Source organism: Natronorubrum thiooxidans, from assembly GCF_900156475.1.
GTDB lineage: Archaea > Halobacteriota > Halobacteria > Halobacteriales > Natrialbaceae > Natronorubrum > Natronorubrum thiooxidans.
The window spans coordinates 1-43940 of sequence record NZ_FTNR01000018.1 but is presented as its reverse complement, the minus strand read 5'-3'; the positions used below and the strand labels follow the sequence as shown (position 1 = coordinate 43940).

The window sequence follows — 43940 nt, the reverse complement described above, 5'->3', positions numbered from 1 at the left end:
AGACGCTCAGAAGATCCACAGGCAACGACCAATCCTGCAAGAACAGCTCGCTACTACCATCCAACCGGCTGCTGAGGCTTAGCTAAAGACCAATGAAATCGGATCTGTTCCCAGAAGAACCGCTTGTGGGCCCGTTCTTAGTATACCCAACCGAGGCGACCATGCGAACGGGCCAGAGCGCCTCGAACGGAGACCAGTTTCGAACCGCGTGTGAACTCTCGAAAAAAGGGGCTGTATTGTTTTCAGGGGTGGGGCATTCGTCGGGCGTGAGTCCGGTATTAGCGTCGGTCCTTACTGTGTGCAAATAAAACGGCAGACACGAACACCACGACAGACACCAGTAGCATAAAGAAAGGACCGGAGATCGGTAGAGAAACAAGATCGAACCAAGAGAGACCCGCGATGAGTAGCAAACCGACACCGAGTCCGAGCCAGTACAGCGGCCAGACGGGAGTGGTCTGCGGAGCGAATCCGAGATATGTATCGAACGTGCTGGCAACGGGTGTCATCGAGATGGTCCCGCGGGCTCGATCGTACTGGACAATGCCGTCTCGATGGAGCGCTGGCAGGTGAGATTGGTACAGCGACGTGTAGACGCGCTTGCGTTGTTTGTACGTAACTGCTTCGACGGGAACGTCGTTTTCTGCAGCTGCGATCCACTCAGCAAGGTCACGGAGACGAACTGGCGCGTCAGTTGTGCCGTGTTCGGAAAGATACTGAAGTGTGAGGCGGCGACGCCGATTCGAGAGCGTTTTGAACACCGCATCTCTCGACAGTTGCGTATCGTTCCCTGACTCCCGCTCTGTTTGATCAGTTTTCGAGATTCCCCGCTCAGCCCCCCACGACGAGCGTTTTCCCATGAGCACGTTAAACATCCACAAACACATATACGTTATTATTTTTATATTATTTACTAGATAACTTTTGAGTTAATAACAATCTTGCGCCAATTGGGTAGATACATGAACTAGATCTGGAATAAAGCACAACAGATGCACGAATTAATCAAGACGTCTTCGTCTGGCAGCGTCGAGAGCACGCTGTTTCGATGGAGTCGATCGACAGTCGAACTGCGTGGCGACACCGGTTTCTGGTGATTCGGGTACCGCTACATGATCATTCGGAATTCCATAAGGTGAGACCGAGATACAGACACTGAAAGCCCCTGACGCGCTCGAGTCTGGCGAGGCGCATACGTGGGGCCAAGACGAGCGAGTTACCCACCCAATCTGTATCGACTGTGCGACGCAGGAGACGCCCGGTCCTAACAAGCGTGACCACCATGCTTGCGATGGCTGTGGATTGGTCGTCGACGCACTTGCAGCCCTCACGCGGTTCCGCGTCGAAGTCGGCCATCTCGAGGGCTCGCTACAGCTGTGTGCGGACTGTAGTCCCGGAGGCCCGACGACGTACTGGACGCGCGACCACAAGGAGCACGTTGTAGCGGTTGAGTAGAGTACGAGGGAGACATAGAACAATTGGCGTGACGTTTCTTTTTGTCAACTAAGATGAGCTACCCGTTCACTACACCTGCCTATTGACCGTTGGAGTCAACCTTCTTTCGTCTCGCTGTGCTAACCATCCTATGGCAGATGAAGAGATTGCTTCCGATACTGAATATGAGTCGGCTGTAGAGAACGATGATGGGGTCGATATCGACTCCATCGATGAAGGCGTGTTATTCGCGCTCCAGAGGGATGCCCGGAAAGTGACGATCAACGAGATTGCAGAGTACGTTGATGTCTCGCCCAGTACCGTCCGCAACCGGATCGATAACATGGAAGAGGAAGGTGTTATCGAAGGCTACGAACCCAAAATCAACTACGAAAAAGCGGGCTTTTCGCTCCGACTTTTGTTCATTTGTACGGCCGACCCGAATGATCGGACGAACGTCGCCAGCGACGTTCTCGATATCGTTGGTGTCGTCAACGTCATCGAAATGATTACTAGCGAAAATAATCTTTACATCGAAACGATCGCAACGGGCACGGGTGATCTCATCCGGCTCACGAACGAGTTGAACGAATACGGACTCAACGTCCATAGCTCAGAGATCATCACGAAAAACTACAGTCAGCCATGGGGGCATTTCAAACAGGACATATCACAATAATGAGCCTCGCGCCCGACAACTGAAATTTGCAGATTTTTACGATTGTGGTGTGAAATCCGCAACCTCCAAGGTTGTATGCACGACACGCTTATACCTTTGTTACTCATTTCGGCAGTGGAGGGACGAATTCCAATGAACCTCGTTTCACCCATAACTGGCTCTAATGAATTGCTTCAGCTGCTCGCTCATCAGTACCGTCGACAAACGTTTCAGTTTCTCGACGGACAACCGGATAATACAGCAACGATGGACGAGCTGGTGGGATACATTGATTCTGTGGCAGACGAGGTGTCGCTACGAACAGAACTGTTCCACGTCCATCTGCCGAAACTGAACGAATCGAATCTGATCGATTGGGATTCGCAAAGTGAGATGATCCGATACTATCCCAACGATCTGTGTGAGGAACTCCTATACGTACTGGAGACGCACACGTCCTGATCGACGACCGCATAACTGTGCCAATCAGGACGTTCTCGCTATCGACTGATATTCAGTCCGACGGCTCTGACGATAAACGCTGAATTTCGAATGCCAACTACCTCTCTCCTCAGAAGTGTTTGCCCGGAAAATAATGGTACGTGTATTCCCTGTAGTTACCGCTGGAGATACCGAATCAGTATCTACGCACAGATCGCATCGGTCGTGCTCACCGGCGAGGCGGTCATCGCCGAACGGACCCTGCGCGAAGTGATAGATGCACTCGAGGACGGGATCCCGCTGCATGCGAACCTGCAGGACGAAGAGCGCGTCTGCTTCAGCAACTCCGTGACTCGGTGTTTCGGGTTCGGGTGGGAACTTCCCACCGACGTCGGCAACGAGGTCCAGACCGACGCCATTGAGTTCGCGATCGGCTTCGCTGCCGACCAGTACCGTCACAACGACGGGACCGCAAACCCGTTCGCAGCCGTCTGACCGAGACTGGAGCCCGTGTCGGCCCACTGTGCAGTACTACTTTTCGGCGTGACAACTCGACGCTGAGCGCGGAGACGGTTCCACAATCGGTCCACTGTCTGCCCACTCAGCGCTGAAGTGCCCGGAGTACGGTCCAGCGATTCGACCAGAGCTGGGTGGCGATCGCCACAGCGAAGGCAACGAGTGAGCCGCTGATCCACAACAGCGGATCGATCGCACCGACAAGCGGGGCCTCGAGGAGCGACGCGAGGACAGTCAAGAGCGAAAACACGCCGAGGGCCTGGTACAGCTCTGCCCAAGTGAGTCCATACGGAGTGATAACCGTCATGTAGCGGTCTACGTCACGTGCGTGGTCACGCAGGGTCACGGTCCGGGTGTCACAGTCGTAGTTGACGACGCCTAGTTCGGTGAGCTTCGGTAGGTGTGTCTGGTGGAGCGAACTCCGAACGCTCTCGCGGGCGGTCTGCGGCGGCGGCGACTGGCCGGTCTCGGCCGTCGCGATGGCAACCGACAACTCCCGAAGCGAGACCGAGCAGTCGCGTACCGCCGACAGGTGACGGATCGTCTCGCGGCGGCGGCTGTTCGACAGAATTTCGTAGATGTCCCCTTCGGAGAGGGAGTTCGTTCGGAACATGAGGATTGCTGAATAGTTAGCCACCGAGACACGTCAGCATGTTTTGCGTACCACTGACGGTACTGTCAGCGTGCTACAATACACGCTGATCCATCCGGTCATCCGTCGGGCGGTACGCAACCCTGACCGCCGCTCGAGCGATCCGGTAGTGTCACCATGTATAGCCACGAATCGGGCTGGAAACCCGGCTTGGAGACCCTACTGCCGCCGAACGGGTGGTTTGACTCGGCGCTTCGGGACCAAGTGTGTCGTTCCACAGTGACGTATCAACTTGTAACTACGAGGGGTGCTCCCCCCTGGAGAAATACCCGATCGATCACGAGGTGCCTCGAGGTTCCCGCCGATCGCTCGGGAGCACAACCATGACCGACGACAACAACAGCAACATTGGACTGTCCCGCCGACGCGTGCTCGGTGGCATTGGCGCGATCGGCATCGCCTCCGCGGGGGCGGGCCTGGGAACGACAGCGTACTTCAGCGACCAGGAGACCTTCTCGGACAACACGATCACGGCAGGATCGTTCAGCCTCGAGGTCAAGCAATCGGTCCAGCACCTCGACCAGGATGGCATGGGTCCCGACCAAGCTGCATACGAGAACGGAGCAGGTGAGGACGGTATCTGGGTGCAGTCACCGATCGATATCGAGGACGCAAAGCCCGGTGACGAGTACAAATTCTGCTGGGACATCACCGTCGGTGACAACCCCGGCTACGTCGTCGTGGTCGGCGATTCGGACGAACAAAACGGTGTCGACGCGGAGAACGTCAATCTGGACGATCTCTGGGACATCGACGACGAGGCCGATCTCTCGACGCTGGGTGAGTCGGCGACGGCGACGCTCACGACCACCGTCGACGGTGTCGAACACGAGCAGGCCTACGGCTCGTTGGCCGACCTCCTTGCGAGCCTCGAGAGCGGCATCATTGTCTCGGACGACGAGGGAGCGGTGACGTTCCAACCCGGCGAGACGGTGACCGTCTGTCTGGACGTGACGATCCCAACGGACGTTGGTAACGAGATCCAGGGGGCGACGCTGACCTCGAGCATGACGTTCTACGCCGAACAGGCGCGCCACAACGACGCAGCAAGCGTCCTGGACAACGCGATGGGACTCTCACCCTGAGTAGCCGTCCGGCTTTCGACTGACCACCCACCCGGTAGCGGGCGATCGGACGCTCGCGGACCGGCCGGTACGACCGTGATCGCGGGTTATCGGGGCGGTTCGACTCCGCAAGTGGGCTTCCCCATCGGGGACATACCATGACTACCAACGACAAGACGGTCGGTCTTTCCCGACGAAAGATCCTCGGCGGACTCGGCGCGATCGGCGTCGCGTCGGTCGGCGCGGGACTCGGGACGGCCGCCTACTTCAGCGACCAGGAATCGTTCGACGGAAACACGCTCACCGCCGGCCAGCTTACCATGCACGGCAGCTGGCAGCAGCTCTACTACGGGGCGGACCAGTCGGTCCGACCGGGCGACTACGGCGATGCCGGCCGCCCCTGGGTCAATGCGTACCCGGATCACGACGGCGACGGCATCCAGTCACTCGGCGACCTAACCTACGTCAACAATCCGAACGATGACCCTGCGGACGGGCGCAACCTCCCGCTCTCGTGTGGTGACTTCGAGACCCTCGGGAAGGCACCACGGCCGGCCATCTCGCTTGCCGACATCAAACCCGGCGACGAAGGGGAGGTCACGTTCGGGTTCACGCTCTGTGACAACCCCGGCTACGTCTGGATGAACGGTGAGGTTACCGGGGAGACGCCCGGCGCTGGCGACGGCCAGCTTGCGGACTACCTCCGTGCGAAGCTCTGGCGCGACGAGGACTGTGACAACGTCTACGACGACCTCGAGCCGTCCGATCTCGTGTTGATGATCGACTTCTCGGGCTCGATGCTGTACTCGCAGTACGGCGGGATCGTCACCAGTGACTCGATCACGGTCGGTAACGCCGAGTACGGGGAGACGTCCTACAGCCAGACCGCAAAGATCGATCTCGTCGAGCAAGGCGTCATCGACTTCATCGATCTCCTGCAGGGAGAAATCGACGCCGATCCGGACATCGACGCCGACGACTTCCGCATCGGTGCGGTGTTCTTCGACGGCTACAGCAACGACGGTGACTCGAGCAACCCCGGCCCAAACGTCATCACATCCGTGGATATCGGGGGCTGGGGCGATCCCGACGGCGACGGGTTCACGTCAGCCATCACCGACCTGATCACGCTCGACGGGAGCGGCGACGCGCCGTTACGGAACCTTCGAGACCAACTCGACGACCTGTTCGACGGGACCGGGACCGCCCTCGAGGAAGGGTTCGGCGAACTCATGGATCTGTTCGACGGACGAGTCGACGACAGCCGCAAGCCACAGTCGATCACGTTCACGGACGGCGAGCCATACTTCGGTGGGAGCCTGACGAACGATCGGTTCGAGGACCTGCTGAGCGCCGCGAACGCGGCCCGTACGGACCCCGACTACGCGACGAGCATCTTCATCGTCGGCGACGATGCTGGCGACTCCCGCGCCGAGTTTACCCAGCGCGTGATGGCCGGGCCGGCGGGACTGCCGATCGACGTCAGCGGCGCGACGGCCGCGACCTTCAGCGGTGATCCGTTCGCCTACGGCGGCGACCCGGCGTTTTTCTTCAACATCGACGACCCGACGTCGATCCCCGGCCTATTCGCACAGGTCGCGATCGAAATCCTCCCGGAAGAGGTCGTCGCCTGCGGAACCCTCGCCGAGGTGTTCGACGTCCTCGAGAGCGACCCCGGACGGATCATCGATGCCGTGCCGCGTGAGGACGGCATCGACTGTTTCGAACCTGGGATGACCCACTGTGTCGGCTTCAGTTGGGCGTTCCCGATTCGCTCGAGCGATCCCGAGGCGACGATGGACAACAACGACGTTCAGGGCGCCTCACTCGAGTTCGATCTCGGGCTCTACACCGAGCAGTGCCGGCACAACTTCGTTGCAGAGACGGCAACCAACTGAAGCGGTGGCGACGGCGAACTTCGTGGCCGAGCCGACAGCTGACGGTTCGATCCCACTTGGAGTACGATATCCTCGGCACCGCCGAGCGCTCGTGACGCGAATCGGGTCCGCGGGACGGCGGTTCGACGCCGCCGGTGGGACGTCGTCTAAGAGGAGGCGTGAGAAACAACGAAACCGAACTCGGACGTTCCCGAGGATTGTGGGCCGATCTCGGTTCCGCAGGCACGAGTACAGGAGCCGCTTGCGGGCAGACACGCACGCCACTGGCAGTGGTAAGCCAGACCTGCTACGGCGGCGACGGGCGGTAGCATTGCCCTGCCGGAGCCGTCTACAGGTGGTATGACTATCATTCATATCCCTGCCGAAGGGGGACAGCTATCGATGCATTCCGCAGCGATCACGAGAGACGACCATGGCCAGTCTGGCGGAGCCGGCTGAAAAACTGAGGAACGACAGTGACACAACGCACATCGACTATCACCCGGCGAAAGCTACTCGGCGGCGTCGGCGCCACCGGGCTCGTTACCCTCGGATTCCGAGGAGCGACCGTGACGAGCGACACGCCGGACTATACGGACTACACGTACGCTCGGACCGACGACAACGGACCACGACTTCGCGTCGCCTGGTACAGCACCTACAACGGTCACGTCGTGAACGCGACGCCGACGGCGAACGAAACCGAACAGCCTGCGGAGGATCCATCCACAGAGACGACTGTCGACGGCTACGACGCGGCAACGGACGGCCCCCTGATTGCGGCGTCGAACGTGCTCCCAGGGGACACCGGGACGATCGCGCTTGGACTCTTCGCAGAGGCAATGGATGCGCGGGTCAGACTGATACCGACCGTTTCGGGCGATCTCAGCGAGGTCGTCGACGTCGCACTCTGGTACGATACCGGACTATTCGGCATCGGCGGCTGTACCGGAACGGGAGCGATACCCGACGATCCCGACGTGGAGTTGACCCTCGCCGAACTCGGCGAGATGTACGGGCCCGGAACCGACGGGCTCCGGCTTCGAAACGGCTTCGGCGACTGCCTCGCCGAAGGAGACCGGCTCTGCCTTGGATTCGCCTGGACGGTCACCGAATCGGCCACAAACGAGTGGCAAGGCCAGTCCCTCGAGTTCGAACTCGCAGTCGGCGCAGAACAGTGTGGAGGTGGCCGATGAGCCAGGATTCGATCGGGCTGAGCCGCCGCCAGATACTCGCCGCAGTCGGCGCCATTGGAACCGCTGGCACGGTCGCCGGCGTCGGCACCGGCGCGTATTTGAGCGACCGCCAGCGCGTGACGAACGCACTCGAGACCGGCTCGATCGCCATCGACGTCGACTGCGACGCGTGTTCGATCGTCGACGGCCGACTGGCATTCGCGTTTGACGGGCTCGACCGCGGCGACGGTGACACCATCACAGTCTCCCTGACCGTCGAGACAAACCCTGCGCGACTCTGGCTCCGGACGCGCTGTCCACCGATCAGCGACGCGCTTGGGGAAGCGCTTGCAGTCGTCTTCCGCGTCGACGGTGACACGATCGCTGCGGGCAGCCTCTCGGCCGTCTCGCGAACACTTGCCACCGGGGTTCGACTCGCGAGTTGTACCGACCCCGAAACGGCGATCGATCTCGAACTCGAGTGGGAACTGCCCGACGACGTTCCGGATTCGGTGGCGGGCGAGACGACCGAATTTACGGTCGAACTGGTCGCCGAACAGTGCCGTCACGTCGATGCGGACAGTGCGAGTGATCCATTCGCGAGCGTTGCGCCCTGCGAGGAGCCGCCGGACTGCGTCGCCTGTCCCGAACAAAATGGGAATCGAATCGCACAGGCAACCTTCGCGTACGACGGGCCGGACGGCGAGACGACACTGGAACTGCTGCGACGTTCGGACACGATCGAGTTCGAACGAACCGTCGAACCGGGAGAGACGTTCACCGCAGTCCTCCACGAGCCGCCCGAAATCAAAGGGAGTCCCGATTTCGACGTCGTCGTCGACGGGACCACCATCGGCGACTTCCACATCAGCTGTTCACAGCCGTTTGGGCCGGGGCTCGTGATCGCCGACGGAACGTACAGTCTGACCGTCCTCGAGGCGGTCGACACCGACGGCAACCCCCTCTGTGAGGTGGACATATAAATGAACTACAAGAAACTCGCAAACGGAATCGGATTGCTCCTCCTGATCGCCCTCGTCGTCCCGTTCGTCATCTACGCGGTTCCGGGTGTAATCGGCGCACAGTACAGTTTCGTCGTGCTCTCGGGAAGCATGTCACCGGCGATTGACCCTGGTGACGTGGTGATCGTCGCCGACCGAGCGCCGGCAACGATCGAAACGAACGACGTGATTACGTTCACTCGAGGCACCGAAGAGACGCCAGTGACACACCGTGTCGTGGGTGTCGAAGCAAGCGAGACAGGGGTCGCCTTCGAAACGAGAGGTGATGCGAATAGCAACGTGGACGCAAGCCCGGTCCCGGGAGCGAACGTCCTGGGCGTCGTCGTCCTACGATTCCGTACCTCGGCTACGCGATTCAGGCCGTGAGCACGCCGCTCGGGTTCGTCCTGCTCGTCGCCGTCCCCATGGGGCTGCTCGTCGTAACCGAACTGTGGTCGCTCGTGCGCGCCAGGCGGCCAAACGAGTCTTCGACGGCCGACGCCGATAGCAGCGACAGCGCCGCTCCGGCGTCGCCCACGACGACGGAGGTGACACCCGGCGAGCTCACCATCACCCCGACCGACCTGCAACTGTCGACGGGGGTTCTGGCACTTACCGCAGCCTACGCGGTCCACGTCGCCTTGGAGCTACGGACCACGCTAGCGATTTCGGTGGCGTTCGCGGCGACGCTCTCGGTGCTCGTCGTCGGCGGACTGTTGCTGTCCACTCGCTTTGGGATGCCCGGCTCCGATCAGACGGCGGTGAATCCGGTTACTGACTCCGAAGCGGTCGCCGACGACGTGGCTCCGGCGACAGACGGCGGCTCGAGTGTGGTGATCGCAGATCAGGCTGCAACGGACTCGAGCGTGGACAAAGCAGTCACGGCCGAGCATGAGCCGGCGGGATCGGTGAACACCGCACCAGCGCAAGCGACGGAGATCGACTCGGAAATCGAATGGGCAGAGACGACTGAACCGGTGTCGACGGACGACTCGACAGAGGAATCCGAATGACAGGAACGCGCACGCTCGCCGTCGGTATCGTCTGCCTCCTCGTCGCGACGGCCGGCTTCGCTGGTGGCGCGGCCACCGTCGCGGTGTTCACCGACACCGAATCGGTCTCGGGAACGTTCGCCACTGCGGACTCGTTCTCGGTGGTAGACATCGACGATGCTCCACCGAAGAATCCCACGACCAGCCAGGCCAACGACTCCGAAAACGGCTCGGTCGACAACGACGGTCCAGATAGAACCTCGCGCTCAGTCGAAGCCGGAGATTCTGGAACAGTGCCCGGAAATCAGCAGAACAGCGGTGAAGCGGTCGAAAGTGAGGCCAAAGCCGGAGACGACACAACAAGCGAGGACGAGGCCAAAGCCGGAGACGAGACGGCTGTCGACGATGAGATAAGCGGGGACGAAACGGTCGGAACTGACGAGATGACGATTGAGGGCGGAAATTCAGATGGAAACGAGCCCTCAGGAGACAGCGACACCGCACCACAACCAGCAGAATCAGATGCTAAATTGACTGGAGACGAGGACGGCACAGCGACGTCGGAAGCGCCCGACGTTCCCCACACGAGTGATGAGACAGACCAAACAGCTCCGTCGGACGAAGATGGTAGCAGAGCAGACCGAACCGACCCGACCGACGAGCAAACAGCCGATGACGCCGAAAATGAGGAAGCTGACGATAAGGACGACGACTCGGCCAACGACAACTCGGTCAACGACAACTCGGTCAACGACGACTCCGAAGCCGGATACGTTGACGACAGAGCTGGCGAGTTGACCGATGATGACGGCGAAGCCGAACACATCGGCGACCAAGACGACACATCAACCGAGGATAACGGGGTCGAGTCGGATTCAGCGTCCGATTGATCCACCCCACACCCATCCAGGAGCGTCGATCAGCGAATCACGTTCCGCACTCGAGAGCACTCGTTGGTTACCGCTCGAGATCAGCAGGGATCTCCATAGCGGCCTCGAGTAAATTCGATAGCTCACCGGTACCTCGAAGACGCAGTGACCATCTCGTTCAGTGATCGAGTCGATCGTGCCAACGGACCAGCGCTCGAGGTCGTGTGTCGATTTCCGTGCGTAGATTCGATTGTGAGTCACGGCTGAATAGCAAGTGGGTGACTGAACGGCAAGTGGGTGATCAGATGGGTGACGGTCGTAGTTTGCATCCGTCAGTAGTCGCCGAGAACGCCGAGACGCCGCGCCCGACGAGTCGCGTACTGAAAGACGACGTACCCCAACGCCAGATAGCCAGCAGCGATGCCGATCAGCAGTCCAACGTCGGTCAGTGTGAACTCCCAGAGTCGTACGCCGTCGACCATCGCCCGCTGGAGAAGTGCGCTGCCGTGAGCCAGCGGGAGGAATCGCATCCATCCGAGATCGAACGCGGGTGCGGAAATGAGCACGATGAACCCGAACTGGAGGAGATTGAGCCAGTTCCCGATCTGCTTGTAGAGCACCGTCACGCCACCGGCTGCGAGGCCAAGTCCAAGCACCGAGACGATGCTGAGCGTCGCGACGACGGCGATCGTAAACAGATTCAACTGGAGCGTGGTGCCGGTAATCCCAATCATTACGGCCAGGATTATCGTCGAGGTGATGAACGTCCGGACGATCTTTGCAACGCCTTTCAACAGCGCAACGGGCGCGAACCCGAACGGCGTCATCACGTGGCGCTCGAGGGTTCCCCACTGAACCTCACTCGCGATATCGTTCGAAATAGCGGAGTACGCGCCCACCGATAGCGTCCACAGGAAGTAGCCGACGATAATCCCCTCGATCGAGTCAGTGAGTGCCTGCCCAGCGACCATCTGTCCGCCGTAAAAAAGGACGCCAAAGAAGAACACCGAGATGATGATTCCGCCGATGGCGTTGGCGGGATAGCGGACGAAAATTAGATATTCGCGGTAGAGCACGGCCCGTGCGAGGTGATAGTATCCAGCGGGACGTGGCGTCTCACCGGTGCCATGTTGGCGAACCATTATTCATCCCTCCGTTCGAGCGTCGTCAAGTCCACAAAGACGTCCTCGAGGTCCGGTTCGATCGTTCGCACCCGCTCAAGCGTGACGTCGTTGGCACGGAGGTGTGCCAGCAACTCGTACAGCCCGTCACTGTCGGTCGTCACTTCGATCCGGCTACCACGGTCGCGTGGCTCGACAGTGATCGTCTCGAACTGATTCTCGAGGGTCGAAACGACCGACGCGACGAGATCGCTACTCGTAATCTCGATGCAGTGAAGATCGGTCCCGGAAAGAAGCGCGTCGACAGTGTCATCTGCAATCACCGCTCCGTCGGACATGATGAGGACACGATCACAGACCGTCTCGACGACGTCCATATCGTGGCTGCTGAGAACGACGGTCAGGTCCTCCTCCTCGACGAGCCGTCGTAACTCCCGTTGGAGCGTTCGTGAACTCTCGATATCCAACCCCAGCGTTGGCTCATCGAGAAAGACGACCTCCGCTCCCCCGGCGAGAACGCTCGCCAACGATACTTTCTGTTTCATTCCACGTGATAACTCGCGGACGGGGACATCTGCTTTTTCGGCAAGTCCTAGCTGCGTCAGGAGCCGTTCATGGCGCTCGCGCACTGAATCCGGATCGACACCGCTGATCGTAGCAAAATATCGGAGGTTTTCCTGAACGGTCAACCGCCAGTAATCGTTGCGCGCTCCCTCGAGCATCGCATCGACGGACGCGTACGCATCACGCGGCCGGTCATAGACGTCGATGCCCCGAATTCGAACAGTCCCTCCATCCGGAAGGACCATTCCAAGGATCGACTTGATGAGCGTTGTCTTTCCGGCGCCGTTTGGCCCTAACAACCCGACAATCGATCCGGTTTCGATTTCGAACGAGACGTCATTGACGGCGGTGATCGCAGCCGTTCCATCACCGAAGCGTTTTTTCAAACCGGTAACAGAAACGGCAGCGTCGTGATCGTCTACCGTTGCGGTGTCGACACCACCAGGAACGTCATGGACAGGCTCGATTTCCTCACTGACAGCACTGTCGTCAAACGATGGACGGTCCACGGATTTCGAAGCCGATCCTTCACCGGGTGCGATACCGTCAACCTCACTGCTCGAGGGCCTACCGTTGTCTCGCACGGTCACAGTCGCAATTCAGGAGAGCCAGCTACAAAAACACGAGGCCAACAGGTCGCTTTTGTTTACAGGCTGTCGAGGCAAATGCGGCGGGGCTTACGAGTGGTTCATACGGTCTGCTGTACCGATTTACCGCCGATCACCAGAGATGGGGTCGATGATCGGAGGTGATTGATTACAGCAGTCCGTATCACGCACTAATTACAAAACCGTCGTGCGATCGGCTGTGTACTGCTGTTCAGTGGCTCCTCTGTGCCTAAATCTCCCTGTTTCGGCGACATGGAAAAACAGACTCGTTCCTTGATTCTCAGTAGGCAGACACCGTTTTGCATGTGTCATATCTAGCCAAAACACACCGATCTGCTCATGTCTTTTAGCGATTTTGTCAGCGACCGAGAAAAACACCTCGAGAGAAAGCGGCTGAGAGAACTGCCTCGAGAGAAGAAAATTCAACACGTCGGACTGACAGACACCATTTTGCACGTGTCTTGGATGGTCGAGAGACATCATGAGAGACGTGAAATTCCAGAATCGGATACCGGAGACACCGTTTTGCATGTGTCTTAGCACCGTTTTGCATGTGTCCAGGCTGTCGAAATAGAGCAGCGGATGGATGATATTCCAGAATTAGATACCGGAGACACCGTTTTGCATGTGTCTGGTTGGAATCGATTGGAAGTGTTGGAGTGTTGAGGTTAAGTTCCGAACACACAGACACCGTTTTGCAAGTGTCTTCACTCACGAGAGTGGCCCCTATCCGAACAGCGGCTGGAGAATCAGAAAGACCGGCTGCTACGCGAATCGAGAATTCGCGGGTTTCAAGCTTGGAACAACCAGAAGCGGTCGGTCTTTGACCTCCCTTGCTTCTTCCTAGTTGCAATACGGTTCTGGTTAAATCCAGCACTACTAAAAGGCTTCGATTTTACAAGAGTCGTGTGGGTGGATACCTCCGAAATCGAACCTATTTTATTCACCATATTCTCCAGTATCCCCACTCATTTAACCGCTCTTCTACCACCCCACCTCTTTCCTAGCAGAGACACTTGCAAAACGGTGTCTGTGTGTCCCCCCTCTATGAGTCATACGAGACACACGCAAGCTGGTGGAATAGGCTTAATACGGTTGACTGATATCTCCCTCTATGGGACTCTTCGACATCAAAAACGAAATCTTCGAGGACAAGAGCGTCCTTCGCGAGACGTACGTTCCTGATGAACTTCCTGGCCGGGAGGAGGAGATGTACGACTACCGATTCGCGCTCGAGGATATCAAGACTGGGGACGAACCGAACAATATCCTCGTATACGGCGAGACTGGCGTCGGAAAGACTGTTGCAACCCGTCGAATTCTCGGTGCGTTAAGCGACGCGGTCGAAGACCAAGACGACGTCTCGTTTGAGCACGTCTGGGTCAACTGCAAGGACAAGACGTCGTATCAAGCAACAGTCGATACTGTCAATGAACTTCTCGACTTCGAAGACCGGATCAAAGGGACTGGACACTCTCGGTCCGACGTGTTGAATATGCTTTGGCGCGAGATCGACGCACTCGATGCGACACACGTCATGATCGTGCTAGACGAGGTCGACAGTCTAGGGACGGATGATTCTCTCTTATATCAGATCCCACGAGCAAAGGCGAACGGACACGTCGATACGATGGTTGGCGTTATCGGGATTTCGAACAATTTCACCTTTCGAGAAAACATCTCTGCGCGCGCGAGCTCGACACTCAAGGAAGACGAAATTCATTTTTCGACGTACGACGCACCCCAACTGCAGGAGATTCTTTCACAGCGAGCCGAACTCGCTTTCAAGGACGGAGTACTCGACGAGGGCCTTATCGAATACATGGCTGCAATCGTCGCTCAAGATACTGGTAGTGCAAGAGATGCGATCGAGATTCTTCGCCTTGCTGGTCGCCTTGCTCGAAAACATCAAGATGCAACTGTTACTGAAGAACACGTGCGTGAGGCGTCTGAGCAGTTAGAACGTGTTATCGTCGAAAAGGAACTCTACTCGTTGCCGACACAGTATCATGTTCTGTTACAATCTATTGCACTCTTACAAGAACGAGGAAAACTCCCCGCACGGAGAAAAACAGTCTATAACGTCTACGAGCAGGTTTGTGAGAATATTCAGATCACACCCAAGGCCCAACGGACCATCCACGACAAGCTAAGCCAGCTCGCGCTGAAAGGGTTTCTCTCTATTACAGAAAAGAACAAAGGAGAGTCGGGTGGGAAGTACTGGGAGTACGACCTCGAAATAAACCCAGAGACAGTCAACGAAGTTCTCGACGACGTCGATCGCCTTTCTAACGTCCGCGAAGAAACGACACTGTCGCAATTTAGTTGACAGCTCGCTGTCCGACTCTCGAACTCTGGCCCTGTATCCTCCGTCAATTTGAGCTTCTACTGTACACTGTCAATTTGAGCTTCTGCTAGATTCGTACACTATTTCTAATATTGTCACATACACTTTCTAATACTGTTAGTTTCTAATACTAGTATATCACATCGATCGACGTTATCAGATCGATATTCTGCCAGTACTGTACTACTGAACGGCGGGTCAATTGCTGATCGAGAACTTGGAGTGACAGCACTGTACTGGTCGACACTCTCCGTTACAACGCATCTAAATACACTTCACTCACTTCTTTTGTAGTGATCTCTGAAAAATAACGACGTCTCTCTGTTGATCTCGTTCAGCAATCTCTCTCAGAGACACAATCATATTTTAAATTATATATCTACTATTCTCTCTATAATCTTAAATATCTTCTAAGATCGCTTTCATGGCACCTGAATTATCTCGGTGTTCGGAATAGCGCTGTCTTGTTGCCGATTCGAACTGACTGCACTGCGCCCATACGAACTATGAATTACGACCATACAAGTGTAAAACATGCTTGGCCCGACTCAGAGACGACTCGACCCCTACAAGAGTCGTTTCACTCACCGTTTCAGCGACACTGCATTCACTGTTTCAGCGACACTGCGTTCTGTACTCCCGAACGGCGAACCGATATCCGATCGTTGTCGATACGAGTTAGTCGCTGTCTGGTATCGATACTGCGATGAGCTGGTCTCCTCGGATGGAACCGTATCCGTTGTTCGGCTGTCCCGAACGAGACGTTCAGCTATAGGTCGTTTTGATCGTAATCACTCGAGCACTCCGTTGGACCTGTTCCGGAAGGTCACTCTCGTGGACGGTGTCTTCGATGCGCGTCGTTGGAACCGAGACACTGATCGCGCCCAGAACGTCACCTCCCTCGGTGAGAATCGGCGCGCCGACGGCACGCATCCCGGTGATTCGCTCCTCGAGGTTTAGCGCGTAGCCCTGGTCGCGGATCTTCTCGAGTTCCTCGAGAAACGCCTCCCGGTCCGTGATCGTGTGCTCGGTTCTGGCCGATAGACTGACGTCCTCGAGATACGCCTCGAGGTCGGCCGCGGGAAGCGATGCGAGATAGGATTTGCCGACGGCAGTACAGTGGAGGTCAACGGTGCTCCCGATGTGGGAGTCAGTCTGGACTGCCTTTTCGCCGGCAGTCTGGTAGATATAGACGCCGCGGAAATCCTCGACGACCATCACCTGACACCGTTCGCCTGTCGTTTGTGCGAGCTGGTCGGCTTCCGACTTTGCTGCCTCATACAGGTTGTAACGAGCGCGCGCGTGATGTCCGAGTTCGAGAAACTGAAGCCCGACTCGATACGTTCCGTCGGTCTTGACGACGTAGCCAAGCGATGTAAGCGTCGAGAGGTGGCCGTGGGCCGTACTCTTCGAGACTGAGAGGGCGTTTGCGACGTCAGTCACGCCTGCGCCCTCGTTGTCTCGGATGTACTCGAGTACCTCGAAGGTCGTTTCCACCGACTGAACTCGACCCGGTGTGCTGGCGGTCATACGCTGTGATTGGTTCTCGAGGCTCTAAGTTCTTTCTAGCCGAACAGCTGTTCTGTGTACCCAAACGGGTGGCGCTGTGGCAACGGGTGTTTCGCCGTGTGTATGTGGGTACTTCCCTATGTGAGTGTTTATTATTGTCTGGGTAGGATCTGCCATTCTTGATACTCGTTCTCTCGAGTGGCTGTTCCCTTCTGCCGAACGACATTGTTCGTCTGCGGATCGTTCGTCGATCAGATACCGTGGCTTCGAACGTCCGATGTTCGGGATAAGTTTACATAGGAGACCGCACGAATCTCGTACTATGGCAGAACCCGAGTTCGGCGAGCAGACGATAGACGATTCAGTACCAAAGGTCCGCGACGCCGCAGACGTCACAGTCGACGTCGAAACGGATGTGCTCATCGCTGGCGGTGGCGGTACGGGACTCGTCGCTGCGCTTGCGGCGGCGGATCGAACGGATGGGATGGTCACTGTCCTCGAGAAATCACACCGGTTGGGAGGGAACACGTCGCTGTCGACGGGGATGATTCCCGCCGCGGGGACTCGGTTCCAGCGCGAGGCGGGAATCAACGAGACGCCTGCCGATATGGCTCGTGATATCCTCGAGAAAAACGACTACGAGGCCGACGAGGCGATGGTCGAACACCTCTGTACCGAGAGTACGAACCTGATTCACTGGCTGGTCGACGACTGGGATATCACGTTACAGTTCGTCGACGATTTCACGTATCCACAACACTCAACGTATCGGATGCACGCGCCGGACGGGCGCAATGGCGAGAACCTGATCGAGGAACTTGGCGAGAGAATCGAGGCTACGGACAATATCGAGTTGCTTTTGCACACCCCCGTCAGGCAACTTGTGGCCGATGGTGACACAGTCGTCGGTGCCGTCGCCGGCGAGACACACGAGGAAGTGATCGGCGCACAGAAGGTCATCCTCGCAACCGATGGCTTTGCTGGCAATCGGCGGATGGTTGAGCGCCACTGTGGGCAGATTTCTGATGCGCTGTATTTCGGTTCGGACGGCAACACCGGTGACGGCATTCGCTGGGGTGCCGCACTCGACGCCGAACTGGCCTGTATGGACTCCTACCAGGGACACGCGACGGTCGTTCAGGGGACGGGAGCGCTCTCGACGTACGCCGTCATCATGAACGGTGGGTTCCTCGTCAACGAGGCTGGCAACCGCTTCGGCAACGAGGCGAAAGGATACTCGGCGCTGGCGATTGACGTCGTCGAACAAGCCGACAGTGTCGCGTACGAAATCTTCGACGAACGGATCTTCGAGAAACTCGAGGGTGAGTTCGACGACTTCGACGAAGCGGTCGAACTCGGCTCGTATCTCAGTGCACCCGATATCGAAACGTTGGCGACGGAACTCGGCTGTGATCCGGCAGCGACGGCTGATGCCCTCGAGTCGTACAACGACGCTATTCGCGACGGGAAACCGGATTCGGTCGGCCGCAGCGACGGCCGATCCGTCCTCGAGCCACCGTTCTACGGGGCGACAGTAACTGGGTCGCTGTTCCATACGCAGGGGGGACTGGTCGTCGACGAACACGGCCGCGTCCGCAAATCTGAGGGGGGCGTCGTCGAGAATCTCTATGCCGGTGGCGGAACAGCGGTTGGTGTTAGCGGCCACGGTGCCGGTGGCTACCTCAGTGGGAACGGACTCACCACTGCCCTCGGTCTCGGCCGGCTCGCTGGCGTGCACGCCGCATCGTCGATCGACGACTAGCTCAGTATTCGGACAGACATGAGTCGTCTTCGGATAGACACGGGCTCGATCCGAACTGTTGTCTTGGTTGCACTTCGTCCACCCCTGTCCTGTCAACAGAACTGTACGTGTGCGCAGGTTTATAACCGCTCGCACGACACGAGTCAGTGTATGACGAACCGGATCTGGGACGACTTGCTCTCGGAACAGGATAAACGAGTGATCGAGAAAGCAGGATACGACAAGGACGGCGCATCGTCGTGGGAATCGCGTGGGGCGGGCGAAAACCCGATGGTGCTTGTTATCGACGTCCAGCAGTTGATCGTCGGTGACGACGTTCCGATTCTCGAGGCGGTCGAGGAGTATCGAACTGCGATGGGTGATATTGCCTGGGAGGCTGTCGATCGAATCGCGGACTTTCTGTCGTTCGCTCGCGAGAACGATATCCCGGTCGGCTACACGCGTGTCGTGCCGAGTTCCTACGACGATCCTGAACACGAGGATCTCCAGATCGTCGATCCCGTCGCACCGGAACCGGCCGACACCGTTATCGACAAGAGTTACGCGAGCGCGTTCTACGGCACCGACCTGCTCGCCCGCTTGAACCGAAACGACATCGATACGCTCGTCGTCGTTGGCAACTCCACCAGCGGCTGTGTCCGGGCGACGACGGTCGATGCCCAGCAACACGGGTTCGACGTCGTCCTCCCACAGGAGTGCATCTTCGATCGCATCGAAGCCTCACACAAGATCGGCCTCCTCGACATGTGGATGAAGTATGCGGAAGTACTCGAGACCGAGGAGGTCGAGGACTACCTCGAGAGCATGGGTGAGACGGCGTGAGCTACGACCTCGTCATCGCGAACGGCACACTCGTCACCGAAGACGGACTGCTCGAGGCCGACGTGGCTGCCGAGGATGGCCAGATCGCTGCGATCGGCCGCTCTGGCTCACTCGAGGGCGACGAGGTCGTCGACGCCGACGGCAATCACGTGCTTCCGGGCGCGATCGACCCCCACACCCACCACGGGATCTACAACTCGCTCGAGGAGGACGCAGAGACCGAGAGCCGATCAGATCTCGTCGGCGGAGTGACCGCAACCGGGAACTTCTTCCGACGAGCGGGGTCCTACGAGGAAATTATGGACGACTACTTCGCGGCGGCAGAGGACAATTACCGCCACGATTATTTCTTCTCGCTTGGCTTGCTCTCGTTCGAACACGTCGAGGAGATTCCACTGATCGTCGAGGAACTCGGGATCACGACGTTCAAGTGGTATATGAACTACAAATACGCCGCCAGCGAGAAGTTCGGCGTCGATTGTGAGATGCGCGACGATTTCGGCAGCGCGTTCATCGAGGCGCTGGCCGACCAGGACGTGCCGACGACGCTCGGCTATCACTCCGAGAACGTCGAGATCACGAACGCCCTCGCGGGCGGGAACCCCTACATCGAGACCGAAGCCGACGACGACGCGCCCGAGGAGGGGTACGAGGTGTTCGTCGAGGAGTTCCCCGACTACGCGGAAGCCCAGAGCCTCGTCGCCGGCGCGAGCCTCGCCCGGCAACACGGCTACGACGACGATTTCTACGCCGTCCACGTCAGCGCCGGCCGAACGGCGGACGAACTCGCAACGCTACAGGAGGCGGGCTACGACGTCACCGGAGAGACCTGTCCCCACTATCTGACGCTGACGACCGAGGAGTGTGACGACCGCATGAAGGTCAACCCACCCGTCCGCGGTGCAGCCGATCAGGAGACGCTCTGGAACCGTCTCGCGGACGGCACGATCTCCTGTATCGGGACCGACCACTGTGCGAACACGACCGAGGAGAAGATCGGCGACACGATTCGCGAGAGTAAACTCGGCTTCCCCTCGAGTGCGACGATGCTCCCGTTGATCCTCTCGGAGGGTGTCAACGAGGGCCGAATTTCGCTCGAGCGCGCCGTCGAGGTGACCAGTACGAACACCGCGAAAGCGTGGAACCTCTATCCGAAGAAAGGGACGATCCGCGTCGGCAGCGATGCCGACCTCGTGGTCGTCGATCTGGACGAGACGAAGACGGTGACACCGGAACTGCTGCAAAGCGTCGCCGACTACTCGATCTACGAGGGTCGAGACGTAACTGGCTGGCCGACACAGACGATCGTCGGCGGCGAGGTCGCATACGAGGACGGCGAGGTCATCGCTGAACCAGGTTCGGGAACACACATCGACCGGCCAGTTTAAGACAACGAATAACGAGACTATATTATACGCAGATACGATTCAGACACCATGTCAACAACTGAACCTGGCCCACTCGATGGGCTCACCGTTATCGAAGCAGGGTCGATGATCTCCGGACCGACCGTCGGTCGGTTTCTCGCCGATTTCGGCGCTGACGTGATCAAGATCGAACATCCAGAACACGGCGACCACATCCGTAATTTCGGCACCCAGAAAGACGGGATCGGCATGTGGCACAAGTACCTCAGTCGGAACAAGCGCTCGGTCACGCTCGACGTCTCCGCCGAACGCGGCCAGACCGTCTTCCGCGATCTCGTCTCGGAAGCCGACGTCCTCATCGAGAACTTCCGTCCGGGCACACTCGAGCGATGGAATCTCGGCTGGGAACAACTCGCCGAGGACAATCCCGACCTCGTCATGTTACGGATGTCCGGCTACGGCCAGACTGGCCCGTACGCAAAAAAGCCCGGCTTCGGGACGCTTGCGGAGGCGATGAGCGGCTTTGCCTACGTCAACGGCTTCGAAGACCGCGAACCGCTGCTCCCGCCGACCGGGCTGGCGGACAACATCGCTGCCCTCTACGCGACGTTCTCGGTGATGTTCGCGCTGTACCACCGGGACGTCAACGGCGGGACCGGCCAGTACATCGACGTTAGCCTGATCGAGCCGATCTTCAACCTGATCGGCCCCTTCCCGCTTACCTACGATCAGACCGGCGAGATCGCTCGCCGATCCGGCAACCGATCGACGTCGTCTGCCCCCCGGAACGTCTACCGGACGGGCGACGATCGCTGGGTCGCACTTTCCGCAAGCGCCCAGCCACTCGCGATGCGGACGTTCGACGCTATTGGTCGCCCCGATCTGAAAGACGATCCGCGATTTGTGGACAACGAACGCCGCCTCGAGAACGTCGATGAACTCAACGCGATCATCCAGGAGTGGATGATCGAGCACACGCGCGAGGAAATCCTCGAGTCGTTCGAAGAACACGACGCGACGATCGCGCCGGTGTACAACGTCGAAGACATCATGAACGACGAACACTATCAGGCCCGTGATGCCGTCATCACCGTCGATGACAAAGATCTCGGCGAGGCAGCCGTCCAGAACACGATCCCCAAGTTCAGCGAGACGCCGGGGAGCGTCGACCACCTCGGTTCCGACCTGGGTGAACACACCGAGACCGTCCTCGGTCAGTTCCTCGAGTACGACGATGCGGTGCTCGAGGAACTCGAGTCCGAGGGGGTGATCTGATGGAGCTCCCCGAATCGGCGACGGTCGTCGAGATGCTGCCACGTGATGGATTCCAGCGCTACCCCCATTTCATTCCGACCGACGAGAAGGTCGAGATGATCAACGCACTCTCCGAGACGGGCGTCGACGAGATCGAGTGTACCTCCTTTACGCATCCGAAAGCGGTTCCGAGTCTGCGCGATGCCGACGAGGTTGCTGCACGGATCGAGCGCCACGACGACGTCTGTTATCGGGCGCTGGTGCCAAACGCCGTCGGAATGGAACGGGCGATCGAGGCCGACGTGGACAAGGTCAACGCGCTGGTCGTCATCAGTGACGCCTACCGTCAGAAGAATCAGGGAATGAGCCTCGAGGAGAACCTCAAAGAGGTCGAGGCGATCGTCGAGTTGGCCGACGGCACGGATATCGAAGTCGAGGCCGGACTCGGCACGAGCTTCTTTTGTCCGTACGAAGGCGAGATCCCACAGGAACGAACGCTGTCGGTCGTCGATCGCGTCCTCGAGGCTGGCGTCGACGAAGTGACGCTCGCGACGACGATGGGGATGGCCGATCCCCGACAGGTGACAGCCATGTTGACGGCGCTGTTCGACCACCACCCCGATGCCGACGTCGGCTTGCACCTCCACGACACGAACGGCATGAGCCTCGCAAACACGCTCGCGGCGATGCAGTGTGGTGTCGATCGGTTCGACGCCTCCGTCTGCGGGCTCGGCGGGGGGACGATCCTCCCCGGCGGGCTCGGTGACGTCGGCAACACGCCGACGGAGGACCTCGCCAATATGCTTCGCGATATGGGTATCGAGACGAACATCGACTTCGATCGGCTCACCGAGGTCGCCGAGACCGTCGCGGAACAGCTCGGGCTCGGAACGCCGAGTCGAACACTGATGGGCGGCACCCGCGAACAGGTGCTCGCGACGACGGATGCACAACCAGCTCCCAAAAAATAACACGCAGACACACGATTCACTATGACAGGAAAAACGATAACCGAAAAGATCCTCTCGGATCACTCCGGCGAGGACGTCAGAGCGGGCGACTATGTCGAAGCGCGCGTCGATGAGATGATCGGTCACGACGTGACCGGACCACTCGCGATCGACGCGTTCGAGGACGTGACCGGTGAGGACCGCGAGTTAGCCGCCCCCGACAGCACCGTTTTCACGATTGACCACCACGCCCCGGCCGACGGCGTCAAGGCAGCGAACAACCACAACATCGTCAGAGCGTTCGCTGAGAAGTATGGCGCACACCAGTACGAGATCAACGACGGGATCTGCCACCAGGTAATGATCGAGGAGGGGTTCGTCGAACCCGGCGACCTCGTGGTCGGCGCTGACTCACACTCGACGACCTACGGCGGCCTCGGCGCGTTCGGTACCGGCGTCGGATCGACCGACCTTGGGACGACGTTTGCGACGGGCGAACTGTGGTTTCGCGTCCCCGAGACGATTCGATTCGAGGTCCACGGCGACCTCCCCAAGGGCGTCTACGCGAAAGACCTGATCCTCAAGTTCATTGGTGACGTCGGCTTCGACGGCGCGACCTACAAAACCGCCGAGTACGCCGGGTCCGCGATCGCAGACCTCCCGATTCACCAACGACTCGTCCTTGCCAACATGGCGATCGAGATGGGCGGTAAAGCCGGCATCGTCGAACCCGATGACCGGGTCGTCGACTATCTCGAGCACCAGGCCGATCTCGAGGTGTCGATCGACCCTGACCTCGCTTCCGACGACGACGCGACCTACGAGGCTGTCCACTCCTATGAGGGTGCAGACCTCGAGCCACAGGTCGCAAAGCCGTCGAACCCCGAAAACGCCGTCGGCGTCGACGACGTGGTCGGCATCGACGTCGATCAGGTGTTCGTTGGCACCTGTACGAACGGTCGCTACGAGGATATCCGAGTCGTCGCTGACGCCCTCGAGGGCGAGCAGGTCGCCCCCGGAACCCGGCTGATCGTCGTTCCTGCCTCGGGTGCCGTCTACGAGAAATGCCTCGAGACCGGTGTTCTCGAGGCGCTCGTCGCGGCTGGTGCGACGTTCCAGAGTGCGGGGTGTGGCCCCTGTGCGGGCTACCATCAGGGCGTCCTCGGCGATGACGACGTCTGTCTGGCGACGGCGAACCGGAACTTCCCCGGTCGGGAAGGGTCGATGGACAGCCGCGTCTACCTTGCCAGTCCCGCGACCGCAGCCGCGACCGCACTGTACGGCGAGATCACCGACCCGCGGGAGATCGAGACCGAGCGCTACGACGACCATGCCACTGCCGACCTGGGGGTGGTTCGATGAGCCTCGACGAACCCGGCCGTGCCTGGGTCTTCGGCGACGACATCGACACCGACCAGATCACGCCCTCGAGATTCATCGTTTCCACTGATCCCGAGGAACTCGCGACCCACGCGTTCAACGATCTGCGCCCCGAGTTTTCGGCGAACGTCAGCGAGGGTGAGTTCCTCGTCGCCGGCGAGAACTTCGGCGGCGGCTCCTCGCGAGAGCACGCTCCACTGTCGCTGATCGGTGCTGGCGTCGATGGTGTCGTCGCCCAGTCGTTCGCCCGGATCTTCTTCCGGAACGCAATCAATCTCGGGTTGCCGGTCATGATCTGTCCCGACGCGGATCGGATCGATGACGGCGACGAGATCTCGCTCGATCTCGACGCTGGTGTAGTTCACAACCATGAAACGGATGAGGCGTACGATGCAGAGCCGCTCCCACCGTTCTTGCAGGAACTGGTCGACGAGGGCGGGCTCAAACCGTACACGAAGCGAAAACTCGGAACGGCTGACTGAGGATCACCGCTCGCGTACTGTTCGTTTGAGCACGAACACTGTCTCCAGTCACGTTTTCTCTCAGGCGTACCGATCCTCGAGGTCGCGCCATCGCTCGAGGTCGGTGACTGCGTCCCGCGTTTCCCACGTCGCGAGTTGGTCCGTCAACCCACGCTCGTCTCCCGTCTCGAGGAGGTGTTCGTACACGCGCTCGAGCACCTGGAGTTTCGCCTTCTGTGCGGTCGTCGCGAACAGCATGAGATCGTAGCCGAGTTCCTCGAGTCGGTCGGCCGGGAGCAGCGGCGTCTTGCCGCCGTAGGGAACGTTGATTACGAGCGGGATCGCCGCCAGCTCCGCGCCGATCTCCTCGAGGTGAGCGTCGGTCTCAGGTGCATCGATGAACACCATGTCTGCCCCGGCATCGGCGTAGGATCGACAGCGATCGATGGCGTTCTTGAGGCCGGAGATCGCGACCGCGTCGGTCCGTGCGATGACGACGAACTCGTCGTTCGTTCGGGCGTCACAGGCGGCCCGAATTTTGCCACACATCTCGGCTGTCGAGACGAGCGTCTTGTCCGCGAAGTGGCCGCATTTCTTCGGCGCGTCCTGATCTTCGATGTGGACGCCAGCAGCACCAGCCCGTTCGAACTCCTGTATCGTCCGGTGAACGGAGAGGGCGTTGCCGTACCCGTCGTCGGCGTCGGCGATGACTGGCCGCTCGACTGCGCCGGCGATCTGTCCGACCCGCGTGACCATCTCGGTCATCGTGGTCAATCCGATATCGGGACCGCCATGAACGGACGAGGAGACCGCGTTCCCGCTGACGTAGAGGACGTCTGCACCCGCTCGCTCGGCGAGCACACCCTCGAGGGCGTCTGCGACACCGGGAGCGAGGACGATACCATCCGAGTCGAGCTGTTCGCGCAATGAGTGGTCGGTCGTTGCCATAGCTCTCTCAGTGTCGAACAGCTGTAAATGAGTACTGGTTGTCACGCGTTTCTCGGTGGCGGAACCTGCTCAAACTGTCGACAGTTCGTCTGTCAGTACTCGTCGTGTGAGGACTGGCCACCGGTTCGGAGTACGGCTCCGACGTCGCGAGCACTGTGTCCGCTCGTCGAACGAACGATTTCGATCGCTCGGTCCGATGTTTCGTCTGCGAGGCCGTACGCCAGTAGCGTTCTGATCCGATCAGTGAACTCATCGTCGGGGATCGGATCGCGGTAATCACCCCGCGGATAGGCTCGTTCGCCGCTGACCGCGGTCCCGTCGCGGAACTCGACGGTCACTCGAGCACCCCAGTTCTCGGGAAACGCGGCATCGAACTCGGCGGCGGCCTGGACGTCGACTCTCTCTGCGAGTGCTTGGACGGCCTCGTTGGCGATCGCGTCCGGCGTGAACTGCTCGAGGGTCACGTCGCCGCTGTAGAGCTGGCGGGCGAGGACGTAGGGTATCGAGAACTTCGCGCCCGTCAACGTTTCCGGGGAGGTGTGGGCCATGTCGACTGCGTTCGCATACGTTTCGACGAGTAGCCGATCGATCGCCTCGGGCTCGAGTTCGGCGTCGATCTCGCGGAGCGCATCGAGTGGTGCGTGAGTGTACCGACACGACGGATATGGTTTGAAGTAGTTTTCCGTGATCGCCCAGTCTGTTCCGAGATCGGCGAACAGGTGAGTGAACCCGTCGGGGAGCAGGTCCTCGAACGGCTCGTACACCGTCTTTACCGTTGTCCCAGAGCCGGGGATTCCGGCCTGTGCGAGCTGTGCCATTGTGACACCGACGCCCGCGGAGGCTCCTGCAGTCACGTTCCGTGACGGTGGCCCCTCCGTATAGGGATCGTCCATCGACACTACAGCGCGGTTCGCTGCGAGCCGAAACGTCTCGTGGACCGTCGACGGGTCGGGATCCGTACAGAGAATGCCCGCAACTGCGGGGCCGACGGTTGTCCACGTCGCGTGTGGGTTTCGGACGAGCCACGGGACCGCGTCGTTGAGCTGTGCTTTCATCGCGAAGATCGCTTCCTCGAGTCGCGCACAGAGTTCGTAGGCTCGCACACAGCTTTCGACCAGCGTCTCGCCGTCGGCATCGGCGTGCTCTGCCATCGCAAGGCCACCGGCGACGATGCCGGAGCCGACGTGGCCGCCAGTGTTGTGGCCTTCCTCGATTTCTTGGACGATTGCCGCCGTTCCGTTCAGCGTCGCGGCCTGGATCGGTGCCGTCGTTCGACTCGAGCCGACGACTGTCGACTCGCCCGGCGGGAGGTCGACCGTCTCCCATGCCTGTGCGTACGGCTCGGCAGCGCTCCCGGCGACCATCGCCGCGAGCACGTCCGCGACGGTCGTTTCGCCGCGTTTCAGTACCGGCTCCGGAACCGGTGTCTCGAGGAACTCGAAAATCGCTGCTTCCCAGTCTGTCGTCGGTTCGGGGCTGTCGGCAGTCATCGGGACCACCCGACGGCCGCTGAATCAGCTGGTCGGTGGCTCACTATCTGATCTATTGCGGCGTGGCGCTCGCCTTCGTGCGACGTGCCGACTGTCGAGACACTGTGAATAGCTCGCATACGAAACCAGTTCGGTGGCAGCGACCTAAAGCTATCTTGTTTGTTTGAGGGTCCCGAACACCGGCCGCTGTTCGAGGACCGATCTGTCGATTTTCCGATAGTAGTCATGCGGATAACGTTTTATCACTGGCTTGGTAACGGATAACGCGTATGAGTCAGACACCACGCGAACTCGTCGAGGAGTTCTTCGACCGAATGGCCGACGACGACACGCGCGATACGGTCGACGAACTGTTTGCGACCGATGCCGTGATCACGCTTCCCGGCGCTCGTTTCGACGGCGACGATGCCGCAACGGCGATGCTCGAGTGGCTCGAGCCACGGTATGAGTGGGCGGACAAGGAGTTCGGCGAGTGGATCGAGGCCGGCGCACACGTCGTGAGCCAGGGCACGTTGTATGGGGTTGATGCCGACGGCGACCAGTTCGAGGACGTTCGATACGTCGACGTCTATCGCATCGAAAACGGTCACATCGCGCGCCTCGACATCTACAACGATCTCGCCGCTGAGGAGGTCGTCAAATGACGGCGCGAACCAGCGTGCTCTTTTCGACGCGGGACGATCTCGAGCTCGTTCGACTGGCCGAACAACTGGGATTCGAGAGCGTCTGGGCAGCAGAAGGACAGGGCAAAACCGCGTTCGGCAAACTCGAGCGCTGGGCGAGCGCCACCGACGACATCGGACTCGCGACCGGGATCGTCAACGTGTTTTCGCGAACGCCAGCAGCGACGGCACAGGCGATCGCGACGCTCGACGCCCATTCGGACGGCCGGGCGATTCTCGGCCTTGGCGTTGCTCACCCTGGTGTCGTCGAGGGGTTTCATGGCGGCGAGTTCGACCGCCCGCTTCCCCGGACCGCGGAGTACATTCGACTCGTCAGACGCTATCTCGAGGGCGATCCGTCGTCGTTCGACGGCGAGTTTTTCACGCCCGAGCGGACGTCGTTCTGGGAGGCGTTCGAGCCTGTTCGATCGGAGATTCCGATCTACAACGCTGCACTCGGCCCGGCGAACGTCCGGTTGACCGGCCAACTGGCCGACGGTTGGCTCCCGAACCTCTACCCGCGTGCGGAGTTTCGCCGCGCCTGCGAGTGGCTCGAGACGGGACTCGAGCGGGGCGACCGCGAGCGCGACGATATCGACGTTGCGATGTACGTGCTCGTCTCCGTCGACGACGAGCCAGCGGTTGCGCGAGAGGCAGCGGCAAGACACGTTGCGACGTATTTCCGAGACATTCCGGGCTACTACGACCGTGTGGCTGCCGACGCTGGATTCGAATCGATGATCGATCAAATCAAGACTGCACCGACGATGGATGCAGCCGCCGACGCCGTCGCGGACGAGTTCTTGAACCACGTTGCAGTGGCTGGTGACGAAGCGGTTGTCAGATCACAACTCGAAGAACTCCGGACCGCGGGTGTCGACTTACCGATTGTCCGAGCCCCCATCGGTGCCGACCGCGACGCAGTCGAGGCCGTCCTCCGTTCGACACAGCCGCAGTAACGTCAGATGGTCGTCCGGTGTGCTATCCGCGCGCTGCCTGCCCACCATCGATCAGAATCGTCTCGCCGCTGATAAACGCCGCCCGATCGCTGGCGAGAAACGCGACCAGCTCGGCAACGTCTTCCGGTTCGCCCAGCCGATCGATTGCGGTCTTCGCCCGAAACGCATCTCCGTTTCCATCCTCGAGGTGAGGCTGGGTCATTTCGGTACGAATGAACCCCGGATTGACTGCGTTGACCCGAACACCCTCCGGCCCGAGTTCTGCAGCCAGCGACCGCTTCATTGCGTCGAGACCGCCTTTCGAAGCACTGTAGGCCACTCGATCCGAGTAGCCGATGTGACTGAGCAGCGATGACACGGTGACGATCGTCCCGCCTGTAGCACACAGTGGCGGCGTTGCCGCTTTGATCGCGTTGTACGCACCAGTCAGGTTCGTCTCGATGACGTCGTGCCACCGCTCTGGCGACAGTTCAGTGATCGGTTTTCGTGCGACGATCCCTGCGTTATTCACGAGGATGTCGGGGCCGCCGTGTTCGATCGCGCAGTCGACGAGTCGCTCGAGATCGGCTGGCTTTCTGACGTCGGTCTCAATCGCGTGAACCGTGCCTGGCGTGTCTGCTACGTCGTCAATCAGCGACGAACAGTCGGCGATGTCACCAGCGATGACTGTCCCACCGCGTTCTGCGAACAGTCGCCCACACGCACGACCGATACCGCCAGCTGCGCCGGTGACGATCGCCGTCTGTCCAGCAAACCACTGTTCTGTCATCGCTGTCCCCGCTGGTACGTTGCTCGATTCGGGTTTGATACTCGGAGCATCGCGTCTGACGTGGTTGCGACCCATATTATGCGTTCTGGGTACTGTACCGACCGTTCATGGACCTGATGAATGCTACCAATTCTCGTTTAGGAAACTCTTATGCTAACCCCGTATGATATACGGGTGTGAGCGACCATATACTCGAGACTGCGGACCTCACCAAAACGTTTGGCGAGTTGATCGCCAACGATGGGATCTCGCTCGGTATCGAGCGAGGGGAGGTCCACGGGATCATCGGACCGAATGGCAGCGGCAAGTCAACGTTTTTCAACACCGTCACCGGATTCTACGAGTCAGATGGTGGGCAGGTGTTTTTCGAGGGGACGGACATCACCGAGATGGGGCCTGACGAGATTGCTCGAAACGGGTTGGGGCGAACGTTCCAGATTGCCTCTCCGTTTACCGATCTCACCGTTCGCGAAAACCTATTGAGCGTCTATACTGACGGTCTCAGATCCGGGCTTCGGATCTCGTCAGAAAAGCGAGCCCGCGCACAGGAAATCTTAGAACAACTCGAGATCGAACACATCGCCGACCACGAGGCGAGCGATATCAGCGGTGGACAACAGCAACTGCTCGAACTCGGCCGGATCCTGATGCTCGATCCGAGCTGTATCATGCTTGACGAGCCGACGGCCGGCGTCAACCCGGCACTCCAAGAGCGCATTCTGGATCACCTCCGTGAGCTGAACGAGGAGGGGCGGACGTTCGTAATCATCGAGCACGACATGAGCGTCATTTCAGGGTTGACGGATCGGGTCAGCGTCCTCAATCAGGGCCAGATCGTGACGCAGGGTGATTTCGAGACCGTCACCAGCGACGACCGCGTCAGGGAGGCCTATCTCGGCGAGGAAACCGATCCCAACGCCGGCCTTGACGATGCCCTCGGGGAAACACCGTCGACAGCAGGGGCGACTGCCGACCGTCTCGACGACGGTCCCACAGCAACCACGTCCGGTAGCGTGACCGCGACAGGAGACGGTGGAACGACGGCCCAGACGTCCCAGATCCCGCAGGTGACACCGAAGACCAATGGCCCGACGAAACGGCTGGTCGCAGAAAACATCGTCACTGGGTACGGAAATCACACCGTTATCGATGGCGTTTCCGTCGAAAGCCACGACGGGATCACGTGTATTTTCGGTCCGAACGGCAGCGGCAAATCGACGCTGCTCAAGGCTCTGGTCGGTGCTGTTCCGATCTGGTCCGGCTCGATCAACTACGGTGAGACTGACGTGACCGAGACCAACGCCTATCAGAACTTAGCCCACGGGATGGTGATGCTTCCACAGGACGGTGGCATCTTCGGTAATTTGAGCGTTCGGGAGAACTTGCTGCTCGGCGGATACCGTATCGACGATCGGTCCGTTCGCACGGATCGTTTCGATACCGTCCTCGAGGCGTTCCCAGCCCTCGAAGACAAACTCGATGCCGATGGCAAATCCCTCTCGGGCGGTCAGCAGATGATGCTGAGCTTCGGCCGGGCAATGATGACGGGGTCCGATATTTTCTTGCTCGACGAGCCCAGTGCCGGACTCGCACCCTCGCTGGTCGACGACGTCTTTTCGATGACCGAGACGCTCGTCGAGCAGGGTGCCCAAGTAATTCTCGTCGAACAGAACGTCAGAGATGCGCTTCGGATCGCAAACCACGTCTATATCGTCGCACAGGGACAACTCCAGTTCGAAGGCCCGGCACACGACCTGCTCGACGAGGACGAACTCGTCGAACTCTATCTCGGACTCGAGTAAGTCGTTTAGCGTTCTATAATCACTCAAAGCGGACTGTTTTGATCGTGCTCTCCTCTTCTCGAAGACGTGTAATTGAACGGTAACAAAATTATATATAGGTTGCTTGCACACTCCAGTGTATGGGTACACGTAGCAACCGGAACCCCAGACGCAAGTTTCTCAAATACATCGGTGCAGCTGGTACCGTTGGCCTTGCAGGCTGTATCGGTGCCGACCCTGGCGAGGATGACGACGTCGACAGCGATACGGTCGTCATCGGTTCGAACCATCCGCTCAGCGGCAATCTCGGTGGGACGGGGACGCGAATGGACAACGCTGTCCAGCTGGCCGCGATGCTCAAAAACGAAGCCGGCGGGATCGAGTCGCTCGACGGTGCCGAACTCGAGGTCATCAGCGGCGACAATGAGGGTGCACAGGAACTCGGCGGGGAGATCTCCGACGAACTTATTGATGACGGCGCGGACGTGCTGACGGGCTGTTTCTCCTCGCCGGTCACCAATGCGGCTACTCGAGCAGCCGAACGGGCGGGGGTTCCGTTTGTGATCTCCGTGTCTGTCGCCGACGCCATCCTTCAGGGGGCGGAGATGGAGTACATCTACCGGCCACAGCCACCAGCGACACAAATGGCGGTCGACCACGCAGAACTGATGCCACAGGCGATCCGTGATGCCGGGCAGGATATCGATACTGCTGGGATCTACTATATCGATATCGACTTCGGTCAATCTGTCCGCGATGGCCTCGAGGAGGAGTTGCCAAAGCACGATATCGAGGTCGTCGAAACGGTCGGGATTGGCTTCGGTGAGACGGCAGACACGCAAGTCACACAGCTTCAGGCAGCCGATCCAGATGCCGTGATTGCGATCTCCTATGAGGGCGAGACGGTCGAACTCGTTCGAGCTATGGACGACCAGGACTACCAGCCACCGTTCCTGACCGGGTGTGCGAACGAAGCGCTCAATGACCGACGTGCGCTCGAGCAGATGGGTGACACCACAGAGGGTGCGCTGGCAACGAATTTCGCACTCGATCCGACCAACGACCGAGCTGGCGAGGTTCGCGAACGGTTCGAAGACGAGTTCGACCAGTCGTTCGATGCCAACGTCGCGATGACGTATGCGGCGACGGAGGTCATCATCGCTGCTATCGAAGAAGCTGGTTCCAGCGAGCCGGACGCGATCAACGATGCCCTCGCCGAGATTGAAGTGACTGACCACATTGCTGCTATGCCACCGATCACGTTCGACGAAAACGGTGAAAACGAGAACGCGCTGGCCCCACTGTTTCAGGTACAGGATCTTCAAGACCGTGTCGTTGCTCCGGCAGAGTTCGCCGAAAGCGAGATTGATCTCTAACGCTACTCAATGTTTGCCACGTTTGCTATTGGACAGACGGTCCCCGTCGAACTATTCGGTTTCTCTTCGGAGACAGCGGCCGTGCCGCTGTTCATCGATCTTTCGATCGGGTTACAACTCCTGGCGTTTGCGATCCTGCTAGGCGGGATTTACGGACTTGTCGCGCTTGGATTGACGATGATCTTTGGGGTGATGGACGTCATCAACTTCGCACACGGTGCGTTGATGGTCGTCGGGATGTATGCCGTGTGGTGGATGACGAACGGGCTCGGTCTCAACCCGTTTTTGACGATCCCGATCGCCGTTGCCTTACTGTTCGTCTTCGGCGTGCTAATCCATCTCACAACGATTGCCCCTATCATCGACGCGTCACAGGAGAACCAGCTGATCGTCACGTTTGGGGTCCTGTTAATCATCGTTAGCACGATCGAGATCGCGTTTTCGGCCGATCCGCAGAGTCTCGACATCGATCTGGGCTCTGTCGGTATTGCTGGCATCTATCTGCCCGAGGGACAGCTGTATGCGCTCGTATTCGCGATCCTCGCCGTGATCGTATCCTGGGCGTTCTTACAGTACACACAACTCGGACGCGCGATTCGTGGGACCGCGGATAACAGGGATGCAGCCCAGTACGTTGGTATCAACGTTCCGCGAATTGATTACCTGACCTTTGGTCTCGGTGCGGCGCTCGCCGGTCTCGCCGGTGCAGTCATCCCGCTGTTCCAGCAGATCAATCCACACCTCGGTGATGCCTACCTGATCAACGCGTTCGTGATCGTCGTTCTGGGCGGGCTGGGCTCGTTCCCCGGTGCGTTGCTCGGCGGCATGATCATCGGATTCGTCCACGTGTTCGGGCAGTTTTATCTGCCTGGGTCGGGGTACCAGATCGCAATCTTCTGTATCTTCATTCTCGTGTTGCTGTTGAAGCCATCGGGGCTACTTGGAGGTGATAGTAATGAGTGAGATATCGACACAAAACGATTCAGCACGACTCAACCGTGCTCGGCTGCGGTACCGACAGTTCCGCGGGCAGTGGTATTCGACACCGTTGTTACTCACGGCCATCTTCGGGACGTTGCTCGTCTTACCGCTGACGCTGAACCTGTATGCATTCGGGTTCAGTCTCGGCACCTGGGTGAGCGTCCACATGCTCATCATCACGCTCGTCTGGGCAACTACCGGACAGGCATGGAACATGATGTCCGGTTACACTGGTCAGTTCTCGTTCGGACACGCCGCGTTCTTCGGGCTTGGCGCGTACGGGACGATCCTGCTGTTGAGCACGTCCGGCGTTAACCCATGGCTCGGCATGTTCATCGGCGCAACCATTGCCGGACTCTATGGACTGGTGATCGGCGTGCTTTGTTTCCGCTACGATCTCCGTGGCCACTATTTCGCACTGGCGACGCTTGCCTTCGCTGAACTACTCAGATACACGTTCAACACGTTCCCACAACTCGGTGGGGCGAGTGGCTTCTTCAAACCACTCCCCAGACAGTACGCCGATGAGTTCGGATTGGCTGCGTTCCAGTTCGACAGTGTACTCCCCTACTACTACGTCATTCTGGTGTTCCTGATCATCGTTACCGGCGTCTCGCTCGTAATCAAACAGTCCCGACTTGGACTGTACATGTTCGCGATTCGTGAAAACGAAGACGCTGCAAGCGCTGTTGGTATCCCGACCTACCGGTACAAGCTCGTTGGGATCACGGTGAGTGCGTTCTTTACCGCGTGGGCCGGCGCGTTCTGGGCCATGTACTTCGACACCATTCGCCCGGAAACGGTCTACGATATCCTCATCAACGTCGAGATCTTGCTGCCAGCTATCGTTGGTGGGATCGGGACCGTTATCGGACCGATCGTCGGCGCGTTCATCGTTATCCCCCTGAGCGAAATCGTCCGACAGTTCATCAATCTCCCCGGACTCGATCGTATCGTCTACGGTCTGCTCCTCATCGGGATCGTCCTCTACAGTCCACAGGGAATCGTCTCGTGGCCTGGACGGTTCTTCGAGATCCTCGAGCAGCGCGGACTCTACGAGAACACGATCGACAACGATGACTCGAGGCCGGACGAATGACCGAACACCAGCCGCTCGCTCGGTTCGTTGCCGACCTGTCATACGAGGCGCTCCCGTCGGACGTTCGTGATCGCGTCGGTCTCGTGGTCGCCGATACGGTCGGCGCGATCATCGGCGGGTCAACGACGGAACCGGTCCGAACGCTCCGAACGCAGTACACAGCTCACGAGACGGGCGAGGCGTCCGTCCTCGGAACACCCTCGTCTGTCTCGGTCGCTCACGCTGCGACCCTCAACGGGATCGCCGGGACCGTCCTGGAACTCGACGAAGGTCACAAACGGGCGGCCGGCCATCCGGCGATTCACGTCCTGCCAGCAGTTCTCGCCGTTGCCGAAGCGGACAACGGCACCACCAGGGACATGCTGACGGCGTTCGTCGCCGGCTACGAAACCGCCGCTCGGGTTGCCCGCGCGTGTCAACCGCTCGCTGACGGCTACCATCCACACGGTGTGTGGGGTGTCGTCGGTGCCGCCGCAGGCGTTGCAAACTATCGCGGGCTCACAGCCGAGTCAGTCGCGGAGGCGCTTCGGATGGCTGCGAATCACGCACAGCACACTCGCTTCGAGGCCGCACTCGAAGGCGCAACAGTCAGAGACACGTATGCAGGGATGGTTGCACCCGCTGCCATCCGCGCCGTCGACCAGGCCCAGGCCGGGTTCTCAGGGGTCGATGACGGCATCAGGCTCCACCTCGAGTCGGTCGCCAGCGGCGCTGTCGAACCGATTCCGACGGCGACACTCGGCGATGAATGGGAGATACTCGAGGGCTACTTTAAGGTCCATGCTGCCTGTCGGTACACGCATCCGTCGCTCGATGCCATCGACGACCTCTCGGGCGAGACCGAACTCGATCCCGAGACCATCACGTCGGTGTCGGTCGAAACGTATCCGGCAGCGGCCGGGCTTGCGGAGCCAACGCCCGAAACGAGGCTCGCAGCGAAGTTTTCGATCCCATTTGCGATCGCATCACGGCTCGTCCACGGCCACGCGGGAAAAGCGGCGTTCGAACCGGACGCGTTCCGGGCGGACGTCTACGAGCTCTCGAGCCGTGTGACAGTCGAGTCCACACCGGCATTCGCCGCTGCCACCCCGGACAGTCGGGGGGCCCGCGTCACACTGAACCACGGTGGAGAAACACTGTCGGCGACGGTCGAACACGCCCGCGGCGGGGCGACTCGTCCGTTCGACGAACCACGACTTCGCGAGAAGTTCGACTCACTCGTCAGTCCGGTTCTCGGTGCAGCCGCTGTCGACACTGCGTGGGAAACGGCTCGCTCGAGGACGGCGACCGATGTCTCAGCTCTGTGTGAACAACTCACACCATCGGCGGCCGAATAGCGGAAGTGGATGCAGAGCAGCCACTCCGTCAATTGCCTCGAGAGACGACTTCTTTTGTTAACGAGCGACTCCGTCGGTTTCGCGGACAGCGAGCGATCTCGATCCCTCGAGTAGTCGGCCCGAAGCGATCGTGTGGTGCCCCCTTTCTCTCCGGCTTCGCCGTTTGCGTGGTCCGTGGGATCGAAGCGCCCGTGCTATCCTCACGGCGTGAGCGAAGTGTGTGAGTAGGGCGAAAAGAGCGCGTTCGTCTGGCTGTCCACTTGTCGATGGGTTCGTTCTCTCCCGTGTTTTGATAGTGGCTATTCGGTCTTGACTGGTCTTTTACCAGATCCTATACTATCCTGTATATATTATGTATTTATAGATGCTGGTTGCTGGATCTCTTCCTCATATAGCAACCTCAAATCTTGGTATAGGCTCTCTAAACTATTTTAGTCCGTTTATTTCTGTGTTATACTCTCCCGTTTCCGTCCTTGTATCCGAACAGAACCGCTGCATCTAATCTGATCCAAATTGGCGATACTGGGTTGTAAACCTGTTTTACTGGTCACTTACTCTCTACGCTGCTTTTCGATCCTTCCCTCCCGCTATATCATCAATAGAACTATAGTATACTAAAACTATAGAGAAAATTATAAAGCAGTATTCGTTCACGGCTGACGCCGTTCGCTCCTCGAGGACGGGGCTTGGGGCCTCATACGATCTGCTGTACCGATGTATCGCCGATTACCGACCCGCCGCTGATGTTCAGCGGTACGTGACTATAGCAGACCGTCTCAACTCGAGACTGTTTCGGGTGGGATTTTGTGAAGTGGTCCGGTCACGACGACGCTCGCTCACGTCGTCTAATTGTGGAAGTCGTACGTCGAGAACGACTGGGCAGTGACTGGGTCCGTTCTTGTTTGCTTTGCAGACGCAATTTCGAACCAGAATTCTATGTGTTCCAGTCTGGATAGCACTGTGGTTAGCAGCGCTTCGGACAAATCCTGGTGGAACTACCACTCCGATTACTCCTGCTCGATGTCGATTCGTTCGAACTGGCCTCTGCCGGTTTGCTTGTGGCTCTCTGCCAGTGCAGACGACAGGAGCGTTCGTTCCGCTTTGCGGAGGTGTTCGTGAAGCGTTGCTCGACTGATCTCCAGTTCTTCGGCGAGTTTCTCGTTCGTGATCTCGCGAGGCCAGTCGTAGTACCCACGCGAAAGTGCCTCGGTGACGACGTCGCGTTGTCGTTCGGTGAGCGAAGACTCGGTGGAGGCCCTGAACTCCTCGAGTTTCCCGAGCGTAACCGTTCCGAACCCGCCTAAGTCGTCGATGATGTTCTTTAAGTCTTCGCGCCGGAATACGAGGATGTTGTACTCGCGCTGGCGACCCGATACTGTGTTCGATCGACGCAGCGTCCCGTGGTTCTGGTAGATCGCCGAGTGTGCACCACACGAGGGTTTGGTAACCAAGAGGTTCTCATCATCGAGGCGGTTGACATGCTTGACGTGGTCTGCGGCCTCGAGTTCTGCCTGAAAGGTGTCGGCATGGGGGCCGGCACGGAGAACGAAGGTCACGAACCCGTTCTGAATCTCTTCGATCTCGATCGGAATTGGTGTGTCGACGTCGGCCGTGAGCCGTCGGAGAATACACTCGCGGTGCTGAGTGAAATGGACTGTCGCGATAAACATCTCTCTTTTGTATGTGGGCGTGTCCCATGGCTAAAAAGATACGCGACGTGGTCCGACCTCCTGTGAGGGACTACCCACACCACCCGTAATATATGAATAGCCAACAGCTGTTGGGATAACGCTTACTCCCCGACACGGTGACACTCATAGTACACGGTACCATATGACATATAATCTCGGCGTCGACGTCGGTGGGACGTTCACAGACGTCATCGTTTTCGACGAAACGACGCATGAACTCACGATAGACAAGGTCCTCTCGACACCGGCCAATCCCTCCGAAGGGGTGATCCACGGCGTGAAAGAGGCAACGGAGAAGGCAGGAACATCGGTGTCGGAACTCGAACTCCTGTTTCACGGCACGACAGTCGTCACGAACATGCTCTTAGAGGAGACGGGCTCACGAGTCGGGCTCATCACGACGGCGGGTCATGAGGACGTCCTTCATTTGGCACGGGCGTGGACCCCCGGCCCGCTCTATGGGTGGATGGACATGGAGAAACCGGATCCGCTCGCGGATCTGGTCGACACCCGCGGCGTCGATGGAACGATCACGTCCCCCGCGGGCGAGGAGACCGAACCACTCGACGAGGACGCGGTACGGGAGGCCGTCAGGGAACTCGAAGCTGCCGGCGTCGAAGCGCTGACTGTCGCGCTGTTGAACTCCTATCTGAACCCGGCCCACGAAGAGCGCGTCCGCGAGATCGTTGCCGAGGAAGCGCCGGAGCTACCGGTCTCGATCTCCGCTGAAATCGTCCCTGAGTACGGTGAGTACGAACGGACGCTGACGACTGCGATCAACGACTATGCGCGGCCGACGGTCATCTCCTATCTCGAGGACCTCGACGAATCGCTCGGAGAGGCTGGATCGACGGCGACGATGAACGTCGTCCGCTCGGACGGCGGACTGATGAGTTCGCAAGCGGCCAAGGAACGACCGGTCGAACTCGCCCTGTCGGGACCGAGCGGCGGCGTCGTCGGCGCGGCGACCATCGCCTCGAAGAAGGGCGTCCCGGACGTGCTGACGCTCGATATGGGTGGCACCTCGACCGACGTCTCGCTCGTCGAGGGTGGCTCGGCCGAGACGACACGGCAGACGAAAGTCGGCTATCGGGAGTTCAAATCCCGATCGGTCGACGTGAACACGGTGGGGGCTGGTGGCGGCTCGATCGCTCGCGTGCAACTGAACGGGTCGCTGCAGGTCGGCCCCGAGAGCGCCGGTGCCGACCCCGGACCAGCGTGTTACGGGCAAGGCGGCGAGGAGCCGACCGTCACGGACGCGAACGTCGTCCTCGGCCGGATTCCGCCGTCGGTCCAGCTCGGCGGGCGCATGGAACTCGACCGCGAGGCCGCCCGGGACGCCGTGGCGACGATCGCTGACGAACGGGATACAACCGTTGAGGAGGCTGCACAGGCGATCCTGGATATCGTCAACGAGAACATGCACGGCGCGCTCCGCGTCGTAAGCGTCGAACGGGGCTACGACCCACGGGAGTTCGGGCTCGTCGCCTTCGGCGGGGCCGGGCCGATGCACGCCAACGCGCTCGTCGACGTGATGGACGCCTATCCACTGGTCATCCCACCAGGGCCGGGCGTCATGTCCGCCTTCGGCTTTCTCACGTCCGACATCCAAAACGAGTTCTCCGAGACGTACCTCGAGACGGACGACGACGTCGACGGCGAGGACGTCTACGAAGAGCTGCAGGCCCTCGAGGCGGAAGCAAGCGACTGGCTCGCCTCCGAGGGCGTCGACGAGGCCGACCAGACGTTCGAGTACGTCGCCGACTGTCGGTACTTCCGCCAGGACATCCAGATGTCGATCCCGGTCGACATCGAGAACCTCCGTCACGAGGCCGGTCTCGCGGAGATCAACGACGACTTCGAGGCCCGCCACGATCGCCAGTTCGGCTTTTCGCTCGACGCACCGCTCGAGATCGCGACGCTGCGCGTCATCGGCAAAGGGACGCTGCAGGGTGTCACCATCGACGAACAGGAACTGCACGACGCCGATCCGAGCGACGCCGAAATCGACTGGAGTGACGTGTATTTCGACGGGTCGTACTACGAGACGCCGATCTACGACCGAACCGAACTCCGGCCGGGCAACGAACTCGAGGGGCCGGCGATCGTCACCGACGACGACTCGACGGTCGTTATCCAACCGGACCACACCGCGACTATCGACCGCTACGGAAACATCGAAATCATCCGAGGTGAGGGACAATGAGCGACACGACACCGGCGTTCGTCGGCGACCACGACATCGACCAGACCACACTCGACATCATCGAGAGCACGCTCTCGAACACCCGCTACGAGATGGACCGGGTCGTCGAGACGACGGCGATCAGCCCCGTCATCCGCGAACAGTCCGACCAGTTCCCGCTGATCGCCGACGCCGCGGGACGGATGGTCATGGGCCAGTTCGGTTCGGCGATCGATACCATCCTCGAGAACTCGCCGTTCGACCGAGAGGACCTCGAGGACGGCGACGTGATCGCGACCAACGACCCCTACATGTGTGCCGGTGCGGTCTCGCACACGCCGGACATGCTCCTGTTGCGACCGATCTTCTACGACGGCGACCTCGTGGGCTTTTCGAGCCAGTGGGGGAACCTGATGGACGTCGGCGGGAAGACGCCCGGCAGCATGCCCGTGCAGGCGCGAACGATCTTCGAGGAAGGGATGCGACTGCCGCCGGTCAAACTCTATAAAAGCGGTGAGATCGACAGCGAACTGCTCGAGACGTTCGCTCACAACACCCGGCTGCCTGACCACGCCGAAGCCGACATCAAGGCGCTGGCGGCGGGGACGAAAGCCGCCGAAACGCGCATCCACGAACTCTGTGACCGCTTCGGCAAGGAGATCTACGTCGAGGCGTGTGACGCCATCCTCGATCGCACCCGCGATGGGATGATCGACCTCATCCGCGAGTTCATCCCCGAGGGCGAACGCTACACGTTCGAAGATTACGTCGACGACGACGGGATGGGTAACGGCCCGATCAAACTCCACCTCGAGATCTACCGGGAGGGCGACACGGTCTACCTCGACTGGACCGGCACGGACGAACAGGTGCCGGGGACGGTGAACTTCCTGCTGAACGAGAAGATGTTCAAAATGTTCACCGGGGTCTTCCTCATCATGGCCTTCGACCCGCTGCTGACGTTCAACGACGGCTACTACGACCTCTTCGAGGTGACCCTTCCCGAGGGCACCGTCGTCCAACCGGAGTTCCCGGCGGCACTCGGCAACCGACTGCCGATGATGGCCCGTCAGTTCGACGTCCTACAGGCGACGTTCTCGAAGCTCATCGACGGCTTCTCTGTCGCCGGCAGTTACGGCACGTCGCCGAACCTCGTCTACGCGGGGACGGACTCGGAGGGCAACGACTTCCAGATGCTCGAGATCCTCTACGGCGGGATTCCGGCCCGGCCGGGCGGCGACGGCCTCGACGGCCACTCGTGGTGGCCACTGTTCCGAACCGTGCCCGCAGAGTATCAGGAGGCCTACTACCCGCTTTCCATCGACGAGTACAGCACCCGCACTGACACCGGCGGGGCCGGCGAGTTCCGCGGCGGCCACGGCATCACGAAAGTCTACACCTTCGAGGAGCCGGGGGCGATCACCTTCCAGGACGACCGTGCCCACACCTACCCGTGGGGCGTCGACGGCGGCTCCCACGCCCAGACCAGCGAGAAGAAACTACTCCGAACTGATGGTACCGAAGAAGACCTGCCGTCGAAAGTCGAAAACGTCGCCGTCGACGCTGGCGACAAACTCGTCTTCTCGACGGCCGGTGGCGGCGGCCTCGGTGATCCACTCGAGCGAGAGCCCGCGGTCGTCGCTCGAGAGGTCGACCGCGGACTGCTCTCCGAGACGGCTGCTCGCGAGGAGTACGGTGTCGTTCTCGAGGATGGGGCCGTCGACGAGGCGGCGACCGAAGATCGACGCGACGAGCTTCGATCGACTCGCGACGAACCCGCCGCGTTCGATTACGGCCCGCTTCCCGACGACGACACGCTCGCGAAACGTATCGCCGACGAACGCCGGGAGTTCGACGACCGACACGACTGATCGACACGCGAACTCACCATTCACACACGATCCACAATGGACCCACCACACGACGCCCACTACGACGAGGCCGACTTCGGCGCGAGCGTCGGCCTCGGCGAGCAGCCCGCGCTGCTCGTCATCGATCTGATAAACGCCTTCACGGACCCCGATACCAGCCTCGGCTCTAACGTCGATGACGTGCTCGAGGCGACCGAGCGGCTGCTCGCGGCCTTCCGCGAACACGACCTGCCGCGATACTTCACGACTGTCGCGTTCGAGGAATCCTACGGCGACGCCGGCCGGTTCATCGAGAAGGTGCCCGCGCTGCGGGAGTTGCGACTCGGGACCGAGGCCGTCGAGGTCGACGACCGGATCGAACCCGTCGGCGACGAACGGGTCATTCTGAAGAAGTACGCGAGTGCCTTTTTCGGGACCGACCTCGAGACGGAGCTGACGACCGATCGCGTGGACACGCTCGTCCTCGCCGGCGTCACCACGAGCGGCTGTATCCGCGCGACGGCTGTCGACAGCCTCCAGCACGGCTACCGCACCATCGTCCCCGAAGACGCCGTCGGCGACCGCGCCGAAGGGCCACACCGTGCGAACCTCTTCGACATCGACGCGAAATACGGCGACGTCGTCACGACCGATGCCGTCATCGACCATCTCTCTGCTAATGAGTAACGAAACTACCCACGGCCGAACTGAATCGATACCCGCTTGCCCGCGACTGGCCTGTGGTCGACTATGACCAACTACGGAACGGCGCTTCGCGAGCGCCTCGAGCAAGACGAACTGCTGGCCTGTCCCGGCGTCCACGACCCACTGACGGCCGCCGTCGCCGACAGCGTCGGCTTCGACGCCATCTACATGACTGGCTACGGAACCTCGCTGTCGAAGACCGGCTATCCCGATGCCGGCTTCATCACGATGCCGGAGATGATCGAAAACGCTGGCAACATCCAAGAGCGGATCGACGTGCCGCTGATCGCGGATTCGGACAACGGCTACGGCAACGCGACGAACGTCGTCCGGACCGTTCGGGAGTACATCAAAGCCGGTGTCGCAGCCATCCACATCGAAGACCAGACGTTCCCGAAACGCTGTGGCCACACGAAAGGCCGACAGGTCATCCCGAAAGCGGAAGCCGTTGGCAAGATTGAAGCCGCCGCCGACGTGCGCGACGAACGCAATCCCGACTTCACCCTTATCGCTCGCACTGACGCTCGTGGGACCGGTGAGGGCTCGCTCGACGAGGCGATCAGCCGCGTCAACGCCTTTCTCGAGGCCGGCGCTGACATCGCGTTCGTCGAAGGTCCAACCGACGAAGCGGAACTCGAGCGTCTCGGTCGAGAAGTCGACGGCCCGCTCGTCTACAACTTCGTCGGCGATCTCGGCTCTTCTCCGTACGTCGAACTCTCGTCGCTCGAAGAGTGGGGATTCGACCTCGTGTTGTTCCCCATTGCCGCGACGCTGTCGACTATCGCGAACGTGTACGCTGACTTCGAGACCTTCGCCGACGATCCCGTCGAAGCGATGCGAGACATCGACGACGCCTTTAACGATCAGCCCGTCGGTAGCCTCCACGAGTTCTCGGGCTTCCCCGAGGTTGTCGAGTGGGAGCGACAGTATCTCCCCGAGGACGAACAAGAAAAATACGAAGGATCACTTGGGGATGATCCCGAGTCCGGATAGCGAAACGTCGCTCAAATTATGGGTTGAACCCATTCTCCCGGCTACTATAACTCGGTGTTCTTCACTCTCGAAATAGGTGTGGTACTGACTATCTTTGAAGCTACGGTTCGTAGGCCTTTTATATACACCGGCGATTATCAGTGTAATACGCAGAAGATGAGGACTCCACACCTGCGGTCCGCCGTATAGATGGGGTCTGATGTTAGCCTTGGTAGTTCGGTGACGCCTGATCGGTCGTCGATCTGTGGTCACCGAACGTGGACCCATTTATGTGTGAGTGTGTATTCGAA

At 59.7% G+C, this 43940-nt stretch carries 39 protein-coding genes and 1 pseudogene; 30 read left to right on the top strand and 10 right to left on the bottom strand.

Going from position 1 to position 43940, the window contains the following annotated elements:
* Positions 1 to 278: 278 nt before the first annotated feature.
* Positions 279 to 860 (bottom strand): DUF7344 domain-containing protein, encoded by a 582-nt coding sequence (locus BW940_RS18245; RefSeq protein ID WP_084776809.1) that lies wholly within the window; start codon positions 858 to 860, stop codon positions 279 to 281.
* A 286-nt stretch (positions 861 to 1146) separates the two neighbouring features.
* On the opposite strand from BW940_RS18245, the gene BW940_RS22170 reads away from it, so the two are divergent.
* The 4 genes from BW940_RS22170 (at position 1147) to BW940_RS18225 (ending at position 3028) form a co-directional block, all read left to right on the top strand.
* A complete protein-coding gene (locus tag BW940_RS22170; protein ID WP_076610634.1) occupies positions 1147 to 1455 on the top strand; it encodes a DUF7558 family protein in 309 nt (102 codons plus the stop codon).
* A 130-nt stretch (positions 1456 to 1585) separates the two neighbouring features.
* Positions 1586 to 2113 (top strand): Lrp/AsnC family transcriptional regulator, encoded by a 528-nt coding sequence (locus tag BW940_RS18235; RefSeq protein WP_084776808.1) that lies wholly within the window; start codon positions 1586 to 1588, stop codon positions 2111 to 2113.
* Positions 2114 to 2188: 75 nt separating this feature from the next.
* Positions 2189 to 2554, top strand: a complete 366-nt coding sequence (locus BW940_RS22705; protein ID WP_143823940.1) for a DUF7344 domain-containing protein — start codon at positions 2189 to 2191, stop codon at positions 2552 to 2554.
* A 204-nt stretch (positions 2555 to 2758) separates the two neighbouring features.
* On the top strand, positions 2759 to 3028 hold the full coding sequence (locus BW940_RS18225; protein WP_076610632.1) for a hypothetical protein: 270 nt from the start codon (positions 2759 to 2761) through the stop codon (positions 3026 to 3028).
* Positions 3029 to 3134: 106 nt separating this feature from the next.
* Here the strand turns inward: BW940_RS18225 and BW940_RS18220 are convergent, their stop codons facing one another.
* On the bottom strand, positions 3135 to 3686 hold the full coding sequence (locus BW940_RS18220; protein ID WP_235847854.1) for a DUF7344 domain-containing protein: 552 nt from the start codon (positions 3684 to 3686) through the stop codon (positions 3135 to 3137).
* A 338-nt stretch (positions 3687 to 4024) separates the two neighbouring features.
* On the opposite strand from BW940_RS18220, the gene BW940_RS18215 reads away from it, so the two are divergent.
* From BW940_RS18215 to BW940_RS18190, 7 genes are all read left to right on the top strand, one after another.
* Complete coding sequence (locus tag BW940_RS18215; RefSeq protein ID WP_076610630.1) at positions 4025 to 4786, top strand: SipW-dependent-type signal peptide-containing protein; 762 nt, start codon at positions 4025 to 4027, stop codon at positions 4784 to 4786.
* Positions 4787 to 4923: 137 nt separating this feature from the next.
* Positions 4924 to 6663 carry a SipW-dependent-type signal peptide-containing protein gene (locus BW940_RS18210; protein WP_076610629.1) on the top strand — a complete coding sequence of 580 codons (1740 nt, stop codon included), beginning with the start codon at positions 4924 to 4926 and terminating at the stop codon, positions 6661 to 6663.
* A 455-nt stretch (positions 6664 to 7118) separates the two neighbouring features.
* Positions 7119 to 7838 (top strand): hypothetical protein, encoded by a 720-nt coding sequence (locus BW940_RS18205; RefSeq protein ID WP_076610628.1) that lies wholly within the window; start codon positions 7119 to 7121, stop codon positions 7836 to 7838.
* The gene (locus tag BW940_RS18200) at positions 7835 to 8800 is read left to right on the top strand and encodes a hypothetical protein (RefSeq protein ID WP_076610627.1); all 966 of its coding nucleotides are present in this window, start codon (positions 7835 to 7837) and stop codon (positions 8798 to 8800) included. Before BW940_RS18205 ends, BW940_RS18200 begins: the two co-directional genes overlap by 4 nt.
* The gene (locus BW940_RS21200) at positions 8801 to 9205 is read left to right on the top strand and encodes a signal peptidase I (protein ID WP_143823939.1); all 405 of its coding nucleotides are present in this window, start codon (positions 8801 to 8803) and stop codon (positions 9203 to 9205) included.
* Positions 9202 to 9831 (top strand): hypothetical protein, encoded by a 630-nt coding sequence (locus BW940_RS21195; protein ID WP_143823938.1) that lies wholly within the window; start codon positions 9202 to 9204, stop codon positions 9829 to 9831. The genes BW940_RS21200 and BW940_RS21195 overlap by 4 nt, the downstream gene beginning before the upstream one ends.
* Positions 9828 to 10700 carry a putative sodium/potassium/calcium exchanger gene (locus BW940_RS18190; RefSeq protein WP_076610626.1) on the top strand — a complete coding sequence of 291 codons (873 nt, stop codon included), beginning with the start codon at positions 9828 to 9830 and terminating at the stop codon, positions 10698 to 10700. Before BW940_RS21195 ends, BW940_RS18190 begins: the two co-directional genes overlap by 4 nt.
* A 129-nt stretch (positions 10701 to 10829) precedes the next feature.
* Here BW940_RS18190 and BW940_RS22700 read toward each other — a convergent pair.
* The 3 genes and pseudogenes from BW940_RS22700 to BW940_RS18175 form a co-directional block, all read right to left on the bottom strand.
* Positions 10830 to 10940, bottom strand: a pseudogene (locus BW940_RS22700) (DUF7861 family protein); the annotation flags it as partial.
* Between the two features lie 71 nt (positions 10941 to 11011).
* The gene (locus tag BW940_RS18180) at positions 11012 to 11821 is read right to left on the bottom strand and encodes an ABC transporter permease (protein WP_076610624.1); all 810 of its coding nucleotides are present in this window, start codon (positions 11819 to 11821) and stop codon (positions 11012 to 11014) included.
* Complete coding sequence (locus BW940_RS18175) at positions 11821 to 12831, bottom strand: ABC transporter ATP-binding protein (protein WP_394329410.1); 1011 nt, start codon at positions 12829 to 12831, stop codon at positions 11821 to 11823. Before BW940_RS18175 ends, BW940_RS18180 begins: the two co-directional genes overlap by 1 nt.
* Positions 12832 to 14086: 1255 nt before the next feature.
* On the opposite strand from BW940_RS18175, the gene BW940_RS18165 reads away from it, so the two are divergent.
* On the top strand, positions 14087 to 15301 hold the full coding sequence (locus BW940_RS18165) for a Cdc6/Cdc18 family protein (protein WP_076610621.1): 1215 nt from the start codon (positions 14087 to 14089) through the stop codon (positions 15299 to 15301).
* Between the two features lie 783 nt (positions 15302 to 16084).
* Here BW940_RS18165 and BW940_RS18160 read toward each other — a convergent pair.
* Positions 16085 to 16849 (bottom strand): IclR family transcriptional regulator, encoded by a 765-nt coding sequence (locus tag BW940_RS18160; protein WP_076610620.1) that lies wholly within the window; start codon positions 16847 to 16849, stop codon positions 16085 to 16087.
* A 301-nt stretch (positions 16850 to 17150) separates the two neighbouring features.
* Here BW940_RS18160 and BW940_RS18155 point away from each other — a divergent pair, with 301 nt between their 5' ends.
* The 7 genes from BW940_RS18155 (at position 17151) to BW940_RS18125 (ending at position 24845) form a co-directional block, all read left to right on the top strand.
* Positions 17151 to 18590, top strand: a complete 1440-nt coding sequence (locus tag BW940_RS18155; protein ID WP_076610619.1) for an FAD-dependent oxidoreductase — start codon at positions 17151 to 17153, stop codon at positions 18588 to 18590.
* A gap of 150 nt (positions 18591 to 18740) precedes the next feature.
* Positions 18741 to 19412 carry an isochorismatase family protein gene (locus BW940_RS18150; protein WP_076610618.1) on the top strand — a complete coding sequence of 224 codons (672 nt, stop codon included), beginning with the start codon at positions 18741 to 18743 and terminating at the stop codon, positions 19410 to 19412.
* A complete protein-coding gene (locus tag BW940_RS18145; protein WP_076610617.1) occupies positions 19409 to 20800 on the top strand; it encodes a dihydroorotase in 1392 nt (463 codons plus the stop codon). The genes BW940_RS18150 and BW940_RS18145 overlap by 4 nt, the downstream gene beginning before the upstream one ends.
* A gap of 48 nt (positions 20801 to 20848) precedes the next feature.
* A complete protein-coding gene (locus BW940_RS18140) occupies positions 20849 to 22054 on the top strand; it encodes a CaiB/BaiF CoA transferase family protein (protein WP_076610616.1) in 1206 nt (401 codons plus the stop codon).
* Entirely contained in the window at positions 22054 to 23004 is a 951-nt protein-coding gene (locus BW940_RS18135; protein WP_173834915.1) for a hydroxymethylglutaryl-CoA lyase, read from the top strand. The genes BW940_RS18140 and BW940_RS18135 overlap by 1 nt, the downstream gene beginning before the upstream one ends.
* Positions 23005 to 23025: 21 nt before the next feature.
* Positions 23026 to 24345 carry a 3-isopropylmalate dehydratase large subunit gene (locus tag BW940_RS18130; RefSeq protein ID WP_076610614.1) on the top strand — a complete coding sequence of 440 codons (1320 nt, stop codon included), beginning with the start codon at positions 23026 to 23028 and terminating at the stop codon, positions 24343 to 24345.
* Positions 24342 to 24845 carry a 3-isopropylmalate dehydratase small subunit gene (locus tag BW940_RS18125; protein WP_076610613.1) on the top strand — a complete coding sequence of 168 codons (504 nt, stop codon included), beginning with the start codon at positions 24342 to 24344 and terminating at the stop codon, positions 24843 to 24845. Before BW940_RS18130 ends, BW940_RS18125 begins: the two co-directional genes overlap by 4 nt.
* A 60-nt stretch (positions 24846 to 24905) precedes the next feature.
* On the opposite strand, the gene BW940_RS18120 is transcribed toward BW940_RS18125, so the two are convergent.
* A complete protein-coding gene (locus BW940_RS18120; RefSeq protein WP_076610612.1) occupies positions 24906 to 25772 on the bottom strand; it encodes an isocitrate lyase/PEP mutase family protein in 867 nt (288 codons plus the stop codon).
* A 92-nt stretch (positions 25773 to 25864) separates the two neighbouring features.
* The gene (locus BW940_RS18115) at positions 25865 to 27262 is read right to left on the bottom strand and encodes an MmgE/PrpD family protein (protein WP_076610611.1); all 1398 of its coding nucleotides are present in this window, start codon (positions 27260 to 27262) and stop codon (positions 25865 to 25867) included.
* A 269-nt stretch (positions 27263 to 27531) separates the two neighbouring features.
* Here BW940_RS18115 and BW940_RS18110 point away from each other — a divergent pair, with 269 nt between their 5' ends.
* Positions 27532 to 27906 carry a nuclear transport factor 2 family protein gene (locus tag BW940_RS18110; RefSeq protein WP_076610610.1) on the top strand — a complete coding sequence of 125 codons (375 nt, stop codon included), beginning with the start codon at positions 27532 to 27534 and terminating at the stop codon, positions 27904 to 27906.
* Positions 27903 to 28883 carry an LLM class flavin-dependent oxidoreductase gene (locus BW940_RS18105; RefSeq protein ID WP_076610609.1) on the top strand — a complete coding sequence of 327 codons (981 nt, stop codon included), beginning with the start codon at positions 27903 to 27905 and terminating at the stop codon, positions 28881 to 28883. The genes BW940_RS18110 and BW940_RS18105 overlap by 4 nt, the downstream gene beginning before the upstream one ends.
* Before the next feature lie 22 nt (positions 28884 to 28905).
* Here BW940_RS18105 and BW940_RS18100 read toward each other — a convergent pair whose 3' ends face one another.
* On the bottom strand, positions 28906 to 29652 hold the full coding sequence (locus tag BW940_RS18100; protein WP_076610608.1) for an SDR family NAD(P)-dependent oxidoreductase: 747 nt from the start codon (positions 29650 to 29652) through the stop codon (positions 28906 to 28908).
* Positions 29653 to 29828: 176 nt separating this feature from the next.
* Here BW940_RS18100 and BW940_RS18095 point away from each other — a divergent pair, with 176 nt between their 5' ends.
* The 5 genes from BW940_RS18095 to BW940_RS18075 all read left to right on the top strand — a co-directional run bounded on the left by BW940_RS18095 (position 29829) and on the right by BW940_RS18075 (position 36226).
* A complete protein-coding gene (locus BW940_RS18095) occupies positions 29829 to 31454 on the top strand; it encodes an ATP-binding cassette domain-containing protein (RefSeq protein ID WP_076610607.1) in 1626 nt (541 codons plus the stop codon).
* A gap of 119 nt (positions 31455 to 31573) precedes the next feature.
* Positions 31574 to 32809 (top strand): ABC transporter substrate-binding protein, encoded by a 1236-nt coding sequence (locus BW940_RS18090; protein WP_076610606.1) that lies wholly within the window; start codon positions 31574 to 31576, stop codon positions 32807 to 32809.
* Positions 32810 to 32818: 9 nt separating this feature from the next.
* Complete coding sequence (locus BW940_RS18085) at positions 32819 to 33772, top strand: branched-chain amino acid ABC transporter permease (RefSeq protein WP_076610605.1); 954 nt, start codon at positions 32819 to 32821, stop codon at positions 33770 to 33772.
* Positions 33765 to 34889 carry a branched-chain amino acid ABC transporter permease gene (locus BW940_RS18080; protein ID WP_076610604.1) on the top strand — a complete coding sequence of 375 codons (1125 nt, stop codon included), beginning with the start codon at positions 33765 to 33767 and terminating at the stop codon, positions 34887 to 34889. Before BW940_RS18085 ends, BW940_RS18080 begins: the two co-directional genes overlap by 8 nt.
* Positions 34886 to 36226 (top strand): MmgE/PrpD family protein, encoded by a 1341-nt coding sequence (locus BW940_RS18075; protein ID WP_076610603.1) that lies wholly within the window; start codon positions 34886 to 34888, stop codon positions 36224 to 36226. Before BW940_RS18080 ends, BW940_RS18075 begins: the two co-directional genes overlap by 4 nt.
* A gap of 1007 nt (positions 36227 to 37233) precedes the next feature.
* On the opposite strand, the gene BW940_RS18070 is transcribed toward BW940_RS18075, so the two are convergent.
* Positions 37234 to 37896, bottom strand: coding sequence for a helix-turn-helix domain-containing protein (locus tag BW940_RS18070; protein WP_076610602.1), 663 nt, complete (start codon positions 37894 to 37896; stop codon positions 37234 to 37236).
* 163 nt (positions 37897 to 38059) lie between these two features.
* Between BW940_RS18070 and BW940_RS18065 the strand changes: the two genes are divergently transcribed.
* The 4 genes from BW940_RS18065 (at position 38060) to BW940_RS18050 (ending at position 43650) form a co-directional block, all read left to right on the top strand.
* Complete coding sequence (locus tag BW940_RS18065) at positions 38060 to 40123, top strand: hydantoinase/oxoprolinase family protein (RefSeq protein ID WP_076610601.1); 2064 nt, start codon at positions 38060 to 38062, stop codon at positions 40121 to 40123.
* Positions 40120 to 41973, top strand: coding sequence for a hydantoinase B/oxoprolinase family protein (locus tag BW940_RS18060; protein ID WP_076610600.1), 1854 nt, complete (start codon positions 40120 to 40122; stop codon positions 41971 to 41973). Before BW940_RS18065 ends, BW940_RS18060 begins: the two co-directional genes overlap by 4 nt.
* A gap of 36 nt (positions 41974 to 42009) precedes the next feature.
* A complete protein-coding gene (locus BW940_RS18055; RefSeq protein WP_076610599.1) occupies positions 42010 to 42639 on the top strand; it encodes an isochorismatase family protein in 630 nt (209 codons plus the stop codon).
* 63 nt (positions 42640 to 42702) lie between these two features.
* On the top strand, positions 42703 to 43650 hold the full coding sequence (locus BW940_RS18050) for an isocitrate lyase/PEP mutase family protein (protein WP_076610598.1): 948 nt from the start codon (positions 42703 to 42705) through the stop codon (positions 43648 to 43650).
* The last annotated feature ends 290 nt before the right edge of the window (positions 43651 to 43940 follow it).

Coding starts and splice junctions, on each gene's coding strand:
- BW940_RS18110 (WP_076610610.1), top strand. CDS start 27,532: ATGAGTCAGACACCACGCGAACTCGTCGAGGAGTTCTTCGACCGAATG.
- BW940_RS18130 (WP_076610614.1), top strand. CDS start 23,026: ATGACAGGAAAAACGATAACCGAAAAGATCCTCTCGGATCACTCCGGC.
- BW940_RS18090 (WP_076610606.1), top strand. CDS start 31,574: ATGGGTACACGTAGCAACCGGAACCCCAGACGCAAGTTTCTCAAATAC.
- BW940_RS18105 (WP_076610609.1), top strand. CDS start 27,903: ATGACGGCGCGAACCAGCGTGCTCTTTTCGACGCGGGACGATCTCGAG.
- BW940_RS18115 (WP_076610611.1), bottom strand. CDS start 27,262: ATGACTGCCGACAGCCCCGAACCGACGACAGACTGGGAAGCAGCGATT.
- BW940_RS18215 (WP_076610630.1), top strand. CDS start 4,025: ATGACCGACGACAACAACAGCAACATTGGACTGTCCCGCCGACGCGTG.
- BW940_RS18060 (WP_076610600.1), top strand. CDS start 40,120: ATGAGCGACACGACACCGGCGTTCGTCGGCGACCACGACATCGACCAG.
- BW940_RS18085 (WP_076610605.1), top strand. CDS start 32,819: ATGTTTGCCACGTTTGCTATTGGACAGACGGTCCCCGTCGAACTATTC.
- BW940_RS18050 (WP_076610598.1), top strand. CDS start 42,703: ATGACCAACTACGGAACGGCGCTTCGCGAGCGCCTCGAGCAAGACGAA.
- BW940_RS18150 (WP_076610618.1), top strand. CDS start 18,741: ATGACGAACCGGATCTGGGACGACTTGCTCTCGGAACAGGATAAACGA.
- BW940_RS18190 (WP_076610626.1), top strand. CDS start 9,828: ATGACAGGAACGCGCACGCTCGCCGTCGGTATCGTCTGCCTCCTCGTC.
- BW940_RS18100 (WP_076610608.1), bottom strand. CDS start 29,652: ATGACAGAACAGTGGTTTGCTGGACAGACGGCGATCGTCACCGGCGCA.
- BW940_RS18165 (WP_076610621.1), top strand. CDS start 14,087: ATGGGACTCTTCGACATCAAAAACGAAATCTTCGAGGACAAGAGCGTC.
- BW940_RS18055 (WP_076610599.1), top strand. CDS start 42,010: ATGGACCCACCACACGACGCCCACTACGACGAGGCCGACTTCGGCGCG.
- BW940_RS18160 (WP_076610620.1), bottom strand. CDS start 16,849: ATGACCGCCAGCACACCGGGTCGAGTTCAGTCGGTGGAAACGACCTTC.
- BW940_RS18125 (WP_076610613.1), top strand. CDS start 24,342: ATGAGCCTCGACGAACCCGGCCGTGCCTGGGTCTTCGGCGACGACATC.
- BW940_RS22705 (WP_143823940.1), top strand. CDS start 2,189: ATGCACGACACGCTTATACCTTTGTTACTCATTTCGGCAGTGGAGGGA.
- BW940_RS18155 (WP_076610619.1), top strand. CDS start 17,151: ATGGCAGAACCCGAGTTCGGCGAGCAGACGATAGACGATTCAGTACCA.
- BW940_RS18245 (WP_084776809.1), bottom strand. CDS start 860: ATGGGAAAACGCTCGTCGTGGGGGGCTGAGCGGGGAATCTCGAAAACT.
- BW940_RS18120 (WP_076610612.1), bottom strand. CDS start 25,772: ATGGCAACGACCGACCACTCATTGCGCGAACAGCTCGACTCGGATGGT.
- BW940_RS18210 (WP_076610629.1), top strand. CDS start 4,924: ATGACTACCAACGACAAGACGGTCGGTCTTTCCCGACGAAAGATCCTC.
- BW940_RS18070 (WP_076610602.1), bottom strand. CDS start 37,896: ATGTTTATCGCGACAGTCCATTTCACTCAGCACCGCGAGTGTATTCTC.
- BW940_RS18140 (WP_076610616.1), top strand. CDS start 20,849: ATGTCAACAACTGAACCTGGCCCACTCGATGGGCTCACCGTTATCGAA.
- BW940_RS18180 (WP_076610624.1), bottom strand. CDS start 11,821: ATGGTTCGCCAACATGGCACCGGTGAGACGCCACGTCCCGCTGGATAC.
- BW940_RS18200 (WP_076610627.1), top strand. CDS start 7,835: ATGAGCCAGGATTCGATCGGGCTGAGCCGCCGCCAGATACTCGCCGCA.
- BW940_RS21200 (WP_143823939.1), top strand. CDS start 8,801: ATGAACTACAAGAAACTCGCAAACGGAATCGGATTGCTCCTCCTGATC.
- BW940_RS18080 (WP_076610604.1), top strand. CDS start 33,765: ATGAGTGAGATATCGACACAAAACGATTCAGCACGACTCAACCGTGCT.
- BW940_RS18075 (WP_076610603.1), top strand. CDS start 34,886: ATGACCGAACACCAGCCGCTCGCTCGGTTCGTTGCCGACCTGTCATAC.
- BW940_RS18135 (WP_173834915.1), top strand. CDS start 22,054: ATGGAGCTCCCCGAATCGGCGACGGTCGTCGAGATGCTGCCACGTGAT.
- BW940_RS18065 (WP_076610601.1), top strand. CDS start 38,060: ATGACATATAATCTCGGCGTCGACGTCGGTGGGACGTTCACAGACGTC.
- BW940_RS18235 (WP_084776808.1), top strand. CDS start 1,586: ATGGCAGATGAAGAGATTGCTTCCGATACTGAATATGAGTCGGCTGTA.